Origin of the sequence: Pseudooceanicola sp. HF7 (assembly GCF_011806405.1) — a bacterium.
Lineage (GTDB): Bacteria > Pseudomonadota > Alphaproteobacteria > Rhodobacterales > Rhodobacteraceae > Pseudooceanicola.
Genome location: NZ_JAATOW010000009.1, coordinates 1 through 55,095, shown reverse-complemented (window position 1 = coordinate 55,095; position 55,095 = coordinate 1). Strand labels below are relative to the sequence as shown.

Here is a 55,095-nt window from a genome sequence, read left to right as displayed (position 1 = left end):
TGCCCGGATATGGCGAAGCACGAGTTTCATCGGTAGGGCGCATCCAGCTCGAGGTTGCGCGCGATCTCTGCTTCCCAGCGTTCGCCGTTATCCAGCAGCTTCTGCTTGTCGTAGAACAGCTCTTCGCGGGTCTCGGTGGCGAATTCGAAGTTCGGCCCCTCGACGATCGCGTCCACCGGGCAGGCTTCCTGGCAGAAGCCGCAGTAGATGCACTTGGTCATGTCGATGTCGTAGCGCGTGGTGCGGCGGCTGCCGTCTTCGCGCGGTTCGGCATCGATGGTGATGGCCTGCGCCGGGCAGATCGCTTCGCACAGCTTGCAGGCGATGCAGCGCTCTTCCCCGTTGGGATAGCGGCGCAGCGCGTGTTCACCGCGGAAACGGGGCGACAGGGGCCCCTTTTCGTGCGGGTAGTTCAGCGTTGCCTTCGGCTTGAAGAAGTACTTCAGCCCCATCTTGAACCCTTTGAACATGTCAAAGAGCAGGAAGTATTTGGCGGCGCGGGTATAGTCGACGCTGGCCATGAGGCTATCCTCCAATTCCCAGGTTGGTCTCGCCGGCCTTGCCATGCGATGCCCAAGTCGTTTCGTAATCGCTTTGCAGCGCAATATCCCCGAGGCGTGCCTCGGTCGTCTTTTCCACCTCGTAGTAGAGGTAGACTTGGCCTTCAGGGAAATTCTCCTTGAAGCGCAGGCGGTGTCCCGTCTCTGCCGGATCCGGCAGGGCCATGTGCTGCGGTTCCGGCAGCGGCGTCTTCTTGATCGCGCGGCAGTCGACCAGGTTGCAGTGCGCCATCCGGCGCCAGAAGGTCCAGACCAGTTCCGGATTGAACTGGTAGAACCCGTGCCCCATCCATCCGTTCATCCCGTTGGCAGAGACCAGGCGACCGCCCGGCTTCAGCATCTTGAACAGGTTCTCAAGCGCCTGCGGCACATTGAAGACATGTTCGATCGTGCCACCGTCGAAGATGAAGCCGAACTGGTTTTCTAGCTGCGCCGGAACGGGGCGGTTCAGATCCTGCAGGATCGCCGCGCCCTCGTAATCGGAAAAGTCCATCGTCTCGATCTCGCCAAAGCCGAGCTTGCGCATCAGCGTCTCGCAGAAACCGTCCTCTTGCAGGTAGTCGAAGCGCCGCCCCTCCAGCCCATGCTGGGCCAGGGAACTTTCGTAGCGCTTCGCGAACTTGCTCTGGATCGAGAAACCCTGGCGGCCAAGCATCAGGCTCCGGCCTTCCGGCCGGAAGCGTGATGACAGCTCGCAGAGCCTGTCGAACAGAACGTAGTCGATACCCAAGGATCAGCCTCCGATCATCCAGCGGGCATAGGCACCGCCGAAAAGTTCGAACTTGGCAAGGAAGGCAACCAGGACCACCCAGATCAGCGACATGGGAAGGAAAACCTTCCAGCCGATCCGCATGAGCTGGTCGTAGCGGTAGCGGGGCACGACGGCCTTCACCATGGCGAAGACGAAGAAGACCATGAGCGCCTTGGCGAAGAACCACAGGAAGCCATCGGGCAGACCCGGGATCGGGGATAGCCAGCCGCCGAAGAACAGCAGGGTCATCAGCGCGCACATCAAAACGATGGCCACGTATTCCCCGATCATGAAGAGCAGGAAGGGCGTGGAGCTGTATTCAACCTGGTAACCGGCCACCAGTTCGGATTCCGCTTCGGGAAGGTCGAAGGGCGGGCGGTTGGTCTCTGCCAGGGCAGAGATCAGGAACAGGAAGACCATCGGGAAGTGCGGCAGCCAGTACCACGAGAACAGGCCATAACCGCCGTCCTGAGCCCGCACGATATCGGAGAAGTTCATCGACCCGGTGGAGATGATCACGCCGATGATGATCAGGCCGATCGAGACCTCGTAGGAAATCATCTGTGCAGCGGAGCGCAGCGAACCAAGGAACGGATACTTGGAGTTGGACGCCCAGCCCCCCATGATCACGCCGTAGACCTCAAGCGAGGAGATCGCGAAGACATAGAGGATGGCGACGTTGATATCTGCCAGCACCCAGCCTTCGTTGAAGGGGATCACGGCCCAGGCGATCATCGCCAGCACGAAGCTGAGCATCGGCGCCAGCAGGAAGACGAACTTGTCAGCGCCCGCCGGGATCACCACTTCCTTGGTGATGTACTTCAGGAAGTCGGCAAAACTTTGCAGCAGCCCGAAGAAGCCCACCACGTTCGGCCCGCGACGCAGCTGGACAGCCGCCCAGATCTTGCGGTCACCGTAAAGGAGGAAGGCAAGGCACACCAGCAGCGGCACCACGATCAGAAGGATCTGGCCGATGATCAGCAGCAGGATGCCTAGCGGGTTGGAGGTAAAGAAATCAGCCATATGTCCTCACACCGTCGGTATTCCGTTCCGCGCGCAGCGGCGCGACGACGACTTCTGCATCGTTGATCTTCGCGCCCGCCAGCCGGGCTTGCGAGACGGTATAAACCGCATCTGCCTGCCGGTGACCAGTGCGTTCAGAGACATTTGTGTGCAGATGTCTTGCAAATCCGTTGCCACGAAAGACCCTGCCCTGCAACGCTGCGCAAACCGGGTTTTTCACGTGCATTTCAATTCCGTATCCGACAGGACGCCGGGTCCGGACCGCGCCGGACCGGGCGGCCGGGCGACGGCCCTGCCGCCGGTCGGCACTGGCCCATATGATCTTCGCTCCGGTCATTCCGCAGCCATCGGCGCGGCTTTGCGTTCGGCGGCCATGCGGGACAGTTCCGCCATGACTTCCGAAGCGCGCGCGATCGGGTTGGACAGGTAGAAGTCCCGGATCGGCAGTTCGAAGGCGCCGTGACCCAGATCGCTGAACGCGGGCAGCGAGAAGGTGTTTTCCGGCACCAGGTCGATCTGCGCCAGCAGGGGCTGTTCCGCGATCAGCTTCTGGCGAAGCTGGGCCAGGCTGTCGTAGGGCAGCACGGCGTCAAGTTCCGCGGACAGTGCCCGCAGGATCGCCCAGTTCTCCTTGGCCTGACCGGGCGCGAAGCCCGCGCGCATTGCCAGCTGGGGACGCCCCTCGGTGTTGACGAACAGACCGTTTTCCTCGGTATAGGCGGCGCCGGGCAGGATCACATCCGCGCGGTGTGCGCCACGATCCCCGTGGGAGCCCTGGTAGATCACGAAGGGACCTGCGGGGATCTCGATCTCATCCGCTCCGAGGTTATAGATCACCTCGGCGCCAAGCGCTTCCTCGATACCGCCGTCACAGACCGCACCGACGTCCAGCGCGCCGACGCGGGCCGCTGCCGTGTGCAGGACCAGCAGCTTGCCGTTGGTCTTCTGCACCAGGTCCATGGCCGCACCCAGAACCGCGGCGCCGTCTTCGCCGCTGACGGCGCCCATGCCGAGCACGACGATATGCGCCTTGTCCTTGATGTCTTCGTAGGTTTCGTTCGCCAGCTCGACAAGCGCGTCACGACCCTCGCCCAAATGATCGTAGTCGTAGGTCAGATCGACCTGCGCGCCGATCAGGCTGACAGAAGAGCCGTTCAGCCAGGCCTTGCGGATCCGGGCGTTCAGCACGGGGGCTTCGACCGCCGGGTTCGCGCCGATGATGGTCACGTGTTCGGCGGTATCCAGATCCTCGATCGTCGCGGTGCCGGCATAGGCAGAGCGGTTGTCGGCGGGCAGTTTCGCACCGTCGGTCCGGCATTCCACGAAACCGCCCAGCCCTTCGACCAGCGACTTGAGCGCAAAGACTGCTTCAACCGGGGCAAGGTCGCCGACCAGGCCGGAAACCTTCTTGCCCTTCATCGCCGTCGCAGCAGCTTCAAGCGCTTCGGGCCAGGTGGCGGGCTTGAGCTTGCCGTCGACGCGCACATAGGGCTTGTCCAAGCGCTGGCGGCGCAGGCCATCCCAGATGAAGCGCGTCTTGTCGGAAATCCATTCCTCGTTCACGCCATCGTTGTTGCGCGGCAGGACCCGCATCACTTCGCGGCCCTTGGTGTCCACGCGGATGTTGGAGCCAAGCGCATCCATCACGTCCACGGTCTCTGTCTTGGACAGTTCCCAGGGACGCGCGGTGAAGGCGTAAGGCTTGGAGACCAGAGCACCAACCGGGCAGAGGTCGATGATGTTGCCCTGCAGGTTCGAGTGCAGCGTCTCGTTCAGGTAAGAGGTGATCTCTGCATCTTCGCCGCGACCGGTCTGGCCCATCTGGGTGATCCCGGCGACCTCAGTCGTGAAGCGCACGCAACGGGTGCAGGAAATGCAGCGCGTCATGTGGGTTTCGACCAGCGGGCCAAGATCCAGGTCCTCGGTCGCGCGCTTGGGTTCGCGGTACCGCGAGAAGTCGACGCCATAGGCCATGGCCTGGTCCTGCAGGTCGCATTCACCACCCTGGTCGCAGATCGGGCAATCCAGCGGGTGGTTGATCAGCAGGAATTCCATGACCCCTTCGCGGGCCTTCTTGACCATCGGAGAGTTGGTCTTGACCACGGGCGGCGCACCGTCGGGACCGGGCCGCAGATCCTTGACCTGCATCGCGCAGGAGGCCGCCGGCTTGGGCGGGCCGCCGACGACTTCGACCAGGCACATCCGGCAGTTGCCAGCGATGGAAAGCCGCTCGTGGTAGCAGAAGCGCGGCACCTCGATCCCGACCTGCTCACAGGCCTGAATCAGCGTCAGCGCCGGATCTACCTCGATCTCCTGGTCGTCGATGATGATCTTACGAAGGTCAGCCATGGGTGCTCACTTTTCTTTCAGCAGGACGCCGATCTGGCTGCTGCGCGCAATTTCAAGCTCACCGAGCTTGCACAGGTCCGCCGTGTCGTCCGGATTCAATCCGAGGGATTTCGCATAATTTTCGCCCAGCTCGCGCCAGCGCACGCGCTCTTCGTCAGCGGTGGCGTACTCCTCGATCTCTTCCGTGGTATAGCCCATGGCCAGCGCGTCGTTGCGCAGCTGGTTGAGAAAGAGAAGGCCCTTGACCATCCGCGCGTCGATCGAAGAGCAGCGCTCGCCGATTTCCGCGGCAATGGCAACCCAGAGCATGTTCTGGTCGATTTCCTCGACCTGGCTCAGGGGCTGGCGCGCCTGCGCCACGGAAGCCGTGGCAACCAGGGCCGTCACGCAGACGGCCATCACGCGGCGGGCGATGCGGGTCGATTTCAGTACTGTCATCTCTTCACGTCCTTTTACGAAAGCAGAGCTTTCGTAAAAGGGCACGAGGCGGCGGTTATGCAATAACCACCCCGCTGACAGGCGCGACATGAGACGGGTTCCGCTTATGCGGCACGCCCGCCCTGCCCGCCTGACAGGTGCAAAGGGATATGCAGAGGGTCTTACCATCCGACGCAACTTCCGCTCATCAGAAGGTCGCCCTTGTCGGAGAAGACAAGCTGCGGGTCGGTGGCATCCGGGCCCAGGGTCCAGGTCTTTTCCGAGTTGCCGTAGTACTTGATGCAGTACTTGTTGGCCTCGTAACGCCCGGCTTCCCGCGCGCCGACAAGGCTCTTGCGGGCATCCTTCACCGCGATGGTGAAATTGTGCGGATTGGTTTCATCGGCACTGAGATTGGCTGCGAAATAGACGCCGTCAAACGCGGGGTCCCCCCGGTCGCGACGCAGGCTGTCACAGCCCGCAAGCGCCAGGGCGGCAAGCCCGGCCAGGGCCGCCGACCGCAGCGAGATATGAGGAAGGAAGGTGCTCACGATCACTCTGCCGCCAGAATGGTGGTGGAGCGGCCGGTCTTCTGTTTCTTGATCCGGTCCTCGATCTCATCACGGAAGTGACGGATCAGGCCCTGGATCGGCCAGGCCGCCGCATCACCAAGCGCACAGATCGTGTGACCCTCAACCTGCTTGGTCACGTCCAGCAGCATGTCGATTTCCTCGACCTCGGCTTCGCCGGTCACGAGGCGATCCATGACGCGCATCATCCAGCCCGTACCTTCGCGGCAGGGCGTGCACTGGCCGCAGCTCTCGTGCTTGAAGAATTTGCTCAGGCGCCAGACGGCCTTCACGACGTCGACGGAGTTATCCATGACGATCATGCAGCCGGTGCCGAAGGAGGACTTGTTCTCGCGCATCCAGTCGAAATCGAAGATCGCGTCTTCCAGCTGGGACTTGGGCAGCACCGGGCAGGACGCCCCGCCGGGGATGATGGCCTTGAGGTTGTCCCAGCCGCCGCGAATGCCGCCGCCGTGGTGTTCGATGATCTCGCGCACGGAAAGCGACATGCTTTCTTCGAAGACGCAGGGGGTGTTCACGTGGCCGGTCAGCGCCATCAGCTTGGTGCCAGCGTTGTTCGGACGGCCGAAGGAGCTGAACCATTCCGGGCCGCGGCGCAGGATGGTCGGGCAGACGGCAATGGATTCGACGTTGTTCACCGTAGTCGGGCAGCCATAAAGGCCGGCACCAGCCGGGAACGGCGGCTTCATCCGGGGCATGCCCTTCTTGCCTTCTAGGCTTTCGATCAGGGCGGTTTCCTCGCCACAGATATAGGCGCCCGCGCCGTGGTGCAGGTAGAGATCGAAATCCCAGCCCGAGCCACAGGCGTTCCGCCCGATCAGGCCAGCGTCATAGGCTTCGTCGATCGCGGCCTGCAGCGCTTCCTTCTCGCGGATGTATTCGCCGCGAATGTAGATGTAGCAGGCATGCGCGCCCATGGCGAAGGAGGCGATCAGGGCGCCCTCGATCAGCGTATGCGGATCGTGGCGCATGATTTCGCGGTCCTTGCAGGTCGCGGGTTCGGATTCATCGGCGTTGATGACCAGGTAATGCGGCCGGCCATCATCGCCCTTGGGCATGAAGGACCACTTGAGGCCAGTCGGGAACCCTGCCCCGCCACGACCCCGCAGGCCAGAGGCCTTCATCTGGTCGACAATCCAGTCCCGGCCCTTCTCAAGAATGCCTTTGGTACCGTCCCAGTGACCGCGCGCCTGGGCGCCTTTCAGCGACCGGTCATGCATGCCGTAGAGGTTGGTAAAGATGCGATCTTCGTCCTTGAGCATGTCTTACCCTTTGTCATCCCGGCGCGCGCGCCAGATTTGCAATGTCACCACCAGGGCCCAGATCAGGGCCGCGATGGCAGCAAAATCGAACAGGAAGGCATAGCGGGGCGGAAGCCCCAGTTTGCCACCCATGAACTGTACACCCATCCAGAGAACCATGGTCGCTGCGATCACGATCCCCACCATGCGCGCCTTGCGCGCCTGGGCCATTTCCTTGCTGCGGTCCTGGGTCATGGTCTTCATTCCCCTGCACCGTCTTTGTCATACGTCTTCGCCTGGCCGGCCCAGTCTTCTTTCAGCGCACGCGCCTTGAGGCCCGGCCGATCCGCATCGAGCTTGTCCAGGGCGGCCTCGTCCAGCCTTGCCAGCTGAGCGAAACTCAGGATGCCACCGGCATTCAGGGTCTTCTGGAACCGCGGTCCCAGCCCCTTGATCTGCGTCAGGTCATCCGCCTTGGCTTTCGCCGCCTTCTTCTTCGCCGCCGGCTTCTTTGCCTTGGTCTTTGTCGCAGGAGCCTGCTTTTCAGGGGCCTCTGCCGCAGGCGTCTTCGCCGCGGGTTGCTTCGGCAGGCTTGTGCCCGGCGCCGGTTCTCCCACCGGCGTGTGCACGGCATCCGGGGCCTGGAAGCTGACGCCCTGCACCGGCCCTTTGCCGCCGCCGCCCCCGCCGCACACCAGGCGCAGCAGAACCAGGCAAGCCACCGCGGACAGGACAAACGCCGGAACCAACGCCAGCAGGAACGGCATCGCCCCCGAGAAGGCCACGGTGAAGGCAACCGCCATCACCAGGCCAAGCCCGAGGCAGGTGTTCCTGCAGATATCAATGGTTCCCGTCATCTGTCCGCTCTGTCCCTTGCGGTCTTGTCCGTTCTAACTTAGCTTTCGTCACCCGTTTTCGGGGTGCCGGTCTTCTTCGCCTTGGCTTCCTGTTCGGTCACGCCGGTCTCATCGACCTCTTCGCCCTCTGCCGGGCGCGGTTCCTTGGCGGCAATCTCTTCTTCGCTCGGCGTTTCCACCGGCGCTTCCTGCAGCCAGGGCGTCAGAATCGGAACTTCGGTGCCGTCGATCCGCTTGACCGTATCGCCGATCTCGAGGGCGAGCGCGACGCTGGCGTTATGCTCCATCCGGTCTTCGGCATATTTCTTGAGCGCCACCGGACCGCCCAGCGGTTCCGCAGAGAAACGGCCGTTCTGCGGGCCCGGCACCGGAACCGCTCCTGCGGACAGCTTGTCCAGCAGGTCCGCGAAGCCCTCGGTGGTCAGGTCCTCGTAATAATCCTTGCCGATCTGGGCCATGGGCGCGTTGGTGCAGGCGCCAAGGCATTCGACCTCTTCCCAGGTGAACTTGCCATCCGCCGACAGCGTGTGCGGCTTGGGCGAAATCTTTTCCTTGCAGACCGCGATCAGGTCCTCTGCCCCGCATATCATGCAGGTCGTGGTCCCGCAGATCTGGACGTTGGCGATGGATCCGGTCGGTTGCAGTTGGAACATGAAGTAGAAGGTCGCCACCTCGAGCACGCGGATCTCCGCCATGTCGAGCATGTTGGCCACGTATTCGATCGCCGGCTTGGACAGCCAGCCTTCCTGTTCCTGGGCGCGCCAGAGCAGCGGAATCACGGCCGAGGCCTGACGGCCTTCCGGATACTTGCTGATCTGGGCTTCGGCCCACTTCAGGTTCGCCTCTGTGTAGGCGAAGCTTTCGGGCTGGTCTTGGTGCAGGCGTCTCAGCATAGGCTCGGTGTCCCGTCCTCAGGTCCGTTCGTTGCGGGGCTTCGGGCCCCTTGTCCGTGTGGCACCGCTGGCAGCAGCGCCGAAGTCGTCACGCCGATGGGGCGCAGGGGCCAGTGGTCAGGCGCACCGCGCCATCTTCCGATCCGACCGCCATGTTCATCGCCATCCGGTACTGCGCCATGGCAATGACCTGATCGCGGGTCATGCCCGTCTGCAATTCCACCGGCAGGTAATCGCGTTCCGTGCGCAGCTCACATCCGATGGAGGCGACGGCCGCGTCGAAGTTGGCCGATTGCTGCGGGGTCACGTCAGAGGGTGGCACGGCACAGGCGGCCACCAGCGCAAGCGGCATGGCGGCGGTCAGGCCGTGGCGGATCGGGGTCCGGCTTAGGATTCTCATCGGTCCACCTCGCCGAAAACGATGTCCATCGTGCCGATGATCGCGGCGATATCGGCCAGCTGGTGACCGGAGGCCACGTGATCCATCGCCTGCAGGTGCAGGTAGCCTGGTGCGCGCAGCTTGGCGCGGTAAGGCTTGTTCGTACCATCCGCCACAAGGTAGACGCCGAATTCGCCTTTCGGCGCCTCGACGGCTGCGTAAACCTCGCCCTCGGGGACGTGGAAGCCCTCGGTGTAGAGCTTGAAGTGGTGGATCAGCGCTTCCATGGAGGTCTTCATGTCAGCGCGCTTCGGCGGCGTGATCTTGCCCCGTGCCAGCACCTCGCCGGGGTATTCCCGCAGCTTAACGATGGCCTGGCGGATGATCTTCGTGCTTTCGCGCATCTCCGCCATGCGACAGAGGTAACGGTCGTAGCAATCGCCATTCTTGCCCACGGGGATCTGGAAATCGAACTCGTCGTAGCACTCGTAGGGCTGCGCCCGACGCAGGTCCCAGGCCAGGCCGGAGCCGCGTGCCATCACGCCAGAGAAGCCCCATTGCTGGATTTCCTCTTCTGAGACGACACCGATGTCCACGTTCCGCTGCTTGAAGATCCGGTTCTCCGTCAGCAGTTCGGAGAGGTCATCCAGGAACTCGGGGAAACTGATCGCCCATTCCTCGATGTCGTCGATCAGCTTGTCGGTCAGATCCTGGTGAACGCCGCCGGGACGGAAGTAGGCCGAGTGCAGACGCGCGCCGCTGGCACGTTCGCAGAAGATCATCAGCGTTTCACGATGCTCGAAGCCCCAGAGCGGCGGGGTCAGCGCGCCGACGTCCATGGCCTGGGTGCAGACGTTCATCAGGTGGTTCATCACCCGCCCGATCTCGCAATAGAGAACACGGATCAGGGACGCGCGGCGGGGCACTTCCACGCCGGTCAGCTTTTCGATCGCCAGGCACCAGGCATGTTCCTGGTTCATCGGCGCCACGTAGTCGAGGCGGTCGAGATACGGCAGGTTCTGCAGGTAGGTCCTGCTTTCCATCAGCTTCTCGGTGCCGCGGTGAAGCAGCCCGATATGCGGATCGCAGCGCTCGACGATCTCGCCGTCAAGCTCCAGCACAAGCCGAAGCACCCCGTGCGCCGCAGGGTGCTGTGGGCCGAAGTTGATGTTGAAGTTACGGATCGACTGTTCGCCCGTCTGAGCGTCTTCGAAACCCTTGGAGCCGTCCATTACTTGGCCTCCGCTTTGTCATCGCCGGGCAGGATGTATTCGGCACCCTCCCAGGGGGACATGAAATCGAACTGGCGATATTCCTGAACCAGCTTCACCGGTTCGTAGACGACGCGCTTCATGACTTCGTCGTAGCGCACCTCGGTGTAGCCGGTGGTGGGGAAGTCCTTGCGCAGCGGATAGCCACGGAAGCCGTAGTCCGTCAGGATGCGGCGCAGGTCCGGGTGACCCGAGAAGATGATGCCGAACATGTCGAACACCTCGCGCTCGAACCAGTTGGCCGAGGGGTGGACGGACACGATCGAAGGCAGCATTTCATCCTCGCGGATGGAAACCCGCAGGCGGATGCGCTGGTTCTGGTACATCGACAGGAAGTGGTAAACCACGTCGAACCGCTTGGCGCGATCCGGGTAGTCCACGGCAGTGATGTCGACCAGGCTGGAAAAGCGGCTGTTGCTGTCCGTGCGGATAAACTCGACGAACCCGGCAATGTTTGCCGGGGCCACGTCGACGTTCAGCTCACCATGGGTCACATCCCAGGACACCACGCAATCCGGGCGTTTCAGCTCGAGATGGGCGCCAAGTTCCTTCAGGGCTTCTTCGCTCATGTCCGCTCCTTAACGCGTCAGGGTGCCGGTGCGACGGATCTTCCGCGCCAGTTGCATGATACCGTAAAGCAGTGCTTCGGCAGTGGGAGGGCAGCCGGGAACGTAGATATCCACGGGCACGATCCGGTCGCAGCCCCGCACCACGGAATAGCTGTAGTGGTAGTAGCCGCCGCCGTTGGCGCAGGAGCCCATGGAGATCACGTAACGCGGCTCCGGCATCTGGTCATAGACCTTGCGCAGGGCGGGCGCCATCTTGTTCGTCAGGGTACCGGCCACGATCATAACGTCGGACTGGCGCGGGGAGGCCCGCGGCGCGATCCCGAAGCGTTCAGCGTCATAGCGCGGCATCGAGGTGTGCATCATCTCGACGGCGCAGCAGGCCAGGCCGAAGGTCATCCAGTGAAGAGAGCCCGTCCGGGCCCAGGTGATCAGGTCCTCTGCGGTAGTCAGCAGGAAGCCCTTGTCCTGGAGCTCCTGGTTCAGGGCCTGGGTGGCGACTTCACGATCCGCACCGGCGGTGTTGGTTCCCGTCATCATTCCCATTCCAGGGCTCCTTTCTTCCACTCGTAGGCGAAGCCGATGGTCAGAACGCCCAGGAACACCATCATGGACCAGAAGCCCACCATTGAGATGTCCTTGAAGGCCACGGCCCAGGGAAACAGGAAGGCGATCTCGAGATCGAAGATGATGAACAGGATCGACACCAGGTAGAACCGGACATCGAACTTCATCCGCGCGTCATCGAAAGCGTTGAAGCCGCATTCGTAGGCACTGACTTTTTCCGGATCCGGATTTCGAACGGCGACGATCATGGCAGCGAGGATCAGGACAAGTCCAAGAACAATCGCGATGGCCAGAAAGATGAGAATGGGAAGGTATTCCCGCAGCATCTCTTCCACGAATGGCTCCTTTCATGGGCGGCAGGGTCTCATGGGGACCCGCAGGGCTGTGACGGGTTTTACGCCTGCCCCCCGGCAGGGTCAACCGAGCGAGGACGTTTTCGATACCCGGATTTGTCTGTGACCGGACTTCGTAAACATTTGAATACCAATCATTTGCACTCTCCGGTAGCGGTTAACGCCGCGTTGCCGCATTGGCAGCAATTCACGACGGAATCACTCGGATATTCATGACGGAATCACTCGGGTTTGCCCGGCGCCTCGGGCATCTGAACGAGCTCTTTGCCGCAAGTTGCCTCAGGTGCGACAAATTCCCGGAAAGAGAGAGGCGCGATGGCCGGCCTGAACGACCCCTCTTGGCGCGTCAGGGGGTGCCGGGTGCTGCCGGAAGCGGGAAGACCCCCTCCTGGAAAAGCCCTCTGCCGGGAAGGGGTTCGCAGGCGGCAAAGCTCTCTCTCGAGGTGATGCGCGAATACCATGCGGCGGTTTCGGGAAAACCCTCCAGTGACGCGTAATGCAGCGCCATCCAGACAGCCTGTCCAAGGGCGATATCTGCCGCAGAGAAACCGCTGGTCAGCAGGTAGTCGCGATTTTCCACCGGAGTGGACAGGCGCCCCTCGATCGCGGCGAAGCACTGGCGCAGGCTGGCAAGCTCCCGGTCGAGAAGCGTTTGCGAGCGCTCCTCGGCGGGACAGACCTGGTAATGCAGGACCAGCGCAACGACGTGCTGGGTCACGGTTTCCGCGAAGTGCAGCCAGACCAGCCAGTCCGGGCGGTCCAGGTCCCCAAGCGGACGTCCCAGCCCCCGCTGCGGAAAGCGTTCACAGAGGATCTCGGTGATTGCGCCGCTTTCGAAGTAGTAGTCGCCATCCATCTCCAGCGCGGGAACACGGCCCGCGGGTGAACAGGACAGGAATTGTGGATCGCGCAGCGAGGCATCGAAGGCGTGGATCGCCAGTTCGAACGGCGCGTCGAGCTCGGTCAGCAACCAAAGCACGCGCATGGAGCGGGTTCCGGGGCAATGATGCAGGACGATCATTCCGGGACGCCCGTACTGGAACGTCGCGGATCGAAGCAGTGTCGTGTTTTCTTGACCATGGGCCTGACAATAGCTGGTCGCGGCCTGTCGGCAAGCGGTCGCGGCGCCTTGCCCCTGCGTCAGCGACGGCCCACGTGGTCGTATTGCCCCGGGGATGCACCCTGCGTCCGGGCAGTCTACTTGCCCCTGCCCCTCGACAAACCGGCAATTCCCCCCACATGAAAGGCAAGGAACCGGAGACCCACATGAAAAACCTTGCCGCCGCCGCCCTGGCCCTTGCCACGCTCACCCTTCCCGCCAAAGCCGAACAGGTGGGCGAAGTCGGCGTCGACTGGGTTGGCAACGATATCGTCGTTGAGGCCATCGCCGACCCGGACGTCAAAGGCGTGACCTGCCATATCGCCTATTTCGACCGCAGCTTCATCGACCGGATTTCAAAGGGAAACTGGTTCGAGGATCCGTCGAACTCCTCCATCTCCTGCCGCCAGACAGGCCCGATCGAGGTCGGTGATATCGACCGCAGCCAGGACGGAGAGGACGTTTTCCGCGCCTCGCGCTCGATCATCCTGAAGTCGCTGCGCGTGAAGCGGATCTATGACGAGGCCAACAGGACCCTGATCTACCTGGCACATGCGGCAGAGCTGACCGACGGGTCGGCCAAGCTATCGATGTCGACGGTTCCGCTTTACGGCTCGGAATAATCAGCGATCGCACGGGCCTCAAAAAGGCCGGCAGCGCGCGCGCGTCCAGATCGCAGGCCCTTCAGCTCTGCCCCTGCCAGACAGAGCCCACTTCCGCCCGGATGATCCGCGCCACCAGCGCGCAGTCTTCCAGTGAGAACGTCAGGGGCAGACGCATGTCCAGGATCCCCTTCAGGATCCGGTCGCTTTTCGGCATCGGCGCGTGGTCTGCATAGCGCCAGCTGTCATAGCGAGACGTGTAGCCCTGCGGCTCTGCATCGCCGAACCACTTCAGCTCCACCCCCCGTGCCTTGCAGCGCGCGACAACCTCGCGGATCACGTCTGCGCTCCAGTCCAGCAGCAGGAACTGGATAGACGAGCCGACAAAGGTTTCCGCAGCCGGACGGTCGATCAGCGTCAGGCCCGGCGTGCCACCAAGCCCATCTTCGACCACCTCATAGCGTGCATTCCAGGCCGCGCATTGATCAGCCAGCCGCGCCAGCTGAGGCCGCAGGATCGCGGCCCGCAGATTGTCCATCCTGCCGGAAATGTTGGGCGTGTCGTATTTGACCCGTTCGAAGACCTCCGGCTCAGGCGCGGCCAGGTGGCGGTCGTAAAGCATGTAGCTGCCCGACAGGATCACCGCCCTGGCAGCCACCTCCGGATCATCGGTCACCAGGAAGCCGCCCTCACCGGAGTTCACGTGCTTGTAAGTCTGCGTCGAATAGCAGCCCACCAGCCCGTGGCGCCCACTTGGCACACCGTTCCAGCTGGCGCCCATCGTGTGGGCACAATCCTCGATCACCAAAAGACCGGCCTTGTCGCAGATCTCCATCAGGCGATCCATGTCGCAGATATGACCGCGCATGTGGCTGAGAAGCAGGACCTTCGCGCTGTCCGCCTTGGCGGCAAGATCATCCAGGTCGATCACCAACCCTTCGGTCACGCCCACGTAGATGGGTGCGCCCCCCAGTGCTGCAATCGCTCCCGGCACCGGGGCCAGCGTAAAGGCATTGGTCAGCACCTTGTCACCGGGCTGAACGCCCACGGCCCGCAGCGCGGTAGAGATCGCATGACCACCGGAACACAACGCCAGCGCATAGGACGCCCCCGTCAACGCGGCGAACTCCTGCTCCAGCAGTGCCGTTTCGCCCGCTTCGTCGCCAAGAGTGTTGTAGCGGTGCAGCCGTCCGGAGCGCATCACGGCGACGGCGGCTTCGATCGCCTCTTCGGGGATCGGCTCCTGCTGGGTGAAGCTTCCGGTGAAGACCTCTGTCATGACATTCCCCTTGGGCGGATCACAGGCGCAGCCCGGCCACCGCCCCGGGCAATTCGTCGAAATGGCCAATCAGAACCTCGGGCTCCAGCGCGGCCATCTTTCCGCCATCCGGCCCAAAGGTCACGAGGATGGAGGGCACGCCCGCCGCCCTGCTGGTGTTGCGGTCCGTGTCACTGTCACCGACCAGGCAGGCGCGCGCGGGGTCACCGCCGGCGCGCAGCGCGGCCTCTCTCAGCGGGGCGGGATCGGGTTTGCGCACCGGCAGCGTGTCCGCGCCGACCAGCGCATGAAAGGCATCCAGGGCACCCATCTCCGTCAGCAGCTTGCGCGCAAGGGCTTCCGGCTTGTTGGTGCAGATCGCAACGGCGTAGCCATCGGTCTTCAGCGCTTCCACCGCCTCCATGGCGCCGGGGAAGAAGGTGGTCAGGGCAGAGGTCGATTGCCGGTAGGCATCGAGCAGGCGGGGATATTGCGCATCGATTTCGCGATCGAAGTCGCTGTGACCGACCTTTTCGAACCCGGCCCGCAGCATGGCCCTGCCCCCGCGCAATGCCACCCCGGCGTCGCCCGCATCCAGCAGGTCGCCCAGGCCAAGGTCGCGGAAACAGGCGTTCGCCGCCGCCAGAAGATCACCGCTGGTATCTGCCAGCGTCCCGTCAAGATCGAAGATTACCGCTCGCATGGTCCCTCTCGGCCGGGATCCGCGCGCATTGTTGCGACACGAAACCCAAGTTGATACCGCCGCAGGGGTCCTGCCCTTGCGCCGCTTTCTCTTGGGACTAAAACAGGCCGGACAAAAGCACAATCGCCGCATCCATGCATTTGCATGGCGTGACGGCCGAAAAACGAGGGGTCCAAAGGACAATATGAGCACCGCCCTAGTCATTCTTGCCGCAGGCATGGGAACGCGGATGAATTCCGATCTGCCCAAGGTCCTGCACCAGATCGCCGGTGCGCCGATGCTCGCCCATGCCATGCTCTCCGGGCTCTCGCTTGAGCCCTCGCGGATCATCGTGGTTGCCGGTCACGGGGCCGACCAGGTTGCCGCCGCCGCGGAAGAGGTCATGCCGTTTGCCCAGATCGTCCTGCAGGAAGAGCAGAACGGAACCGCCCATGCCGTCGACCAGGCGCGCGAGGCCCTTGCCGATTTCGACGGCGACGTGATCGTGCTTTACGGCGACACGCCCTTCATCCGGCCCGAAACGCTGGAGGCCATGAAAACCGCCCGCGCCCGCCATGACGTAGTCGTGCTGGGCTTTGAAGCCGCCGATCCCGGTCGCTACGGGCGGCTGGTGATGGATGGCCAGCGGCTTGACAGGATCGTGGAGTTCAAGGACGCCTCGGAAGAAGAACGCAAGATCACGCTGTGCAACTCCGGCCTCATCTGCGCCGACCGCAGCGTGCTCTTTGATCTGATCGCCGCCGTGGGCAATGACAATGCCGCCGGCGAATACTACCTGACCGATATCGTTGGCCTGGCCCGTGCGCGCGGCCTGTCCGCCGGGGCCGTTACCTGCGACGAAGCAGAAACGATGGGGATCAATTCCCGTTCCGAACTGGCCGGGGCCGAAGCCGCCTTTCAGGCGCGCGCAAGGGCGCAGGCGCTGGAAGACGGCGTGACCCTGACGGCGCCCGAAACCGTTCACTTCGCCTTCGACACGATCATCGGACGCGACACGGTGATCGAACCCAACGTGGTCTTCGGCCCCAATGTCACCGTGGAAAGCGGCGCGCGGATCCGCGCCTTTTCCCACCTGGAGGGCTGCCACGTCAGCCGGGGCGGCATCATCGGCCCCTATGCACGCCTGCGTCCCGGTGCCGAACTGGCCGAAGACGTCCACGTCGGCAATTTCGTCGAGGTGAAGAATGCCCGCGTCGACCGGGCCGCAAAGATCAACCACCTTACCTATATCGGGGATGCGGAGATCGGCGAGGAAACCAACATCGGTGCCGGCACGATCACCTGCAACTACGACGGCGTGTTCAAGCACAAGACCCGGATCGGTGCGCGGGCCTTCATCGGCTCTTCCACCATGCTGGTCGCCCCGGTCTCCATCGGGGATGAGGCGATGACTGGCTCGGGCTCTGTCATCACGAAGGACGTGGAACCCGGCGCACTGGCCATCGCCCGTGCCCGGCAAGAGACGAAACCGGGCATGGCGCGGAAACTGATGGAAATGTTGCGGCTGAAAAAGGCGCGGAAAGCAGAGACGGAATAATGTGCGGAATCATTGGCTACCTCGGCAATCACGAGGCCTCTCCCTTTCTGGTCGAAGCGCTGAAACGGCTGGAATACCGGGGCTATGACAGCGCCGGGATCGCCACGATCAACGGCGGGCACCTTGACCGGCGCCGGGCCGTGGGCAAGCTGGTGAACCTGTCCGACGTGCTGGTCCATTCGCCGCTTCCGGGAAAATCCGGGATCGGCCACACCCGCTGGGCCACCCATGGCGAGCCCTCTGAGGTCAACGCCCACCCGCATCGCGCAGGCAAGGTCGCCGTGGTACACAACGGCATCATCGAGAACTTCCGCGAACTGCGCCGCGAGCTGTCGGACAAGGGCCTGGTCCCCGTCACCGAAACCGATACCGAGACGGTGGCCATGCTCACCGCGCTCTACATCGAAGAGGGGCTGACCCCGGTGCAGGCCGTCCGCAAGACGCTGGAGCGCCTTGAGGGCGCCTTTGCGCTGCTCTTCCTGTTCGACGGGGAAGCGGACCTGATGATCGCGGCGCGCAAGGGCTCTCCGCTGGCGATCGGTCACGGCGACGGCGAGAACTACGTCGGCTCCGATGCGCTGGCCCTGGCCCCGCTGACCGACCGGATCACCTACCTGGAAGAAGGCGACTGGGCCGTCATCACGCGCGAAACCATCGATATCTTCGACCGGCACGGCAATATCGCCAACCGGGCGATGAAGCGGGTGAGCCTGGACAAGGCGCAGGTCGATAAGGCCGGCCACAAGCACTTCATGGCCAAGGAGATCGCGGAGCAGCCGCAGGTCATCGCGGAGGCCATCCAGCATTACCTTGGTGCCTCGGGCTCCACGATCAGCCTGCCTGGTGCGGGGCTGGATTTCACCAATGTGGAAAGGCTGGTCATGGTCGCCTGCGGCACGGCCTATTACGCCTGCCTCACCGCGAAATACTGGTTCGAACGCATCGCCGGCCTGCCGGTCGAGGTCGATGTGGCCTCGGAATTCCGCTACCGCGAACCGCCGATCACGCAGGGCACCGTTGCGCTTTTCGTCAGCCAATCCGGTGAGACCGCTGATACGCTTGCCGCCCTGCGCTATTGCGAAGGCAAGGCAGAGCAGATCGTCTCTGTCGTGAACGTGGCCGAAAGCTCCATCGCGCGGGAAAGCGATCTGGCCCTGCCGATCCTGGCCGGAACGGAGATCGGCGTGGCCTCCACCAAGGCCTTCTCCTGCCAGTTGACGGTGATGCTGATTTTGGCGCTGGAAGCCGCACGCCAAAAAGGCCGGATCAGCGAGGACCAGCTGGAAAGCACGCTGGCGTCCCTGCGGGGTCTTCCGGCGGTCTTCGGCAATGCACTGGACGCCAACACGGTGGCAGAGGCGCTGTCGCTCGAGCTGGCAGAGGCGCAGGACATCCTGTTCCTGGGCCGAGGACTGATGTATCCTCTTGCGCTGGAAGGCGCGCTGAAAATGAAGGAAATCAGCTACATCCACGCCGAAGCTTATGCATCGGGTGAGCTGAAGCACGGCCCCATCGCGCTGATCGACAAGAACGTTCCCGTGGTGGTCATGGCCCCCCGTGACGGGTTGTTCGAAAAGACGGTCTCCAACATGCAGGAGGTCATGGCGCGTGGTGGAAAGGTCGTCCTGATTTCCGACCGTGCCGGTCTTGAAGCCGCACAGGACGGCATCTGGCGCAGCATCGAGATGCCCACGGTCGATCCCCTTCTGACACCGATCCTCTATGCGCTGCCGGCCCAGCTGATGGCCTACCATACGGCAGTCGCCAAGGGCACGGATGTGGACCAGCCGCGCAACCTTGCGAAATCCGTGACGGTGGAATGACCCGACGCATCCTGATCGATCACGTGGTCCCCGGCGCCGGGGGCCACGAAGACCGCACGACCGTGACCGCTGAGCTTGCGCCCGGCGGGGGTGTCAGGATCGAAACCCGCCATGGCGGGTCTGCCCAGACCGGCTTTGACGACGACCATTTCAGCGTGACTATCCCGGAGGCTCAGCTTGGCCGGGCGTTGCTCGTGCTGCTTGAGCGTGTCTATAAGCCCGCGACGCCCCTGACCTATCCCGAGATGGCCGCCCTGTTCGCCGCCGAAGGGATAAAGCTGGACCGGGACCGCTGAGGGGCGCGAAGGCCCCTGCTCGCCGTGATCGGCACAATTGAAACATGCCGCCGAAAGGCGCACCGACCGGAATCGAGGCTGAACTTGACAGTTGAAGAGGCACTTGCCGCCCTGAGAACGCAGGAAGATCCCGCGCGCGCCGAAGGGGCTGCCGCCTATCACAAGGCCGAGCGGGTCTACCTGGGCGTGCCCAATCCGGCGATCAACGACCTGGCCACGCAATGGCGGCGCAGCCTGCCACTGGACGCGCGCCTGTCGCTGGCCGATGCGCTCTGGCAAAGCGATGTCCACGAGGCTCGCGTCGCCGCCGCGAAGCTGCTGACACAGGCGCGCATCCGTCCCGATGACAACGCGGTCTGGCAACTGATCTGTTCCTGGGTGCCGGACTTCGATGCCTGGGCGATTGCCGACCACGCCTGCACAGCCGGGGGCAAACGGATCATGGCCGATCTGTCACGCCTCGACGAGGTAGAGACCTGGACCACCGCAGAGCACCTCTGGACAAAGCGCGCGGCCCTGGTGATCACCCTGCCGCTGGCGCGGCTGAACCACCCGTCAGGCCCCGAAAAGGAGGCCCGGGATCGGGTCCTGGCCTGGGCGGCCAGTTATGTTCCCGACCAGCGCTGGTTCATACAGAAGGCCGTCGCCTGGTGGCTGCGCGACCTTACCAAGCATGATCCGGAGGCGGTTCGGACCTTTCTGGACGCTCACGGGGAAGGGATGAAACCCTTCGCCCGCAAGGAAGCCGCCAAGTACCTGCCCGCCTAGGCGCTGACCTCGACCTCGGCAAGAGAGGAAAGGGGAACGCCAAGCGCCTGCATGGCCTTCAGGGACAGGCGGGAGCCAGCAGTCTTGGGGCCATCGATGGGAATAAGCGTGACCGCGACGCTCTTGCCGGTCTCGGCAGAGCGTACGGAGCCCGCCTGCCGAGTGCTGACGAGCGGTGTCTCCAGCCACATGCCACCAGTCCCCGCCGCCCCGAGCGTGGCGATCGTGGTGCCCAGAACGCCGCTTTCCACGGCATCGGGATCCTCGGGGACGATGTCTTCCGGCGGCGGCACGGAAGGCGCCTGGGCAGGAGCGGGTTCAAGGACACCGTCGATGTTGGAACAGGCTGCCATCAGGAGTGGCAGGGTTAGCAGCAGGGGGCGAAGTATCATCATGCGCAGAAGGTAACCCATCCCTGCTCCACATCAATCGCGGAATCATGACTTGTCGGCGACCCTTCGCCACAATACCTTCCCCCCATGACAGAACCCCTCGTCGATCCTTTCCAACGCGCGATCTCCTACTTGCGTCTATCGGTCACCGACCGCTGCGATTTTCGCTGCGTCTATTGCATGGCCGAGAACATGACATTCCTGCCCAAGAAGGAACTCCTGACGCTGGAAGAGCTCGACCGCATGTGCACGACCTTCATCGGAATGGGCGTGGAAAAGCTGCGCATCACCGGGGGAGAGCCGCTGGTGCGCCGGGACATCATGACCTTCTTCCGCGGCATGTCGCGCCATCTGGAAAGCGGGGCGCTCCAGGAGCTGACGCTGACCACCAATGGCTCCCAGCTTGAGCGCTACGCGGCGGATCTGGCGGCCGCTGGCGTGCGCCGCGTGAACGTCTCTCTTGATACGCTGGACGAGGAAAAGTTCGCACGCGTCACCCGCTGGGGCCGCCTGCCGCAGGTGCTGCGCGGGCTGGACGCCGCACAGGCCGCCGGCCTCCAGGTCAAACTGAACGCCGTGGCGCTCAAGGGGTTCAACGAAGATGAACTTCTCAGCATGGCCGAATTCTGCGCAAGGCGCGGCATGGATCTGACCTGGATCGAGGTCATGCCGATGGGCGACATGGGCAACGAGGACCGGGTGGGCCAGTACTGGTCCCTGCGCGACCTGCGCGCTCAGCTCGAAAAGCACTATACGCTGACAGATCTGCCCGAAAGCACGGGCGGACCGGCCCGCTACGTTCGGCTGGAAGAAACCGGCCAGAAGGTGGGTTTCATCACGCCGCTCAGCCATAATTTCTGCGAAAGCTGCAACCGTGTGCGCATGACCTGTACCGGGCAACTTTACATGTGCCTGGGGCAGGAAGACATGGCCGACCTGCGCCCGCCCCTGCGCAACCATCCTCAGGACAACGCCCCGCTCGAAGCTGCCATCCGCGCCGCCATCGGCCTGAAACCAAAGGGCCATGACTTTGACTACTCGCGGCAGCGGCCAGACGGCCAGGTCTCTCGCCACATGAGCCACACGGGCGGGTGATGTCCGGTGCCGGGGCGAAGGCGACGCCATTTTACCATTTCTACCGCCTCGTGGCGGAATGTGCAGCACCGCTGATCTGGCGCAGGGTCAACGGCAAGCTGGGCCATGAGGGCATCCCGGAAGAGCGCCGGAAAGAGCGGCTGGGCCATGCCACCGCTGACCGGCCCGACGGCATACTCCTGTGGTTCCACGCCGCAAGCGTCGGCGAAAGCGTGTCCGTGCTTGCCCTAGTCCAGGAGTTGCTGGACACCCTGCCCCAGGCCTCTGCCCTGATCACTTCGGGCACGGCCGCCTCGGCCAAGGTTCTTGCCAACCGCTTGCCAGCGCGCTGTCAGCACCAGTTCGCCCCCATCGACAGTGCCGCCCCCCTGCGCCGGTTCTTCGATCACTGGCGGCCCGATGCCGGCGTCTTCGTCGAAAGTGAGATCTGGCCGCAGCTTCTGGTGCGCGCCCGCGCCCGGGGCATCCCGCTGGCCCTTGTGAACGCCCGCATGTCGCGCACCACCCTGCGCAACTGGCAACGGCTGGAGGCGACGTTCCGCTTCCTGATGGACCAGTTCGCGGTCATTCGCACCCAGGATCGTGCCACGCTGGATGGCGTCCTGGCGCTTGGCGCGGATCCCGAACAGGTCGACGTGGGGCCGAACCTCAAGGCCCTGATCCAGGCGCCGCCCGTGGATGAGCAGGCGCTGGAAGAGATGCGGATCGCCTACCCTGGCCCGGTCTGGAGCGCGGTCTCCACCCATGAAGGAGAGGAAGAGGCGGTTCTCGACGCCCATCTCCTGGCCGCGCGCAAGCTCGAGGGCCTGCGCCTGATCCTGGTGCCCCGCCATCCGACCCGCGCCGATGACATCGCCCGGCTGATCGCGGAAAAGGGACTGAGCGTCACCCGCCGCTCTGCAGGTGAAGCTCCGGGCAGCGCAGAGGTCTACCTGGCCGACACCCTGGGCGAAACCGGCCTCTGGTATGCCCTGTCGCCCGTGACCTTCCTTGGCGGCTCTTTCGGGCCCGCTGGCGGCCATACCCCGTTTGAGCCCGCCTGCTTCGGCACGCCCATCCTACACGGGCCCAAAGTGGCCAATTTCGCCGAGGCCTATGCGCTGTTCGACAGCTCCGGCGCCGCGAAAAGCGTGGCGGACGCCGAAGCCCTTGCGCAAGCCCTGCACGAGATCCTGACGGATGCCGCCATGCACGACAGCATTGCAACCGCCGCCCGGCGGATCCGCGAGCGACAGCGCGGAGAGATCGCCGCGATTGCACGCCTGCTGCAGGAGAAACTGCTTCCCGCGACCTTGGGCAAAGGCTAGACCGGGGTCATCATGGCAGAGCTCTTCGTCACCAATTTCAACAGCAATTTCACCGGCGTTTCGGCGACGGCTGCCGGCGTCCTGCGTCAGCAAGTGACCCAGTACGACCTGAAGCTGGTGGGGCACCCCCTGCCCGGCTGCCCCGATCCGATCACGGCGCGACAGGCCCGTCAGATGTCTCGCGTCGCCCCCGCAGGCCGGCCCTTCGGCATCTGGCACGTGCGCCGCAATCCTGAGATGCGCGCGGCGATCTGGGCGCGTGACGTCTTGCGCCTGCCGATCAGGATCGTCTTCACCTCTGCCGCGCAGCGCTATCATTCGGCCCTGCCCCGCTGGCTGATCTCCCGCATGGATGCGGTCATCGCCACGACAGAGAAAGCCGCCGAATTCGTGCCCCATGTCCGGGCGGTCGTGCCCCATGGGGTCGATTGCAACCTCTTCACGCCGGCCACGGATCGCGCTACCGCCTGGGCCGCCACGGGCTACCCCGGCACCAGGGGCATCGCCACGATCGGGCGCATCCGTCCCGAGAAAGGCACTGACCTGACGGTCGAAACCCTGATCCGCGTCCTGCCGGACATGCCTGAGACCACCGCGCTTGTTTTGGGAAAGGCCAAGTCCGGGGACCAGTCCTTCCTTGACGACCTCAAGGCAAAGGTCGCCGCGGCGGGTCTGAGCGATCGCATCCTCTTTCCCGGAGAGATCCCGGCCCAAGACCTGCCCGCCCTCCTGCGTGCGCTGTCCCTTGTGATCCAGCTGCCGCGCTACGAAGGTTACGGCATGGCCCCGCTGGAAGCACTGGCCTCTGCAACGCCCATCCTTGCCAGCGAGGCTGGTTTCTTCCGCGAATTCACCCAGGACGGCCAGAACGGCATGGTCGTGCCGCTCGAAGATGTACCGGCGGCGGCAGAGGGACTGCGCAGGATGCTGGGCGATGCCGGGCTGTTAAACGCCATGTCCCTCCATGCCCGCCAGGATGCCGAACGGCTGTTCGGGATCTCGCGGGAAGCCGACGGGATCGCTGCCGTCTACGAGGCGCTCTGGGCAGAGGGCTGAGGCCCGCCAAGGGCGACGGCATCGTCGTGACGATGCCGTTCAGCCAGGGGAATGCGCCGCAGGCGCGCCTTTGGATCACGCCTGCGGTTGGCGAAGGGCTCAGGCGGCCGGCATCCGCTGCTCGACGATTTCGGCCCACCAGGAACAGCCTGCCGGGATGATTTCATCGTTGAAGTTGTACTCCGGCGTGTGGACATCCGCGCTGTCGCCATTGCCCACCAGGATATAGGCGCCGGGGCGTTCCTCCAGCATGTAGGCAAAGTCCTCTCCGCCCATGGTCATGTCCGCGAACGTGCATTCACCCGCGACAGAGGCCGCGACGGAAGAAGCGAACTCCGTCTGCTCTTCATGGTTGACCATCGGCGGGTAGCCCGGGATCCAGCGGATGTCGGCCCGCCCGCCCATCGCCTCGATCAGGGAGGAGGACATGGATTTCAGCCGTGCCTCTGCCATCTCGCGCATCTCGTTGGACATGGTGCGGATCGTGCCGCGCAGGGTCACGCGCGACGGGATGACGTTGAAGGCCTTGGACTCCGTTTCAAAGCTGGTGACGGAAACCACGACCTGTTCAACCGGATTGGCGTTGCGGCTGGCAATGGTCTGCAGCGCGACGACCAGCTGGCTGGCAGCAACGGTCGGATCGCAGGTGTTATGCGGCTTGGCCGCGTGGCCGCCCTGACCTTCGACCACGATCTCGAATTGATCGGTGGAGGCAAAGAAGGCGCCGGGACGGATCCCGAAAGAGCCCAGCGGCATCCCCGGCCAGTTGTGCATTCCGTAGACTTCCTGGATGCCGAAGCGCTCCATCATGCCGTCTTCGCACATTTCCCGGCCACCACCGCCGCCTTCTTCGGCCGGTTGGAAGATCACGATGGCGGTGCCGTCGAAATTGCGCGTCTCGGCCAGGTATTTGGCGGCCCCCAGCAGCATGGCGGTGTGGCCGTCATGACCGCAGGCGTGCATCGCGCCGGGCGTCTTGGAGGCGTACTCCAGCCCCGTCGCCTCAAGGATCGGCAGAGCATCCATGTCCGCCCGCAAGCCAATGACCTTGCCTGAGGTGTCGCTCTTGCCCTTGATGACGCCCACGACGCCGGTGCGGCCGATGCCGGTCACGACCTCATCGCAGCCGAAGGCCTCCAGCTTCTCTTCTACGATGGCAGAGGTGCGATGGGTTTCGAACAGGATTTCCGGGTTCTCGTGCAGATCCCGGCGCCATTCGGTGATTTCGGCCTGCATCTCCGACAGGCGGTTCTTGATAGGCATTTTCGGCTCCTTGGTGTTCTGGGATCAGCCCGGCTGCTCAGCCAGCGGCAGCCGCGTTTCGGCGAGTTCCGCCAGCCAGCTGCAGCCATAGGGGATGACCGCGTCGTTGAATTCATACTCGGGGTGATGAAGGTTTGCACTTTTGCCATTGCCGACCAGCACATAGGCGCCGGGCCGACGCTGCAGCATCTCTGCAAAGTCATCCGCACCCATGACCGGGGCCAGCTCTGAGTCCGCCGAGGAGACCGCGCTGGCGGCCCTCAGCGCGTGATCGACGGAGGCGCCATCATTCACCAGCACCGGCGGCCCCGGCAGGAACGTCAGCTTGGCCGTGGCGCCAAAGGCCGTTGCCGTGGCGGTCGCGATCTCTTCGATCCGGCGGCGGACAAGGGATTGGACCTCTGTATCAAGCGCGCGGAAGGTGCCCTTCAGTTCCACCGCGCCGGGGATCACGTTGTAGGTATCGGTCTCAGTCCGGAACCCGCAGACAGAGACGACGACCTCCTTGACCGGATCGACATTGCGCGAGGCGATGCTTTGCAGCGCGGTCAGGATATGGGCAGCGGCCAGGGTCGTATCGACGTTGAGGTGGGGCATGGCGGCATGCCCGCCCTGCCCGGTCACCGCGATCTCGAACCGTACCGGAGAGGCGAACTGCGCGCCTTTGCGCATGGTGAAACGCCCGGTTTCAAGGCCCGGCCAGTTATGCATGCCGTAGACCTCATCGATCCCGAAACGCTCAAGCAGCCCGTCCTCGATCATCGCCGCCGCGCCGCCGCCGCCCTCTTCCGCCGGTTGGAAGATGCCCACGACCCGCCCCGTGAAGTGCCGCGTCTCACAAAGGTATTTGAGGGCACCAAGTAGCATGGCCGTGTGGCCGTCATGGCCGCAGGCATGCATCTTGCCCGGATTGGTGGAGGCATGGGCAAGTCCGGTTGCCTCAATAATCGGCAGGGCGTCCATATCCGCCCGCATCCCGATGCAGCGACCTGATACCCGACCCTGCCCATTGATCACGGCAACCACGCCGGTCCCGCCGATCCCTTCGACCACCTCGTCACAGCCGAAGCTGCGCAGCTTGTCGGCCACATAGGCGGCTGTCTGGTGCTCTTCGAACCGCAGCTCCGGATTGGCATGAAGATGGCGGCGCCAGCCGGCGATCTCATCCTGCATCTCTGCAATGCGGTTGCGGACGGGCATATCAGCTCTCCGACAGGTGATCGAGCAGGCGTCGCATGAAATCCTGCCCCGCCTCGAACTGCGCGATCGTGATGTATTCGTCCGGCTGGTGAGCCTGGGCTATGTCCCCGGGGCCACAGACGACCGCAGACATGCCGCGCGACTGGAAATAGCCGGCCTCAGTCCCGTAGCTGACCACATGCGATCCGTTGTCGCCGGTCAGCTGGCGCGCCAGCCTGTCGGCCGCCCCGTCCTGCTCCGGCACAAGCCCCTTGGCATCGAAGAGCCGGGTCAGCGTGATCGAGGTCTCCGGCCGGATCGCCTGCATCGCGGCTTCGACCTTGCGGGCTTCCTCGGCATAGGCGTTGGCGTAGGTTTCCGGGCTTTCCCCTGGCACGCAGCGAAACGCCAGCACGAAATCGCACTGCCCGGCGGTGATGTTATTGGCCGTCCCGCCGGAGATCGTGCCGACATGGGCGTTGGTCCAGGGCGGATCAAACAGCGCATCCGTGCCCGTCGCATCTTTCGCGGCATTGGCGACGTTTACCTGGTTGGCCCAGTCCACCAGCTTCGCGGCCTCCATGACCGCAGAGACGCCCTTGTAGGCGATGGAGCTGTGCACCTCGTATCCCTGCACCCGAGTGCTTATGGCCACCCCGGCCTTATGGCCGGAGACCACCTGCAGCGTGGTTGGCTCACCGATGATGGCGATGGCGGGCTTGGGCACCTTTGGCAGGCAGTCGTTCAGCAGCGGTTCGGCCCCGATCAGGCCCAGTTCCTCGTCATAGGTGAAGGCCAGTTGCAGCGGCGTGGCAAGCGGCCGGCCGGCTGCCTCGGCCAGCGCCCAGACCGCCAGCGCGTCAAAGCCCTTCATGTCCGTGCAGCCGCGGCCAAAGTACTTCCCGTCCCGTTCCGTCACGGTGAAGGGATCGCTGGTCCAGTCCTGCCCGTCCACCGGCACGACATCCGTGTGCCCCGACAGCACGACGCCACCCTCTTCCCAGGGTCCCACATGGGCCCAAAGCCCGGCCTTTGGCTGGTCGGGATGGTCATGGCGCAGGCAGGTGACCCCGTGTTCCTCAAGGTAGTCCTGGACCCAGTCGATCAGGGGCAGGTTGCTGTCGCGGCTGACCGTCGGAAAGCTCACCAGCTTTTCCATGATCTCCAGGGGAGAGAGGCGTGAAGTCATTTTCGTCTTTCCGCAGGCACCGGGGCACAGGCCCGTACCCTTCAGTAACCGCTGTCTGTCGTCAGGATATAGTGGTCCTCGCCGACTTTCTCGTAAACCGATGGCTCCGGCTGATAGTCCAGCCCGTGGATCGGAGAGGGAATGGGTTTGAAATTCAGCTCGTGCTCTTTCTTGCGCCGCGCCGGATCCGCGATCGGCACCGCCTTCATCAGGGCACGGGTATAGGGATGGCGCGGATCCTCGAAGACCGCCTGGCGCGAGCCGATCTCGACGATGCGGCCAAGGTACATGACCCCCACCCGGTGAGAGACCCGTTCCACCACTGCCATGTCATGGGAGATGAAGAGGAAGGACAGGCCCATTTCCGCCTGAAGTTCCATCATCAGGTTCAGCACCTGGGCCTGGACGGAGACATCCAGCGCCGAGACGGATTCATCGGACACGATCAGCTTGGGGTTCAGCGCCAAGGCGCGCGCAATGGCCACCCGCTGACGCTGACCGCCGGACAGTTCATGCGGATACCGGCGCAGGAAGCTGCGCGGCAGCTCGACCCGATCGAAAAGCATCTCGATCCGGTCGTACATTGCCTGGCCCTTCTCGGTGCCGAAGTTCCGCATCGGCTCTGCCACCTGTTCGGCCAGCTGCATCTGCGGATTGAGAGAGGCGAAAGGATCCTGGAAGATCATCTGCATGTCCAGCCGCGCCCGGCGCAGGTCGCGCGAGTTCAGCGCCATGATATCCGTGTGATCCAGCTCGATCTGCCCCGAGAGCGGTTCGATCAGCCGCAGCAGGGACCGCCCCGCCGTCGACTTCCCGCAGCCGGATTCCCCCACAAGCGACAGGGTCTGCCCCTTGTTGATCTCGAAAGAGATATCCTCGACCGCGTGAACATTGGCCACTGTGCGGCGCAGTACCCCGCCCTTCACCGGAAAGCGCGTGACCAGGTTCCGCACGCTCAGCAGGACCTCGTCCTTGCCCGGGATCGGTTCGATCTTCTGGCCTTCCACGCCGAACAGTTTCATCGGCTCTGGCAGCGGCTTGCCTGTCATCTCGCCTAGCTTGGGAACGGCGGCCAGCAGGGCCTTGGTGTAATCATGCGCAGGCGCGTTGAATATCTGCTCGACCGGCCCCTCTTCCACCTTGTTGCCGCGGAACATGACCACCACGCGGTCCGCCATCTGCGCAACGACCGCCATGTCGTGGGTGATGAACATCACCGCGGTGCCGGTCTCGCGCTTGAGCCGGTCCATCAGGGCCAGGATCTCTGCCTGGATCGTCACGTCGAGCGCGGTGGTCGGCTCGTCCGCGATCAGCAGACGGGGTTCACAGGCCAACGCCATGGCGATCACGACCCGCTGGCGCATCCCGCCGGAAAGCTCGTGCGGGTATTGTTCGATCCTGCGCTCGGGCTCCGGGATCCGGACCTCGCGCAGCAGTTCCACCGCGCGCTTGGTCGCGGCGGACTTCGACAGGCCCTTGTGGACCATCAGCCCTTCGCGCAACTGACGCCCGACGGTGAAGACCGGGTTCAGGGCCGTCATCGGCTCCTGGAAGATCATCCCGATCTCATTGCCCCGGATCGTCCGCATCAGGCTCTGGTTCGCCTCTGCCAGGTTGATCTCACCGCCGCCCTTGCGATCAAAAATTAGGCGGCCACCGGCAATCTTGCCGCCGCCGTATTCGATCAGCCGCATCAGCGACAGCGAGGAAACGGACTTGCCCGAGCCGGATTCGCCCACCACGCAGACGGTCTCTCCGGGGAAGATATCGAAGGAAACATCCTTTACCCCTTCGACCGGCCCATCCCTTGTCTCAAAGGTAACCTGAAGGTTCTTGATCTGCGCAAGCGGTTGGTTGGGCGTTCCGGTATCCAGCATGTGGCACCTTGCATGAGGGAAGTTGAACTGACGCTAACGAGGCTTTCGCTTGATTGTCAAACTGCGCGCGCCGCTCTCTTAGGGTCACCTGAGCGTTAGGCTTGCAATTTGAACGAATCCGATTTTCGATAAACACTTCCATGAGGGGATGCGCCCGACGGAGGTGACAGAGCAGTCTGCGCCTGTGTCAGCCGGTCTCTTCGGGGTCGCAACCGGCCGGAAAAAAGGGTCGGAATTTCTAAACGGGAGATCACTATGTCAATCAAATCCATTCTGCTGGGCGCAGCGGCGAGCTTCGCCCTGGCCCCGGCTGCCATGGCCGAACGTGGGGCGGACGGCCATGTCAACATCATCTACTGGCAGGCCCCCTCGATCCTGAATCCCTACCTGTCCGGTGGCACCAAGGATATCGAGAGCTCCTCTCTGATCCTGGAGCCGCTTGGCCGCTTTGACCAAGACGGCGCGCTGGTGCCCTTCCTGGCCCAGGAAATCCCCACCGTCAGCAATGGCGGCGTGTCCGAGGACCTCACCACCATCACCTGGAAACTCAAGGAAGGCCTGCTCTGGTCGGACGGAACGCCGGTGACCTCCGAAGACGTGGTCTTCACCGCGTCCTATTGCATGGACCCCGATGGCGGCTGCGCGCAGTTCTCCAAGTTCGACGCCGTGGACACGGTGGAAGCGCTGGACGAGCTGACCGTGAAGGTCACCTTCAAGTCCCCGCAGCCCAACCCCTACCTGCCCTTCATGGGCGGTCAGTCCCCGATCATCCAGGCCGCGCAGTTTGCCGAATGCCTGGGCGCCCGTGCCCCCGAATGCACCGAGGCGAACTTCAACCCGATCGGCACCGGCCCCTTCGTCGTGGACGAGTTCAAGCCCAACGACGTGATCTCCATGTCCGCCAACCCGAACTACCGCGACCCGGCAAAACCGGCCTTCGCCACGCTGACTTTCAAGGGTGGCGGTGACGCAACCGCAGCGGGTAGAGCCGTGCTGGAGACGGGCGAGTTCGACTATGCCTGGAACCTGCAGCTGGCCCCCGAGGTCCTGGCCAAGATGGCAGAGGGCGGCAAGGGCGTTCCGGTTTCGGCATTCGGCACGCTGGTCGAGCGGATCGAGATGAACCTCACCAATCCCTCCCCCGACCTGCCGCCCGAAACCCGCGCGACCGTGGCAGAGCCGCACCCCTTCCTGTCGGATCTGGCCGTGCGCAAGGCCCTGTCCATGGCCATCGACCGCGAGATCCTGGTCGAGATCGGCTATGGCCAGGCCGGTCGCCCGACCTGTAACCTGGTGCCCGCGCCCGCGCGCTTTGCCTCGCCCAACACCGATTGCATGACGCAGGACATCGAAGGCGCCAAGGCGCTTCTGGATGAAGCCGGCATCGTCGACACCGATGGCGATGGCGTGCGCGAGAAGGATGGCGTGCCGCTCAAGCTGCTCTTCCAGACCTCCACCAACGCCGTGCGTCAGAACTTCCAGGACGCGATCAAGGCCTGGTGGTCCGAGATCGGCGTCGAAACCGAGCTGAAGAACGTCTCTTCCTCGGTCTTCTTCGGTGGCGATCCCGGCTCTCCGGATACCTTCCAGAAGTTCTACGCGGACGTGGAAATGTACGCCAACAACTTCGATGGCACCGATCCGCAGGCCTATCTGGCGATGTATCGTTGCGGCAACGAACCCAAGCCCTCTTCCCAGTGGCAGGGTGAGAACATCAACCGCTACTGCGATCCGGAATACGACGCCCTGCTCGACGAGCTGGCCAAGACCGGCGAGCTTGAGAAGCGCGGCGAGATCGCCATCAAGCTGAACGAGATGATCACCAAGGAAAGCTACACCATCGTTCCCCTGGTGGACCGTGGCCGTGTCTCCGCGCACTCCAACTCCCTGGGCGGTGTCGTCCTGAACACTTGGGACAGCGAGCTGTGGAACGCGGCGGACTGGTACCGCATCAAGGATTGATCTAGCCCCGGAGCCCGGCAACACGCCGGGCCCCGGACCATCCTGCCCCACCGGACCCTGCGCCCGGTGATGCCCGCAAGCCCGGATCCTTCATGCTCAATTTCACCATCAGACGGCTCATCGTCGCCGTCCCGACCCTGCTGTTCATCGCCGTGGTGATCTTTGCCCTGCTGCAATTGTCCCCCGGCGACCCGATGGCCCAGGTCCCGCTGACCGTCCCGCCCGAAGTCAAGGAGCGCATGCGCGAGGCCCTTGGCCTTGGCGAGCCCATGTACATCCAGTTCTGGAAGTGGCTGGTCCAGTTCTTCTGGATCGAACCCCAGGTTCTGATCGACAACATCTTCGGCACCCATTTCGCCGACGGCAAGCTGCGCGTCCTGTCCTGGCAGACCCGATCTCCGGTGATGGATATCGTGGTGCAGCGCCTGCCGCAGACCCTCTGGGTCGTGGGCACGGCCTATATCGTCGCCATCCTGATCGCCCTGCCCATCGGCATCTACTCCGCCTACAAGCATTACTCGGTCTTCGACAACGTCGGGACCTTCGTCACCATGGTCGGCTACTCGGTACCGCCGTTCTTCTCCGGCGTGCTGATCATCGTGATCTTCTCGGTGAACATGCCACGGGAAAGCTTCTGGTGGTTCCCTTCGATCTACGACACGACCCTCAAGGTGACGGACTGGGAAAGCTTCGGCCAGCAGATCCGCCAGATGGTCATGCCGGTGATGGTGCTGGCCCTGCAGATCACCTCTCAGCTGTCGCGCTTCATGCGGGCCTCGATGCTGGACAACCTCAACCAGGATTACGTCCGCACCGCCCGCGCCAAGGGGCTGGGTGAACGGCCTGTGGTGCTGGTCCACGTGCTGCGCAACTCCATGATCCCGGTGGTCACGGTCATCGCCCTTGGCATACCGCAGATCTTCGGCGGCGCCATCATCACCGAGCAGGTCTTCAAGGTGAACGGCATCGGCCAGCTTCTGATCGGCGCCATCCAGGCCAATGACCTGCCCATGGTGCAGACCCTGACCTTCATCTTTGCCGTGCTGATCGTGCTCTTCAACCTGATCGCCGATATCCTTTACGGCATCCTCGATCCCCGGATCCGCTATGACTGACTCTCCTGCACCCCGCCCCGAGATCCCGGTCACGGAGATCCTCACCGACCCGGTCCCCTCCACCCCGCCGCGCAGCCAGTGGATGGAGGTCTGGAGCCAGTTCCGCCACCACAAGGGCGCGATGGTGGGCGGCTTCGTCTTCCTGTTCATCGTCCTGGCGGTCTTCCTTGGTCCCTACCTCTGGGGGCTGGACCCGGCCAAGATCGACTTCCGCGCCCGCAATGAAGGCCCCTCGCTGGCGCATCCCTTCGGGACCGATCAGCTGGGCCGGGACATGATGGCGCGCCTGATGGAAGGCGGGCAGGTCAGCCTGGCCGTCGGGATCACCGCGATGCTGCTTGCGCTGGTGCTGGGCACGTTGATCGGGATCACCGCAGGCTACTTCCGCCGTCTCGACAACTTGTTGATGCGGATGACGGACCTCTTCCTGGCCCTGCCCCTGCTGCCGCTGCTGCTGGTCATGGTGCTGCTGTTCCGCGACCCGCTGTCCAAGGCCTTCGGCACCGAAACCGGGATCTTCCTGCTGATCGTGACCGCCATCGGCATCACCTCCTGGATGCCGACCGCGCGGATCGTGCGCGGCGATGTCCTGGCCCTGAAAGAACGGGAGTTCGTGCTGGCCGCGCGTTCCATCGGGACCACCAACATGATGATGATCATGCGGCACATCCTTCCCAACGTGATCTCTCCCATCGTGGTCTCTGCCACGCTGGGCATCGCCAATGCGATCATCACGGAAAGCGCGCTCAGCTTCCTTGGCCTTGGGTTCCCGCCGGACTTCCCGACCTGGGGGCGGCTGCTTTACGATGCGGTGGACTACCTGCAACAGAACCCCGAACGGGTGCTGCTGCCCGGTGTCGCGATCTCCCTGACGGTGCTGTCGGTCAACTACCTGGGCGATGGTCTGCGCGATGCGCTGGATCCTAGGATCCGCGGCCGCTGAAGCCCCTCTTGCAGGCGGACCCTGTGCCGCCCGGAAGCCCAGCTTTCGGGCGGCACTGCTTTGCGCCCCCTGCCCGCCTTCAGTGCATCCTTGCCCGAATGCGGCGGACCAGAAGCCAGACCAGCACCACCACCAGCGGGGTGACCCCCGCCAGGACCAAGCCCTTGGACAGGTGATAGCTTTCCGCTAGCGGGTAAAGCATGTAGCTGGCCAGCGAGACCGCGTAGTAGCTGATCGCCACCACCGAAAGCCCCTCGACCGTTTCCTGAAGCCGCAGCTGCGCATCCGCCCGCCGGTCCATGGAGGCCAGCAGCGCCTGGTTCTGCGCGCTGCGCTCCACGTCCACCCGGGTCCGCAGCAACTCGCCTGCGCGGATCGCCCGGTCCGACATGGCCCCCAGGCGCTGTTCACTGGCCCGGACGGTGCGCATGGCCGGCTCGTACCGCCGCATCATGAACTCCGTGAAGGTCTGGCGCCCGCGGAACCGCTGTTCCCGCAGCATCTCCACCCGCTCCCGGACGATGGCCTCATAGGCCTTGGTCGCGGCAAAGCGATAGGCCGTGCGCGCGGCGAGATCCTCCAGCTCTGCCGAAACCTTCAGAAGGCCCTTCAGCGTGTCCTCCGACTTCGTCTCATCCTGCCGCATGGCGCCGATCAGCCCGGTCAGGGCGTCGTCGATCCGGTGCAGGCAGGGGGCGATCCGCCGGACCCGGGCCAGGCCCAGCATCGACATGGCCTTGTAGGTCTCGATCTCGCAAAGGCGCTGGACCACGCGCCCCACGCGGCGGCTGCCGATCTGTTGACCGGTGAAGACGGCGAAACGCATATGGCCTGCCGGGTCGATGCGGAAATCCCCGGCGATGATCGCCTCACGTTCCAGCACATGGGCCACGGCCAGGCTTTCGCCCTCGAACCAGCTCTCCAGCTTGTCGTCTATCGCGTCGTCTTCCGGCCCCGGCTCCACCCGCAGCAGGATTGAGGTCACCCGCTGTCCCGGCGCCTTTGCAAGCCAGTCAGGGGGAAAGACCTCGAACTCCGCCGGGTCAAAGGGGCGGTCGGACAGCGTGCGGGTGAAGATCGTGAAGGTCACGAACTCCGTATGGCTTTCCCACTTCAGCATGTGGCGCCCGATCTGGCCGGACCAATGGGTCGCGTCGGGCTGCGGGTGCGGGGCGCCGTGACGATCCAGCAGGTCCAGCAGGTGCTGCCGTTCGGCCTGCTTGTCGCGGGCGGTATCGGTGCCCGGGGCCTTCAGCGCCAGGAAGGCCACGCTGCACGGGGTGGCGAGCGTGGGAAAGGGCCTGGCGTGCAGCTCATTGGCGAGCGGATAGCGGAGCGGGTGATCTTCAAGGGGCATGGCACATTCACTTGCGTCTTTCACAATTTGTGAACCTTGACGCAACGCGAAGAAACCCTGTTTCCGCAAACATTTCAGAAGGTTACCGGAATACTGTTGCATACCGCGTCCTTCTGCCAGCAGGGCATGGGACGGCGTGCTCTCCAGCTCTGGGTGCGGGGGATGAAAAAAGGGCGGCCCCGCAGGACCGCCCCTTTCCTTCCCAGTGACCCCGATCAGGAGATCTTGGTCAGAAGCTCGTCGATGGACTTCTTCGCGTCGCCGTAGAACATCCGCGTGTTGTCCTTGTAGAACAGCGGGTTCTCGATCCCGGAATAGCCCGTGCCCTGGCCCCGCTTGGAGACGAAGACCTGCTTGGCTTTCCAGACCTCCAGCACCGGCATCCCGGCGATGGGGGAATTGGGATCCTCCTGCGCGGCGGGGTTCACGATGTCGTTGGAGCCGATCACGATGACCACGTCCGTCTCCGGGAAATCGTCGTTGATCTCATCCATTTCCATGACGATGTCATAGGGCACCTTGGCCTCTGCAAGCAGCACGTTCATGTGGCCGGGAAGACGACCCGCCACCGGGTGGATGGCAAAGCGCACTTCCTTGCCGGCTGCGCGCAGTTTGCGGGTCAGCTCGGACACGGATTGCTGTGCTTGTGCCACCGCCATGCCATAGCCCGGCACGATGATGATGCTGTCTGCTTCGTCCAGCGCCGTGCCGACACCATCGGCGTCGATCGCGATCTGCTCGCCCTCGACCTCCATGGCGGGACCGGAGGTGCCGCCGAAGCCGCCCAGGATCACCGACACGAAGCTGCGGTTCATCGCCTTGCACATGATGTAGCTCAGGATCGCACCCGAGGAACCCACCAGCGCGCCGACCACGATCAGCAGGTCGTTCGACATGGAAAAGCCGATCGCCGCCGCTGCCCAGCCAGAGTAGCTGTTGAGCATGGAAACCACGACAGGCATGTCCGCGCCGCCGATGCCCATGATCAGGTGGTAGCCGATGAACAGCGCGCAGGCCGTCATGATGATCAGCGGGAAGAAGCCGCCGGTGTTGGTGTACCAGAACAGGCAAAGCAGGGAGAGCGCCGCAGCCCCTGCGTTCAGCATGTGACCGCCCGGCAGTTTCTCTGCCTTGGAGCTGACCTTGCCGGCCAGCTTGCCATAGGCAATGACCGACCCGGTGAAGGTCACGGCGCCGATGAAGACACCCAGGAACAGCTCGACCTGAAGGATGCCCAGCTCGACCGGGGACTTGTGTGCCACCAGTTCCGCGAAGGTGCCGACGGCCTCATGCCCGCGGGCCAGGCCGCGCATGGTGAAATGCGCGTTGAAGCCCACGAAGACCGCCGCCAGGCCAACAAGCGAGTGCATCGCCGCGACCAGCTGGGGCATCTCTGTCATCTGCACACGCGTGGCGACGAAGAAGCCGATGACCCCGCCCGCCGCGATCAGGATGAGCGACAGAAGCCAGAAGCCCGCACCGGGGCCGATGAGCGTTGCAACCACCGCCAGCGCCATGCCGGCGATGCCGTACCAGACGGCCCGCTTCGCGCTTTCCTGGCCCGACAGGCCACCCAGCGACAGGATGAAGAGGACAGCCGCGACCACGTAGGCCGCCGTAGTGAAACCGAAATCCATGATCCCCTACTCCTTACGATTTCTGGAACATGGCGAGCATGCGCCGTGTGACAAGGAAGCCGCCGAAGATGTTGATCCCGGCCATGAAGACCGACAGCGCGGCAAGGATGATCACGATCCAGTTGCCGGATCCGATCTGCATGAGCGCGCCAAGGATTATGATCGACGAGATGGCGTTGGTGACCGCCATGAGCGGGGTATGCAGGGAATGCGCGACGCCCCAGATGACCTGGAAGCCCACGAAGACCGACAGCACGAAGACGATGAAGTGCTGCATGAAGCTGGCGGGCGCGATCAGGCCGACGCCCAGGATGAGGATGGCCATGATCCCCAGCAGCCCGACCTGGGTGCGGGTCTGCTTCTTGAAGGCGGCCACTTCCGCGGCGCGCTTCTCTTCCGGCGTCTGCTCCTTGGCCTTTTCCTTCGGCTTCTGGGCCGCGATGGCCGCAACCTTCAGGGGCGGCGGCGGGAAGGTCACTTCACCTTCGTGCGTTACCGTGGCCGAACGGATCACGTCGTCGTCCATGTCATGGTCGACAACGCCGTCCTTCTCGGGCGTCAGGTCCGTCATCAGGTGGCGGATGTTGGTGGCGTAGAGGCTGGAGGCCTGGGTCGCCATACGCGACGGGAAGTCCGTGTAGCCGATGATGGTCACGCCGTTGTCGGTCACGACCTTCTCATCCGGCACGGTGCCTTCCGCGTTGCCGCCCCGCTCTGCCGCAAGGTCGACGATGACCGAGCCGCGTTTCATCGAGGCGATCATGTCTTCCAGCCAGAGCTTGGGGGCCTCGCGGTTGGGGATCAGCGCCGTGGTGATGACGATGTCCATTTCCGGCGCGATCTCGCGGAACTTGGCCAGCTGGGCCTCACGGAACTCCGGGCTGGAAACAGAGGCATAGCCGCCGGTGGCCGCGCCATCCTGCTGCTCTTCCTCGAAGTCCAGGTAGACGAACTCCGCGCCCATGGATTCGACCTGCTCTGCCACTTCGGGGCGCACGTCGAAGGCATAGGTAATGGCGCCGAGAGAGGTCGCGGCGCCGATGGCGGCCAGGCCGGCAACGCCCGCCCCCACCACCAGGACCTTCGCCGGGGGAACCTTGCCCGCAGCGGTGATCTGACCGGTGAAGAAGCGGCCGTAGTTGTTGCCGGCTTCGATCACGGCGCGATAGCCGGCGATGTTGGCCATGGAAGACAGCGCATCCATCTTCTGGGCACGGGAGATCCGCGGGATCATCTCCATGGCCATGACGGTCGCGCCCTGCTCCTTGCACTGCTCCAGCAGCTCGGTGTTGCCCGCCGGGTTGAAGAAGGAGATCAGGGTCTGACCCTTCCTCAGCAGCTTTGCTTCCTCTTCGGAAGGGGGGCGCACCTTTGCAATGATATCGGCGGTTTCGAAGAGAGCCCCTTCGTCCGGCAATACGGTGACACCGGCCTCTTCATAGGCCGCGTCGATGAATCCGGCTTTCAGGCCGGCCCCCGACTGGATGAAGCACTCATGCCCCAGTTTCTGAAGTTGCAGCGCGGATTCCGGCGTCATAGCGACGCGGGCTTCTCCTGCGAACACTTCTGTTGGCGTTCCGATTTTCACCTGTGACGTCCCCCTTTTCGAACATCGAGCCGCCCCGGTGCGGAGCGGCGGGTCTTCTGCCGAACGCTAGCGCTCGGCCCCTCACTATCAAGCCGCGCAACTTTATTGCGCAGCGCCCGCGCCGGGATGACATGACCGACAAGCCAGTGTCAAACCGAAGCACGGGTTCTTACGTCAACGACAACGGAAGTGACGCGTAAATATCGCGGTGCGGCCTCCTCCGCCTTCTGGTTGAAACCCTTTTCTCTCAGTGCCGTGGCACATGGAAGACGTGACAGCGCTAACGGGCAAAGATGTTTTGCCGATTCACCGAAAAGGCGACCTTGCACCCCCCTGGGTTCCCCGTTCCGGCGCCGATCAGCGCCATCTGGTGCGGGCTTTCGGGCCGGTTGTTCGGGCAGAGAGGCATCGCCGTGCCGCGCGCGGGTTCCTTCCAAATCCGTTCGTCTTGCCGGGATCATAGCAAGGTAAAGATGCAGCGCCAGCGCGAAACCGGGGGTGCGTATGAGCGCAGACAGCCCCTCGCCCGCCCTGCCACTACCGGGACAGATTGCTTGCGCATTAGGCATAATACCGTCAAATTCCCGACCAGCGGAAAGTAATTTCGCATTATCGGGAGGGATATCATGCTGGACGGAAAACACGCGCTGGTGACCGGCGGGGGGACGGGGATCGGCCTGGCGATCGCGCAGGCCCTAGTGGAGAACGGGGCAAAGGTCACGATCACGGGCCGCCGCCCGGAGGTCCTGGAAGAGGCCGCAACGACCGGCATGTTCCCCCTGGCGATGGATGTCAGCGACGAGGGCTCGGTCCGCGACGGGATCGCTCAGGCCGTTGCCAAGCGCGGTCCGGTCCAGATCTGCGTGGCCAATGCGGGCATTGCGGAGGGGCGCAAGCTGCACAAGACCTCTGCGGAGTTCTGGCGCAAGATCATGGCGACCAACCTGGATGGCTGCTTTTACACGGTCCGAGAAAGCCTGGGCTCCATGCTGGAGACCGACTGGGGCCGGGTGATTGCCGTTTCTTCCATTGCCGGGCTGCGGGGATCGGCCGGCGCCGGGGCCTATGCCGCATCCAAGCATGGGGTCATCGGCATGATGCGCAGCTTTGCGGAGGATTTCCTGGGCAGCCCCTATACTTTCAACTCGATCTGCCCGGGCTATGTCGACACGCCGATCGTCACCCGCAACACCGAAAGCATCGCGGCACGCGCTGGCGTCAGCGATACGGAGGCACGTGACATGATGGTGAAGCTCAATCGCCATCAGAAGCTGATCACCCCGCAAGAGGTCGCTGCCGCAGCGCTCTGGCTTTGCAACCCGATTTGCGAAAGCGTCAACGGAACCGAGGTGCGGATTGCCGGGGGACCGATCTGACCGAAGGCGGCGCGACTAGGTCGCGCGCCTGATCGCGAAAGGGCCGGTGCTCAGGCGCTTTTCAGCATGGGCATCGCGCGCTGCCCGGTTTGCCAGGCGGCGGCGGCCTTGCCGAAGCTTTCGAACAGCGGACGGGAGACCGGGTCGTTCACGGCGTTGTATTCGGGGTGCCATTGCACGGCCAAGGTAAAGCCCGGCGCGCCGTCGATATAGGCAGCCTCTGCGGTGCCATCCGGCGCGGTGCCGTCGATGACAAAGCGCTTGCCGGCCCGCACAACCCCCTGCCCGTGCAGGGTATTTGTCATGACCTCACGCGTGCCCATGAGGTGATGGAAGACGCCGCCGTCGGTGAAGGTCACCTTGTGGCGCAGGGCAAATTTCTCTTCTAGGGTGCCATCGGGGGGCATGCGGTGGTTGCTGCGCCCGGGCAGATCGCGGATCTCAGGATGCAGGCAGGAGCCCATGGCAACCGCCACCTCCTGGAAGCCGCGGCAGATGCCCAGGAAGGGCTGTCCGCGCTCAACGCAGGCACGCACGAGCGGAAGGGTGATGGCATCGCGCGCACGGTCAAAGGCGCCATGCGCCTCTGTCTCTTCCTCGCCGTATTCGGAGGGGTGCACGTTGGGCCGCCCGCCGGTCAGCACGAAGCCATCGAAGGTCTCAAGCAGTTCCTCGACGCTGAGGAAACGCGGATCGGCCGGGATCAGCAGGGGCATCCCGCCCGAGGCCTCTGCCACCGCTTCGGTATTCATCACCCCGCCCGCATGTGTCCGGTAGCTGCCGTCGATCACATGCTGGTTGGAAATGATGCCTATGCGGGGTCTGGTCATGGGGATGCCTCAAGTTTCTCCACCCAAGGTAATGCCCCAGAGAGCTAAAGAAAACGGGAATTGATGTGCGGAGATGCACCACCGAGTGGCAGCGCATCCAAAACCGGCAGCATCACCCCCCGCCTCTTCGGCGGGATCAGTCCAGGGACTCCGTGCCGGACTGGATCGCGGCATCGTCGGTGTCGGTCTCTCCGTCCGTTGCGCTGAAGACCATGGCGACGGCCAGGACCAGGCCGACAAAGACGGCCAGACCGATGCCCCAGATGGGCGCAACGTGGGACTTGGCCTGCTTTTCGGTGTTGGTATCGGGGGCGGACATGGAGTTTCCTTTCCTGTGAACTCACCTACCAAACGTTTACGTCGCCGAAGCGTTCCACGCTTACCCTTGCAATCCCCGCCCCGCGGGCCAAGATCCGGGGGACCGAGAAAAGGATACTTCGATGAAAGACGCAGCCGCCGGCCAATCCGCTGAAACGATCTACCTTGCGGATTACACTCCGCCGGGCTGGCTGATCGAAGACGTCGCGCTGACGTTCCGGCTGGCCCCCGATGCGACCCGCGTGCTCAGCCGCATCCGCTTTGCCCCCAATCCGGAGGGCAGCCAGGAGCGCTTCTTCCTGCATGGCGAGAAGCTGAAGCTGATCTCTGCCGCCATCGACGGCGCCCCCGTCACCCCGGATGTCACCGCAGAGGGGCTGACCTGCGACGTGCCCGACGGCCCCTTCACCTGGGAAGCCGAGGTCGAGATCGCGCCGGCGGAAAACTTTGCGCTGGAAGGGCTTTACATGTCGAACGGCATGTATTGCACCCAGTGCGAGGCCGAGGGTTTCCGCAAGATCACCTATTACCCGGACCGCCCCGATGTCATGGCCACCTTCACCGTGCGGATTGAAAGCGACCTGCCGGTGATGCTGTCTAATGGTAATCCCACCGACAGCGGCCCGGGCTTCGCGGAATGGCACGACCCCTGGCCCAAGCCCGCCTATCTTTTCGCGCTGGTGGCCGGTGAGCTGGTCAACCACCCGGACAGCTTCACCACGAAATCCGGAAAGGACGTGGAGCTGAACATCTACGTCCGCCCCGGCGACGAGGGCAAATGCGCCTTCGGGATGGAAGCGCTGAAAAAATCGATGAAATGGGACGAGGATGTCTATGGCCGGGAATACGACCTGGACATCTTCAACATCGTCGCCGTGGACGATTTCAACATGGGCGCGATGGAGAACAAGGGGCTGAACATCTTCAACTCCTCCTGCGTGCTGGCCTCGCCCGAGACCTCGACGGATGGGAACTTCGAACGGATCGAGGCGATCATCGCGCATGAGTATTTCCACAACTGGACGGGCAACCGCATCACCTGCCGCGACTGGTTCCAGCTGTGCCTGAAAGAGGGGCTGACGGTCTACCGCGACAGCCAGTTCACCGCTGACATGCGCAGCGAACCGGTCAAGCGCATCTCTGACGTGATCGCCCTGCGCGCGCGCCAGTTCAGAGAGGACAACGGCCCCCTCGCCCACCCGGTTCGCCCGGAAAGCTTCAGCGAAATCAATAACTTCTACACCGCCACCGTCTATGAAAAGGGCGCCGAGGTCATCGGGATGCTCAAGCGGCTGGTGGGGGACGAAGCCTATTCGAAGGCGCTTGACCTCTACTTTGAACGCCATGACGGGCAGGCCTGCACGATCGAGGACTGGCTGAAGGTCTTCGAGGATGCGACGGGCCGCGACCTGACCCAGTTCAAGCGCTGGTACTCACAGGCCGGCACCCCGCGCCTGAAGGTCACCGATAGCTGGGAGGGCGGCACCTATACCCTTCATTTCACGCAGGAAACCCCGCCCACGCCGGGCCAGCCCGACAAGCTTCCCCAGGTGCTGCCCATCGCCGTGGGCCTGCTGGGTCCGAACGGGGACGAGGTTCAGGAAACCACGCTGCTCGAGATGACGGAAGCCGAGCAGAGCTTTTCCTTCCCGGGCCTGGCGGCCAGACCCGTACCCTCCCTTCTGCGCGGCTTCTCTGCGCCGGTGATCCTGCACCGGGAGCAGGACAACGCCGAGCGGGCCTTCCTGCTGGCCCATGACACCGATCCCTATTGCCGCTGGGAAGCGGGCCGCGCGTTGGCCAAGCAGGCGCTGCTGGGCATGATCACCGATGATGCGGCGGCCGATCCGGCCTACCTGGGGGCGCTGTCCACCCTGCTGGCGGATGAGACCCTGGACCCGGCCTTCCGCGCGCTGGCCATGGCGCTGCCCTCGGAAGACGACCTGGCGCAGACCCTGGCAGAGACCGGCCATGTGCCCGACCCGCAGCGCATCTGGGAAAAGCGCGAGGAAATGCGCGATGCCATGGCGGGCTTCATGCCCGACCTGCTGGCCCAGCTTTACGAAGCGCACCAGGTGCCCGGCACCTACCAGCCGGAGGCCGCCCCGGCGGCGGCCCGCGCGCTGGCCAACAGCGCGCTTGGCCTCCTGACCCGCCTGGACGGCGGCGAAAGGGCCCGGGCGCAATTCGCGGCGGCCGATAACATGACGCAGCAGCTTGCGGGCCTGTCCGCGCTGCTCAGCATCGGCGAGGCAGAGGAAGAGCTGCAAAGCTTCTACGACCAGTGGCGCCACGACCGGCTGGTGATCGACAAGTGGTTCTCCATGCAGGTGGCCTTTGCCCAGCCCGACCAGGTGGCCGCCACCGCCGCGCGGCTGGCCGCCCACCCGGACTTCGACATGAAGAACCCCAACCGCTTCCGCGCCACCTTCGGCGCGCTGGCGGCCACGCCTGCCGGGTTCCACCATGTCTCTGGCGCGGGCTACGCGCTGCTGGCGGATTGGCTGATCAAGCTGGATCCGCTGAACCCGCAGACGACGGCGCGCATGTGCACCGCCTTCGAGACCTGGAAACGCTTCGACGGCGACCGCCAGCAGATGATCCGCGAGGCGCTGGAGCGCATCCTGGGCCAGGAGGGGCTGAGCCGCGATACCACGGAGATGGTGACGCGCATCCTGGCGGCCTGACCCGCAAGCCGCCGCGCCGGGGTCTGACGGCAGGACAGAGCCCGGCGGGGACGCAGGACACCCCCATCGAGGGGGCGTCCTGCGTGGGGGGCAGAGCCCCCCGCGCCCACGGCACGCATCGCCAGCTGCGGGACCCTCTTGCCCCTTGCCGGACAAGCGCCTAGAAACCCGGACCAAGCCCCCATCCGAAAGGAACCTGCCATGCTGGACCTCACCTACGAGACCCCGAAACCCAAGGTGATCGCCGGAGCGAAACACGATTGGGAACTGGTGATCGGTATGGAGGTCCATGCCCAGGTATCCTCGAAAGCGAAGCTGTTCTCCGGCAGCTCGACGCAGTTCGGCGCAGAGCCCAATTCCAACGTGGCCTTCGTGGATGCGGCCATGCCGGGGATGCTGCCCGTCATCAATGAATTTTGCGTTGAGCAGGCGGTCCGCACCGGGCTGGGCCTTAAGGCAGAGATCAACCTGCGCTCTGCCTTTGACCGCAAGAACTACTTCTACCCGGATCTGCCGCAGGGCTACCAGATCAGCCAGCTGTACCATCCCATTGTCGGCGAAGGGGAAATCCTGGTCGACATGGCGCCCGGCGTGGCCCGCCTGGTGCGGGTGGAACGCATCCACCTGGAACAGGACGCGGGCAAGTCGATCCACGACATGGATCCGTCGATGTCCTTCGTCGACCTGAACCGGACCGGCGTCGCGCTGATGGAGATCGTCAGCCGTCCCGATATCCGCGGGCCCGAAGAAGCCGCCGCCTATCTGACCAAGCTGCGCCAGATCCTGCGCTACCTCGGCACCTGCGATGGCAACATGCAGAACGGCAACATGCGCGCCGATGTGAACGTCTCTGTCTGCCGCCCGGGCCAGTACGAGAAGTACATGGAAACGCAGGATTTCTCTCACCTCGGCACGCGCTGCGAGCTGAAGAACATGAACTCCATGCGCTTCATCCAGATGGCCATCGATTACGAGGCGCGGCGGCAGATCCAGATCTTGGAATCGGGCGGCGAGATCGTGCAGGAAACGCGCCTTTACGATCCGGACAAGAACGAGACGCGCTCCATGCGGTCCAAGGAAGAAGCCCACGATTACCGCTACTTCCCCGATCCCGACCTGCTGCCGCTGGAGATCGAACAGGGCTGGGTGGACGATATCGCCGCCTCCCTGCCTGAGCTGCCGGATGAGAAAAAGGCGCGTTTCGTCAAGGACTTCGGTCTGAGCGAATACGATGCCTCCGTGCTGACGGCAGAGGTGCCCAACGCGGTCTACTTCGAAGAGACCGTGGGCGTCGCCGGAGACGGCAAGCTGGCCGCCAACTGGGTCATCAACGAGCTGTTCGGCCGCCTGAAAAAGGACGACCTGGACATCGGCGACAGCCCCGTCAGCCCGCAGCAGCTGGGCGGGTTGATCAAGCTGATCAAAGCCGATGAGATCAGCGGCAAGATCGGCAAGGACGTCTTCGAGATCATTTTCACCGAGGGCGGCGATGCCGCTGATATCGTTGAGAAAAAGGGCCTCAAGCAGGTGACGGACACCGGCGCGATCGAAGCCGCCGTGGACGAGGTCATCGCGGCCAACCCGGCGCAGGTCGAGAAGGCGAAACAGAACCCGAAACTGGCGGGCTGGTTCGTGGGCCAGGTGATGAAAGCCACCGGCGGCAAGGCCAACCCCAAGGCCGTGAACGAGATCGTGGCAGCCAAGCTGGCGCAGTAATTCCGGGGCATTCCGGGCGGTGGGTTTCCCCCACCCCAAACGGTTCCAGGGCGGGGTTTTCCCCGCCCTTTTTCGTGTCTGAAACCTATGTCGGTGGCACGTCTGTTTCGCGTCGGTATCACGTCGGTATTACGTCGGTGTGCTCCGCACGGTGGGGCAGGATGCGGTTAACCTCTTGTTCGCTTTTGGGGCAGCTCCCGTGGCGTCAACCTATGGAACGTCCCCGGAAAGGGGGGTGTTGGGGGGGTACATGCGGCGGGCCCACAGGCCCCGCATCACACCAAAATCCAAGAGTTCGAGGAGGATGTTCAATGAACATGAACACGCTTCAGCACCGTTTCGACGGGAAAGACGCCTATCCGACACGGCTCGCGGAGGCTGAAGACCTGCGTGAGAGACAAGATCCGGTCCTGTGGAAGGACTGGAGCGAAGATGCCCCCATCTCCCGTGCCGAGGCGGCGCATTACGAGGAAAAGGGCTATCTGGTCCGCAGGGATCTGTTCAGCGAGGACGAGCTGCGCTACCTGATCGATGCCTCGACAGAGCTGCGCGAAAACGGCCAGCGGATCGCGGAAGAGGACCTGGTGACTGAGCCGGGATCGAATGCGGTGCGCACCGTTTTCCGCCTGGACGAGCACAGCGAGACCTTCGCACGCCTGGCGGCGGATGAACGGCTGGCCAATGTCGCACGCTTCCTTCTGGGGGACGAGGTCTATCTTCACCAGAGCCGGCTGAACTACAAGCCGGGCTTCACCGGCAAGGAGTTCTACTGGCACTCCGATTTCGAGACCTGGCATGCCGAGGACGGGATGCCGCGGATGCGGGCGGTCTCTGCCTCTGTCCTGCTGACGGACAATTCCGCGCTTAACGGTCCGCTGATGCTGATCCCCGGATCCCATCGGCGCTTCGTGGCCTGCCAGGGCGAGACACCCGATGCCAACCATGAGACGAGCCTGCAGAAACAGCAGGTCGGCGTGCCCTCGCCCGAGGTGCTGGAGAAGCTGGTGGCAGAGGCCGGCCTGGACGCGGCAACCGGCCCGACGGGGACCGTTGTCTTCTTCGAGTGCAATACGCTTCATGCCTCAAACGGCAACGTGACGCCCTATCCGCGCTCGAACGCCTTTTTCGTCTACAACGCCTTTTCCAACCAGCCGGAGGCGCCCTTTGCCGCCAGCAAGCCGCGCCCGGCCTTCCTGGCCAACCGGGGCGCCGATGCGCCGTTGACGCCACGGCGCGGCGACCTGCTGCGCGACTGAGGCGAGGTCCGCAACCGGCCCACAGCAGGGCCGGATCAGGGCCGGAGGGCGGCATCCCGCCTTCCCGTCCGGGTCCGGCCGATAGGGGCGCAGCCTTCGGGCGACAGCTGGCCGACAGCGCGCGCAGGCCCCCTTGCCCCCGCCCCCTGCCCTGATAGGCTCCGCCCGAAAAGGAGCCCTCATGACACTCTATCTCTCGCCTCCCATGGAGCTGAAGCCGGACTGGATCGATTACAACGGTCACCTCAACATGGCCTATTACGGGGTGCTCTTCGATCTTGGGCTGGAGCCGTTCCAGGAAGGGCTGGGCCTGGGTGAAAGCTACATGACGGCAGAGGCGCATACGACCTACACGGCCGAGTTCCGCATCCGCTACCTGCAGGAGCTGCACCTGGGCGCAAAGGTTCGCACATCGGTGCGGGTGCTGGACGTGGGCCCCAAGGCCTATCACTACGCCCAGGAGCTGATCCACGAGGATGGCTGGGTGGCCGCCACCGGCGAGGGGATCAGCCTGCATATCGACCAGTCCGGGCCGCGCGTCGCCCCCTATAAACCCGAGCAGAAGGCCGCGCTGGAGGCTGCCATGGCGCTGCATGCCGCCACGGAGGTGCCCGATTGGGTCGGCGCCCCCATGCGCATCCGCAAGTAGGGGTCTTGTCTTTCGCGCCGCAGGGTGCATCTAGGGATGGGTCCCAAGGGACCGCAGGAACGGGCAGCGCAAAGAAGGAGAGGGCCGGATGAGCCGTTACGAATACAAGGTGGTCCCCGCCCCCACGAAAGCGCCCAAGGCGCGCGGGGTGAAGACCAGCGAAGGCCGCTTTGCCCTGACGCTGGAAGAGCTGATGAACGAGATGGCGGCGAAAGGCTGGGAATACCAGCGCGCAGAGATGCTGCCGCAGGAAGAACGCTCTGGCCTGACGGGCAGCACGACGACCTATCGCAACGTGCTGATCTTCCGCCGTGCCCTGCAAGAGGAATACGCCGCCGAGGTCATGGAGCCCGCCACCCCCGAAGAGACGCCCGTGGTGGCGCTGTCGGGCAAGGCGACGCAGCGGCTGGGATCGGCCAATGCCCCGGAAGGCGCGCGCGGCGCAGTCCTGACGGCGCGCAAATCCGACGATGACGCGCCAGAGGTCGACGAGACCACGCACCACGAGACCGGCGACGACGAGTCCGGGGACGAGGCCAGCCCTCACGCGGCAGAGCGCAAGGCGCGCAGCGAGGGTTCTTACAGCTGAGACTGCTTCCAGCCGGGCCGACCTGGAATTGAACGGGCGAGCCGACCCGCCGGCTGTTGCCGCCGGGTCGGCTCCACGCCCTTAGCTTTCGAGTTCCAGCGCCAGCGCGTGGATTTCGCCCATCAGGTCGGGGCCGATGGCGCTATGCACGGCGCGGTGCTTGGCGATCCGGCTCTTGCCGGAAAGGCTGTCCGCGCGCATCCGCACACGAAAATGGCTTTCGCCGCCTTCCTGGAATCCGGCATGGCCCCGGTGGCTTTCGCTTTCATCGAGAACATCAAGGGATTCCGGGGTGAAGGCCTGTTCCAGCCGCCTGCGGATCTCTGCCTGTCTGGTCATATTTTTTTCCACTCGCCTCTTCAATCTGACGCCACACAGTCTAAACTGACGCGCCTGACTCGGAAAGACCGCTCCCCCCGGAAAGGAACCAAGATGCCAAAGAACGATCCCTTCGGTTTCGACATGTCGATCTCTTCTGCCAAGAAGAAGACGAACCGCGGACGCCGGGGCATGTCCGGCGCGTCCGAGACCTCGACCCGGGTCTGCGAACATGAAGGCTGCCAGGAAGCCGGCAAGTACCGCGCGCCCAAGGCGCCGGATGTGCTGGATGATTACTACTGGTTCTGCAAGGAACACGTGCGCGAATACAACCAGCGCTGGAGCTTCTTCGACGGCAAGACCGAGGCCGAGATGAACGCCCAGATGTCCCATGACAAGGTCTGGGACCGCAAGACCAAGCCGTTCACCGACCCCGAGGCGCGCGCCTGGGCACGGCTGGGCATCGAGGATCCCCACCAGGTGCTGGGCGAGAACGCCACCCAGAACCCCGGCAAGACCGGGGGTGCACAGCGCCGCCTGCCGCCGACCGAGCGCAAGGCCATCGACATCCTCGAGGTCAAGGAAACCGCGAGCAAAGCCGAGCTGCGCAAGGCCTACAAGGCGCTGATCAAGGTGCTGCACCCGGACATGAACGGCGGCGACCGCAGCCAGGAAGAACAGCTGCAACTGGTGGTCTGGGCCTGGGATCAGCTCAAGGACAGCCGCAACTTCAAGTAAGCTGCGGGCGGGTCTGTCTGGACAGGATGGCCCGAAGGCGTGGAGACATGGGAAAGGCTCGCCGCTTGGCGGGCCTTTTGCCTTTGCAATCCAGAGGCGTCTCTGGCGGGCACGCGGCGGAACAGTCGCGCGGGCCGTCGCGGATGTCCCGGGAGGCGCAGGCCGACCAACGGGCGGCGGCCCCTCGATGGGGCCGCGGCGCGTCCCTAGCTTCTCAGGGGCGCAGTTCGGCGACTTCGGGCATCTCCGCCCCGGGAATGGCGGCTTCGGCGGGGCGCAGGTATTCGCCCAGCCCCGCAAGGCCCAGCAGGCCCAGGACAAAGAGCGATGCGACTTGGCGGCGTCCGACATGGGCGATCATCACGGTCTTTACCTCACTTGGCTTGCACACCGCCCGGCACGGCCCGGCGGTAGTGGGGGTTTAGACAAGCTTTCGCAAAGAGCCGGTTAATCGCGCCGCTGCGCCCCGCAACAAGCCGGGGAGCATTTCCTTCAAATTTTATCGACAGGCTTTGGAGGGCAGGCTTTCGGGGCAGACCTCAAGGGCCGGGTTCAAGACCCGGCGCCGCTTCACGTGTCCTGGCGCCTAGTCGAAGGTCTGGCGGAACTCGGCTTCCGCGGCATTCAGGGTGGAGTCCGGCGTGCCGGTCTCCCGCGCGATGTCCAGCATGCGGCGGGCCTCGTCCCGGTTACGGGGGATGTATTTCCCCTCCATGATCAGCTCTGCCAGGCGCACGGCCATTGTGCCGTAGCCCCCCTGGAAGATCGCCGCCTCTGCATAGCCCTCGGCCCGGTCGAAATCCTGAGGGACGGCTTCGCCGATGATCAGGTACTGGACGTAGTTCGACATGGCCGGCGGATAGCCCTGGTCCGCGGCCCGGTGGAACCACTCCGCCGCCGCAACGCGATCCCCCTTCGGAAGCCCGAAGGCAGAGGGCACGCTGGTGATGGCGGTGCAGTCGTCGCCCATGTCATAGATCATGCCGATCACGTTCATGTAGGGCGCGCGCTGTTCGGCAAAGGTGTCCTCGGCGATCTCCTTGAGGAAGCGCCAGTTGCCGACCGCCTGCGCCATGCTCTGGGCGTTCGTGATCTCTTCCATGCAGATCTGGCTCAGGATCTCCAGGGCATGGCTGCGCGCGGGTTCGAAGCTGTCGACGGGCTTGGCATCCTGGGCGGCGGCGCTGCCGGCGATCAGGCTGAGCCCGAGGGTCAGGGCCGTCAGCCGCAGACGCGGGCGGGTTTTGTTGCCCGTGGGGCGGTGGGACGTGGCGCTATGCATGGGGCAGGCTCCTTTGGGCGGATGCGGATGGGGTCAGGCTAGGGCCAGCCCGACAGCGCCCACAAGCTATGGGAACCTAGAAAAGCGCCGAAAACCCGCGCGGCTGGCGAAGCAGAAACCCCGGCCAAGCGAGGGGAAAGCGGGACCGCAGGTCCCTGCCCTGCCGCCCGCAAGAGATGTGGGGAGCCGGGGCGCGTTGTGTGGGCGCGCCTAGGCTTGTCAGCCCTGCACCACGGCCCCGGTCGCCAGCACGGCGCCTGTCGGGGCGCCCGTGGGCGAGCCGCCGAAGGGTTCATCGGAGATCGCCAGCACCGCGCCCGGCAGCACCTCTGCCAGCTCCGTGGGCAGCGCCACGGCCTGGCGCTCTGCCGCTTCGGGCCAGACCACGACAGAGACTGGCGCGGCATCGCCCGCGATCAGCCAAAGCTCATAGGAGCGCCCGGAGGGGGCCTCGGGCCCCAGCCGTTCGATGCTGAGCTCCCCGCTGCCGGGATCATAGGCGGCGGTGAAATGGGCCGCGCTCTGGGCAGTCCCGATCTCTGCCAGAAGGCCCGGCTGGGGCGGCGCAAGCAGGTTGGATTGCACCACCAGGACGCCCAGCATGGCCGCCACCATCGCCCCGCCCAGCCAACGGCCAAGACGGAAGCGGGCGCTGCGCGCCGGATGCGTTGAGGCCGCATGGGTTTCGGGCCAAAGCTCTGTCTCTATCGCGCGCCAGACGCGGCGGGGCGCCTGGCGGGGCGGGATCGTATCGGTCATGGCCACGAAATCATCCGCCCAGCCGGCGGTGATATCGCGCAGCGCGGGTTCTGACGCGAGGCGGCTTTCAAAGGCGGCAGCCTGCCCGGGGCTGAGCAAACCCAGCACGTATTCAGCCGAAAGAATCCGGTCCCCGTCACCGGGGGCGGCCCCTTCGGGCAGGATATGATCGCCATCGTCGCTCATCGCGTCAGACATTCCCTGAGTTTGAGCAGGCTGCGGCGCAGCCAGCTTCGCATCGTGTTGATCGGCACGCCGAACCTGTCGGCGAGCTCCTGGTAGGTCAGCCCCATCAGGTAGGCGCCCTGCACCGCTTCGGCGCGGTCTTCGGGCAGTTCTTCAAGACAGCCAAGCAGCAGGGCCCGTTCAGAGCCCGCGATGGCGGCTGCTTCCGGAGTGGGATCGGAGGAGGCGATATCCTCGGCCTCTGCCAGTTCCGCTCCGCCGGCGCGCCGGGCCCGCAACCTGTCGATCGCGGTATTGCGCGCGATGGTGATGAGCCAGGTCATCGGGCTGTAGCCCCCGGCATTGTAGCGCCCGGCCCCGCGCCAGATCTTGATGTAGGTTTCCTGTATGGCCTCTTCGGCTTCCGTTCTTGTTCCCAAGACACGCAGGGCAACGCCAAAGAGTTTCGCCGATGTCAGCTGGTAGAGCTCCTGGAAGGCGGAGCGGTCCGCAAGGGCGGTGCGCGCGATCAGATGTTCGATGTCTTCCAGCGTCGCCATTGTGCCCCACCTCCCTGCCGTCCACGTCTTTCGCCCGCTTGCTGAGCAAGTCTTCGTCCCGTCACGGCCCGCGCTTTTTTGCCCTTTCGCTCACCGCCCGCTTCGATATTGTGCGGCGAGGGTCCGGGCGCCGGACCGAAAAGGGAACGACAAAGGACAGACCGACCATGGCCGACGGATCGCTCGATATCAACGCCAAACCGACCGAGGAATTCTCTGTCCGAGAGACCTTTGGCATTGATACGGATATGGTGGTCAAAGGGTTTGACGAGAAAACGGACCGTGTTCCGGAGCTTGACCCGACCTACCGATTTGACCCCGATACCACGCTCGCCATCCTGGCAGGCTTCAGCCACAACCGTCGCGTGATGGTGCAGGGCTATCACGGTACGGGCAAATCCACCCATATCGAACAGGTCGCCGCGCGGCTGAACTGGCCCTGCGTGCGGGTCAACCTGGACAGCCACATCAGCCGGATCGACCTGATCGGCAAGGATGCGATCAAGCTGCGCGACGGCAAGCAGGTGACGGAGTTCCACGAGGGCATCCTGCCCTGGGCGCTGCGCAACCCCACCGCCATCGTCTTCGACGAATATGACGCGGGCCGCGCGGACGTGATGTTCGTGATCCAGCGGGTGCTGGAGACGGACGGCAAGCTGACCCTGCTTGACCAGAACGAGATCATCACCCCGAACAAGCATTTCCGTCTGTTCGCCACCTCCAACACCGTTGGCCTGGGCGACACGACGGGCCTGTACCACGGCACCCAGCAGATCAACCAGGCCCAGATGGACCGCTGGTCGCTGGTGGCAACGCTGAACTACCTGAGCCATGACGCGGAAACCGCGATCGTGCTCAGCAAGGCGCCGCATTACAACAATGAGAAGGGCCGCAAGACCATCGCGCAGATGGTGACGCTGGCCGGCCTGACCCGGACCGCCTTCATGAACGGCGACCTGTCGACGGTCATGAGCCCCCGGACGGTGATCAACTGGGCCACCAATGCGGAGATCTTCCGCAACACGGGCTATGCCTTCCGCCTGACCTTCCTCAACAAGTGCGACGAGCTTGAACGCCAGACGGTGGCCGAGTTCTACCAGCGCTGCTTTGACGAGGAACTGCCGGAAAGCGCCGCCGTAGCCGCGGGCTGACGCCTTTAGGGCTGGCGGCAGTGCTGTCGCCAGCCCCTTTCCTGATCCCCGCCCTTCCCAACGGGTGCCCCCCGCTTGGCGCCGGATCCGGACGCAGAGCAGACGCCGGACCGCGGGTCGCTCTGATATCTTATTTCTTCACAATGTGTTAAGCTCCGTCACGACCGCAGCGTGAACGGATTGGCAAGGTCTTTGCGCCTAGGCTGCCCCCGGATTGGCGGCAGCTGGCCCGGCGCGGATCCTGCGCCCCTGTCTGCCGTCCATCCCGATTGCCCCGGTGCGACCGGGGCCCAGCCCGGAGGTCCGTCATGGCCTGGCAGAGATGCCCTCGGGCGGTGGGGCTGCTGCTTGCGCTGGCCCTTGCGCCCTTGTGTCCCACCGTCCTGCGCGCCGCGCCCACCATCGCCGGGGCACCCGCGCCCGATGAGGCATTGCGCCCCGCTCCCCTGCCGGAGATCGTGCGGCTGTTTGCCACCTGCGCCGGGCGGCTCTCTGCGGTGATGGAGCATGAATGGCTGCTCTCTCGCCCCGGTTCAGAGGCGACCGCGCTGCGGCGCAGTCGCATGCTCGACCTGCTGGAGGCCGTCACGGAGGAACGCAACGCGCGGCGCATCCTGACCCTGCGGATCGAGGCCAAGGCCGCCCAGGCACGCCTGCTGCGCCGCGCGGCCTTTTCCCTGGTCGCGGCAGAGGCATCGCGGGCAGAGGCCGCCGCCGGCAAATTCATGGTCCGGTGCGACGCGCTGTTGCCCTAGCCCCTGCGCGCCGTCGCGCGATAGTGAACTGAGACGCTTCGCGGGTGACTTTCCGGCCTGAACCTGTAGATTCCCCCAATGCGTTACCCTGTTCTTTTCCCCCTGCTTGCCCTGCCCCTGCCCGCCATTGCCGCGATCGAGCGCCACCCGGCGCAATGTGCGGCACTCTGGTCCGGGGTGGTGGCCCTGGCCGATGCCAACCCCGGCATTTTCGAAGAGATGCCCAATGCGCGCCAGTTGGCGGAGGATTTCACCCGCATGGCCGGGCCGAAAGCCGAAGAGCGGATCGCCCATGAAACCCCCGATTACGCCCTGATCGCCAAGGCCGCCTTGCTGCAGAAAGACAGGCTTTCGCGGGAGATTTTCGACGAGATCGCGGAGGATTGCGCCTGGGTGGAGGATTGATCCCGCAGAAGCGCTTGCCTGCCACCGCGCAGAGTGCTTTACAAATCGCATGAACAAGCCCAGCGACAATCCCGCCGATCCGTTCAAGAAGGCCCTGGCCGAGGCCACCAAGGTCATGGCCGACGATTCCGAACTGAACATCTCCTACTCGGTCGATCCGGCCGGCAAGAGCGGCGATTCCGTCCGCCTGCCGCAGATCAGCCGCCGCCTGACGAAGGAAGAGGTGCTGCTGGCCCGCGGCACAGCCGATGCGCTGGCGCTGCACCACAAGTACCACGACGTGCCCACCTTCAATCGCTATGCCCCTGACGGCCAGATGGCGCGGGAGCTGTTCGAGGCGATGGAGACCGCGCGGTGCGAAGCCATGGGCGCGCGGGACATGCCGGGCACCGCCGGCAATATCGATCACAAGATCGCCGCCGAGGCCAAGCGCGCCGGCTATGCCGGAATCACCGAACAGAAGGACGCGCCCCTTGCGACGGCGGCGGGCTACCTGATCCGCCACCTGGCCACGGGCCGCCCCCTGCCCGAGGGCGCGGAGAACGTGATGGAGCTCTGGCGGCCCTTCATGGAGGAGCGCGCGGCGGAAACGCTTGAGGACCTGCAGGAAAAGATCTCTGACCCGGCGGCCTTTGCCAGGTTCGCCCGCAAGATCATCGAGGACCTGGGCTACGGCGACCAGCTGGGCGATGACCCGGACGGAGAGGACGACGAGGCCGAAGACGAGGCGCAGGACGGCGAGGAAGAGGAACAGGATCCCGATTCCACCGGCTCTGACGACAGCGAAGAGCAGCCAGAGGCCAGCCCCGAGGACAGCCAGGAGCAGCAGCAGGACCAGTCCGATGCCCAGGTCAGCGCCGACGACATGGCCGACCAGGAAGCCGGCGAAGAGGCCGAGATGCCCGAGGGCGAGGCCCCGCTGGATCCGCCTCCGCCGACGCCGATCAGCGAGGCCGACCCCAATTACACCGTCTACATCCGCGATTTCGACGAAGAGGTCGCGGCCGAGGACCTGGCCGATCCGGCAGAGCTGGAGCGCCTGCGCGCCTACCTGGACCAGCAGCTTGACCCGCTGAAGGGGGCCGTGGGCCGCCTGGCCAACAAGCTGCAACGCCGCCTTCAGGCCCAGCAGAACCGCAGCTGGGATTTCGACAAGGAAGAGGGCGTGCTGGATGCCGGCCGCCTGGCCCGCGTGGTCGCCAACCCGACGACCCCGCTGTCCTTCAAGGTCGAAAAGGACATGGAGTTCCGCGACACCGTGGTGACGCTGCTGCTGGACAACTCCGGTTCCATGCGGGGGCGTCCGATCTCCATCGCGGCGATCTGTGCGGATGTGCTGGCGCGCACGCTGGAGCGCTGCTCTGTCAAGGTGGAGATCCTGGGCTTTACCACCCGCGCCTGGAAAGGCGGCCAAAGCCGTGAGAAATGGCTGGCCGATGGCCGCCCGCAACAGCCCGGCCGCCTGAACGACCTGCGCCACATCATCTACAAGCAGGCCGATGCGCCCTGGCGGCGCAGCCGCGAGAACCTGGGCCTGATGATGAAGGAAGGTCTGCTGAAGGAGAACATCGACGGCGAGGCGCTGGAATGGGCGCACCGCCGGACGGCATCGCGGCGCGAGGCACGCAAGATCCTGATGGTCATTTCCGACGGCGCGCCGGTGGATGATTCCACGCTC

General features: G+C 64.3%; 56 protein-coding genes. 22 read left to right on the top strand and 34 right to left on the bottom strand.

The features are described from left to right. Positions 1-26: 26 nt before the first annotated feature. The 17 genes from nuoI to HCZ97_RS07100 form a co-directional block, all read right to left on the bottom strand. On the bottom strand, positions 27-521 hold the full coding sequence (gene nuoI, locus HCZ97_RS07180; protein ID WP_167688011.1) for an NADH-quinone oxidoreductase subunit NuoI: 495 nt from the start codon (positions 519-521) through the stop codon (positions 27-29). A gap of 4 nt (positions 522-525) precedes the next feature. Further along, positions 526-1,290, bottom strand: coding sequence for a class I SAM-dependent methyltransferase (locus tag HCZ97_RS07175; RefSeq protein ID WP_167688010.1), 765 nt, complete (start codon positions 1,288-1,290; stop codon positions 526-528). A gap of 3 nt (positions 1,291-1,293) precedes the next feature. Beyond that, complete coding sequence (nuoH, locus tag HCZ97_RS07170; protein ID WP_167688009.1) at positions 1,294-2,334, bottom strand: NADH-quinone oxidoreductase subunit NuoH; 1,041 nt, start codon at positions 2,332-2,334, stop codon at positions 1,294-1,296. Further along, complete coding sequence (locus HCZ97_RS07165; RefSeq protein ID WP_217701740.1) at positions 2,327-2,554, bottom strand: hypothetical protein; 228 nt, start codon at positions 2,552-2,554, stop codon at positions 2,327-2,329. The genes nuoH and HCZ97_RS07165 overlap by 8 nt, the downstream gene beginning before the upstream one ends. 113 nt (positions 2,555-2,667) lie before the next feature. Further along, a complete protein-coding gene (nuoG, locus tag HCZ97_RS07160) occupies positions 2,668-4,683 on the bottom strand; it encodes an NADH-quinone oxidoreductase subunit NuoG (RefSeq protein WP_167688007.1) in 2,016 nt (671 codons plus the stop codon). 6 nt (positions 4,684-4,689) lie between these two features. After that, positions 4,690-5,121, bottom strand: a complete 432-nt coding sequence (locus tag HCZ97_RS07155; protein WP_167688006.1) for a DUF5333 domain-containing protein — start codon at positions 5,119-5,121, stop codon at positions 4,690-4,692. Positions 5,122-5,282: 161 nt separating this feature from the next. Next, the gene (locus tag HCZ97_RS07150; protein WP_167688005.1) at positions 5,283-5,651 is read right to left on the bottom strand and encodes a hypothetical protein; all 369 of its coding nucleotides are present in this window, start codon (positions 5,649-5,651) and stop codon (positions 5,283-5,285) included. Between the two features lie 2 nt (positions 5,652-5,653). Beyond that, positions 5,654-6,952, bottom strand: coding sequence for an NADH-quinone oxidoreductase subunit NuoF (gene nuoF, locus HCZ97_RS07145; protein WP_167688004.1), 1,299 nt, complete (start codon positions 6,950-6,952; stop codon positions 5,654-5,656). 3 nt (positions 6,953-6,955) lie between these two features. Then, on the bottom strand, positions 6,956-7,186 hold the full coding sequence (locus tag HCZ97_RS07140; protein WP_167688091.1) for a DUF5337 domain-containing protein: 231 nt from the start codon (positions 7,184-7,186) through the stop codon (positions 6,956-6,958). A 5-nt stretch (positions 7,187-7,191) separates the two neighbouring features. Then, positions 7,192-7,734 carry a hypothetical protein gene (locus HCZ97_RS07135; protein WP_167688003.1) on the bottom strand — a complete coding sequence of 181 codons (543 nt, stop codon included), beginning with the start codon at positions 7,732-7,734 and terminating at the stop codon, positions 7,192-7,194. A gap of 92 nt (positions 7,735-7,826) precedes the next feature. Continuing rightward, on the bottom strand, positions 7,827-8,681 hold the full coding sequence (gene nuoE, locus HCZ97_RS07130; protein WP_167688002.1) for an NADH-quinone oxidoreductase subunit NuoE: 855 nt from the start codon (positions 8,679-8,681) through the stop codon (positions 7,827-7,829). A gap of 88 nt (positions 8,682-8,769) precedes the next feature. Next, entirely contained in the window at positions 8,770-9,081 is a 312-nt protein-coding gene (locus HCZ97_RS07125; protein ID WP_254871401.1) for a hypothetical protein, read from the bottom strand. Continuing rightward, entirely contained in the window at positions 9,078-10,292 is a 1,215-nt protein-coding gene (locus HCZ97_RS07120; RefSeq protein ID WP_167688001.1) for an NADH-quinone oxidoreductase subunit D, read from the bottom strand. The genes HCZ97_RS07125 and HCZ97_RS07120 overlap by 4 nt, the downstream gene beginning before the upstream one ends. Continuing rightward, the gene (locus tag HCZ97_RS07115) at positions 10,292-10,900 is read right to left on the bottom strand and encodes an NADH-quinone oxidoreductase subunit C (RefSeq protein WP_167688000.1); all 609 of its coding nucleotides are present in this window, start codon (positions 10,898-10,900) and stop codon (positions 10,292-10,294) included. The genes HCZ97_RS07120 and HCZ97_RS07115 overlap by 1 nt, the downstream gene beginning before the upstream one ends. A 9-nt stretch (positions 10,901-10,909) precedes the next feature. Next, positions 10,910-11,434, bottom strand: a complete 525-nt coding sequence (locus HCZ97_RS07110) for an NADH-quinone oxidoreductase subunit B family protein (protein ID WP_167688089.1) — start codon at positions 11,432-11,434, stop codon at positions 10,910-10,912. Then, positions 11,434-11,799 carry an NADH-quinone oxidoreductase subunit A gene (locus HCZ97_RS07105; protein ID WP_167687999.1) on the bottom strand — a complete coding sequence of 122 codons (366 nt, stop codon included), beginning with the start codon at positions 11,797-11,799 and terminating at the stop codon, positions 11,434-11,436. Before HCZ97_RS07105 ends, HCZ97_RS07110 begins: the two co-directional genes overlap by 1 nt. 364 nt (positions 11,800-12,163) lie before the next feature. Next, entirely contained in the window at positions 12,164-12,838 is a 675-nt protein-coding gene (locus HCZ97_RS07100) for a glutathione S-transferase family protein (RefSeq protein WP_167687998.1), read from the bottom strand. A gap of 245 nt (positions 12,839-13,083) precedes the next feature. Here HCZ97_RS07100 and HCZ97_RS07095 point away from each other — a divergent pair, with 245 nt between their 5' ends. Beyond that, positions 13,084-13,539, top strand: a complete 456-nt coding sequence (locus HCZ97_RS07095; protein WP_167687997.1) for a CreA family protein — start codon at positions 13,084-13,086, stop codon at positions 13,537-13,539. 61 nt (positions 13,540-13,600) lie between these two features. Here HCZ97_RS07095 and HCZ97_RS07090 read toward each other — a convergent pair whose 3' ends face one another. Continuing rightward, positions 13,601-14,797: a DegT/DnrJ/EryC1/StrS aminotransferase family protein gene (locus HCZ97_RS07090; protein WP_167687996.1), complete on the bottom strand. Its 1,197-nt coding sequence runs from the start codon at positions 14,795-14,797 to the stop codon at positions 13,601-13,603. Positions 14,798-14,816: 19 nt separating this feature from the next. Beyond that, complete coding sequence (locus HCZ97_RS07085; protein WP_167687995.1) at positions 14,817-15,479, bottom strand: HAD-IA family hydrolase; 663 nt, start codon at positions 15,477-15,479, stop codon at positions 14,817-14,819. Positions 15,480-15,663: 184 nt separating this feature from the next. On the opposite strand from HCZ97_RS07085, the gene glmU reads away from it, so the two are divergent. The 4 genes from glmU to HCZ97_RS07065 all read left to right on the top strand — a co-directional run bounded on the left by glmU (position 15,664) and on the right by HCZ97_RS07065 (position 19,903). After that, on the top strand, positions 15,664-17,016 hold the full coding sequence (gene glmU, locus HCZ97_RS07080; protein WP_167687994.1) for a bifunctional UDP-N-acetylglucosamine diphosphorylase/glucosamine-1-phosphate N-acetyltransferase GlmU: 1,353 nt from the start codon (positions 15,664-15,666) through the stop codon (positions 17,014-17,016). Further along, complete coding sequence (glmS, locus tag HCZ97_RS07075) at positions 17,016-18,839, top strand: glutamine--fructose-6-phosphate transaminase (isomerizing) (protein ID WP_167687993.1); 1,824 nt, start codon at positions 17,016-17,018, stop codon at positions 18,837-18,839. The genes glmU and glmS overlap by 1 nt, the downstream gene beginning before the upstream one ends. After that, positions 18,836-19,135 (top strand): hypothetical protein, encoded by a 300-nt coding sequence (locus HCZ97_RS07070; protein WP_167687992.1) that lies wholly within the window; start codon positions 18,836-18,838, stop codon positions 19,133-19,135. Before glmS ends, HCZ97_RS07070 begins: the two co-directional genes overlap by 4 nt. An 84-nt stretch (positions 19,136-19,219) precedes the next feature. Next, positions 19,220-19,903, top strand: coding sequence for a DNA alkylation repair protein (locus tag HCZ97_RS07065; RefSeq protein ID WP_167687991.1), 684 nt, complete (start codon positions 19,220-19,222; stop codon positions 19,901-19,903). Here the strand turns inward: HCZ97_RS07065 and HCZ97_RS07060 are convergent. Further along, complete coding sequence (locus HCZ97_RS07060; RefSeq protein WP_167687990.1) at positions 19,900-20,316, bottom strand: hypothetical protein; 417 nt, start codon at positions 20,314-20,316, stop codon at positions 19,900-19,902. The two genes, HCZ97_RS07065 and HCZ97_RS07060, sit on opposite strands and share 4 nt — an antisense overlap. Positions 20,317-20,382: 66 nt before the next feature. Here HCZ97_RS07060 and moaA point away from each other — a divergent pair, with 66 nt between their 5' ends. The 3 genes from moaA to HCZ97_RS07045 are packed head-to-tail and all read left to right on the top strand — an operon-like array spanning position 20,383 to position 23,753. Next, positions 20,383-21,390: a GTP 3',8-cyclase MoaA gene (gene moaA / locus HCZ97_RS07055; protein ID WP_167687989.1), complete on the top strand. Its 1,008-nt coding sequence runs from the start codon at positions 20,383-20,385 to the stop codon at positions 21,388-21,390. After that, on the top strand, positions 21,390-22,697 hold the full coding sequence (locus HCZ97_RS07050; RefSeq protein WP_167687988.1) for a 3-deoxy-D-manno-octulosonic acid transferase: 1,308 nt from the start codon (positions 21,390-21,392) through the stop codon (positions 22,695-22,697). Before moaA ends, HCZ97_RS07050 begins: the two co-directional genes overlap by 1 nt. A gap of 12 nt (positions 22,698-22,709) precedes the next feature. Beyond that, positions 22,710-23,753: a glycosyltransferase family 4 protein gene (locus HCZ97_RS07045; RefSeq protein ID WP_167687987.1), complete on the top strand. Its 1,044-nt coding sequence runs from the start codon at positions 22,710-22,712 to the stop codon at positions 23,751-23,753. A 99-nt stretch (positions 23,754-23,852) separates the two neighbouring features. Here the strand turns inward: HCZ97_RS07045 and HCZ97_RS07040 are convergent, their stop codons facing one another. From HCZ97_RS07040 to HCZ97_RS07025, 4 genes are read right to left on the bottom strand one after another with little or no spacing between them, the layout of a single operon-like run. Continuing rightward, on the bottom strand, positions 23,853-25,016 hold the full coding sequence (locus HCZ97_RS07040; protein ID WP_167687986.1) for a M20 aminoacylase family protein: 1,164 nt from the start codon (positions 25,014-25,016) through the stop codon (positions 23,853-23,855). Between the two features lie 24 nt (positions 25,017-25,040). Continuing rightward, positions 25,041-26,216 (bottom strand): amidohydrolase, encoded by a 1,176-nt coding sequence (locus HCZ97_RS07035; RefSeq protein WP_167687985.1) that lies wholly within the window; start codon positions 26,214-26,216, stop codon positions 25,041-25,043. Between the two features lies 1 nt (position 26,217). Next, a complete protein-coding gene (gene argE / locus HCZ97_RS07030; protein WP_167687984.1) occupies positions 26,218-27,384 on the bottom strand; it encodes an acetylornithine deacetylase in 1,167 nt (388 codons plus the stop codon). Between the two features lie 41 nt (positions 27,385-27,425). Next, positions 27,426-29,261, bottom strand: a complete 1,836-nt coding sequence (locus HCZ97_RS07025) for an ABC transporter ATP-binding protein (RefSeq protein ID WP_167687983.1) — start codon at positions 29,259-29,261, stop codon at positions 27,426-27,428. 255 nt (positions 29,262-29,516) lie between these two features. Between HCZ97_RS07025 and HCZ97_RS07020 the strand changes: the two genes are divergently transcribed. The 3 genes from HCZ97_RS07020 to HCZ97_RS07010 all read left to right on the top strand — a co-directional run bounded on the left by HCZ97_RS07020 (position 29,517) and on the right by HCZ97_RS07010 (position 33,281). After that, positions 29,517-31,223, top strand: coding sequence for a peptide ABC transporter substrate-binding protein (locus tag HCZ97_RS07020; RefSeq protein WP_167687982.1), 1,707 nt, complete (start codon positions 29,517-29,519; stop codon positions 31,221-31,223). A gap of 92 nt (positions 31,224-31,315) precedes the next feature. Then, positions 31,316-32,338 (top strand): ABC transporter permease, encoded by a 1,023-nt coding sequence (locus HCZ97_RS07015; protein WP_167687981.1) that lies wholly within the window; start codon positions 31,316-31,318, stop codon positions 32,336-32,338. Between the two features lie 82 nt (positions 32,339-32,420). Then, complete coding sequence (locus HCZ97_RS07010; RefSeq protein ID WP_254871409.1) at positions 32,421-33,281, top strand: ABC transporter permease; 861 nt, start codon at positions 32,421-32,423, stop codon at positions 33,279-33,281. Between the two features lie 79 nt (positions 33,282-33,360). On the opposite strand, the gene HCZ97_RS07005 is transcribed toward HCZ97_RS07010, so the two are convergent. From HCZ97_RS07005 to HCZ97_RS06995, 3 genes are all read right to left on the bottom strand, one after another. Next, positions 33,361-34,638, bottom strand: coding sequence for a DUF3422 family protein (locus HCZ97_RS07005; RefSeq protein WP_167687979.1), 1,278 nt, complete (start codon positions 34,636-34,638; stop codon positions 33,361-33,363). Positions 34,639-34,853: 215 nt separating this feature from the next. Beyond that, positions 34,854-36,275, bottom strand: coding sequence for an NAD(P)(+) transhydrogenase (Re/Si-specific) subunit beta (locus HCZ97_RS07000; RefSeq protein ID WP_167687978.1), 1,422 nt, complete (start codon positions 36,273-36,275; stop codon positions 34,854-34,856). Between the two features lie 13 nt (positions 36,276-36,288). Beyond that, positions 36,289-37,863 (bottom strand): Re/Si-specific NAD(P)(+) transhydrogenase subunit alpha, encoded by a 1,575-nt coding sequence (locus HCZ97_RS06995; RefSeq protein WP_167687977.1) that lies wholly within the window; start codon positions 37,861-37,863, stop codon positions 36,289-36,291. A gap of 623 nt (positions 37,864-38,486) precedes the next feature. Here HCZ97_RS06995 and HCZ97_RS06990 point away from each other — a divergent pair. Next, positions 38,487-39,239, top strand: coding sequence for an SDR family oxidoreductase (locus tag HCZ97_RS06990; RefSeq protein ID WP_167688088.1), 753 nt, complete (start codon positions 38,487-38,489; stop codon positions 39,237-39,239). Positions 39,240-39,289: 50 nt separating this feature from the next. Here HCZ97_RS06990 and HCZ97_RS06985 read toward each other — a convergent pair whose 3' ends face one another. Together HCZ97_RS06985 and HCZ97_RS06980 are read right to left on the bottom strand one after the other, a co-directional pair. Further along, positions 39,290-40,069 carry a gamma-glutamyl-gamma-aminobutyrate hydrolase family protein gene (locus tag HCZ97_RS06985; RefSeq protein WP_167687976.1) on the bottom strand — a complete coding sequence of 260 codons (780 nt, stop codon included), beginning with the start codon at positions 40,067-40,069 and terminating at the stop codon, positions 39,290-39,292. A gap of 136 nt (positions 40,070-40,205) precedes the next feature. Further along, a complete protein-coding gene (locus HCZ97_RS06980; protein WP_167687975.1) occupies positions 40,206-40,388 on the bottom strand; it encodes a hypothetical protein in 183 nt (60 codons plus the stop codon). Positions 40,389-40,509: 121 nt separating this feature from the next. Here HCZ97_RS06980 and pepN point away from each other — a divergent pair, with 121 nt between their 5' ends. The 5 genes from pepN (at position 40,510) to HCZ97_RS06955 (ending at position 47,284) form a co-directional block, all read left to right on the top strand. Beyond that, positions 40,510-43,074, top strand: a complete 2,565-nt coding sequence (gene pepN, locus HCZ97_RS06975) for an aminopeptidase N (RefSeq protein ID WP_167687974.1) — start codon at positions 40,510-40,512, stop codon at positions 43,072-43,074. A 201-nt stretch (positions 43,075-43,275) separates the two neighbouring features. Beyond that, on the top strand, positions 43,276-44,790 hold the full coding sequence (gatB, locus tag HCZ97_RS06970; protein WP_167687973.1) for an Asp-tRNA(Asn)/Glu-tRNA(Gln) amidotransferase subunit GatB: 1,515 nt from the start codon (positions 43,276-43,278) through the stop codon (positions 44,788-44,790). A gap of 311 nt (positions 44,791-45,101) precedes the next feature. Next, positions 45,102-46,046: an ectoine hydroxylase gene (gene thpD, locus HCZ97_RS06965; RefSeq protein WP_167687972.1), complete on the top strand. Its 945-nt coding sequence runs from the start codon at positions 45,102-45,104 to the stop codon at positions 46,044-46,046. Between the two features lie 181 nt (positions 46,047-46,227). Then, entirely contained in the window at positions 46,228-46,695 is a 468-nt protein-coding gene (locus tag HCZ97_RS06960) for a thioesterase family protein (protein ID WP_167687971.1), read from the top strand. Between the two features lie 88 nt (positions 46,696-46,783). Next, a complete protein-coding gene (locus HCZ97_RS06955) occupies positions 46,784-47,284 on the top strand; it encodes a DUF4177 domain-containing protein (protein WP_167687970.1) in 501 nt (166 codons plus the stop codon). Between the two features lie 81 nt (positions 47,285-47,365). Here HCZ97_RS06955 and HCZ97_RS06950 read toward each other — a convergent pair whose 3' ends face one another. Continuing rightward, positions 47,366-47,623 (bottom strand): BolA family transcriptional regulator, encoded by a 258-nt coding sequence (locus HCZ97_RS06950; protein ID WP_167687969.1) that lies wholly within the window; start codon positions 47,621-47,623, stop codon positions 47,366-47,368. 93 nt (positions 47,624-47,716) lie between these two features. Between HCZ97_RS06950 and HCZ97_RS06945 the strand changes: the two genes are divergently transcribed. Continuing rightward, positions 47,717-48,340: a J domain-containing protein gene (locus HCZ97_RS06945; protein WP_167687968.1), complete on the top strand. Its 624-nt coding sequence runs from the start codon at positions 47,717-47,719 to the stop codon at positions 48,338-48,340. Between the two features lie 214 nt (positions 48,341-48,554). Here the strand turns inward: HCZ97_RS06945 and HCZ97_RS06940 are convergent, their stop codons facing one another. From HCZ97_RS06940 to HCZ97_RS06925, 4 genes are all read right to left on the bottom strand, one after another. Then, complete coding sequence (locus HCZ97_RS06940; RefSeq protein ID WP_167687967.1) at positions 48,555-48,701, bottom strand: hypothetical protein; 147 nt, start codon at positions 48,699-48,701, stop codon at positions 48,555-48,557. 225 nt (positions 48,702-48,926) lie between these two features. Continuing rightward, positions 48,927-49,622, bottom strand: a complete 696-nt coding sequence (locus HCZ97_RS06935) for a tetratricopeptide repeat protein (RefSeq protein WP_167687966.1) — start codon at positions 49,620-49,622, stop codon at positions 48,927-48,929. A 219-nt stretch (positions 49,623-49,841) separates the two neighbouring features. Continuing rightward, positions 49,842-50,579 (bottom strand): anti-sigma factor, encoded by a 738-nt coding sequence (locus tag HCZ97_RS06930; RefSeq protein ID WP_217701739.1) that lies wholly within the window; start codon positions 50,577-50,579, stop codon positions 49,842-49,844. Further along, positions 50,564-51,106 (bottom strand): sigma-70 family RNA polymerase sigma factor, encoded by a 543-nt coding sequence (locus HCZ97_RS06925; RefSeq protein ID WP_167687964.1) that lies wholly within the window; start codon positions 51,104-51,106, stop codon positions 50,564-50,566. Before HCZ97_RS06925 ends, HCZ97_RS06930 begins: the two co-directional genes overlap by 16 nt. 167 nt (positions 51,107-51,273) lie before the next feature. On the opposite strand from HCZ97_RS06925, the gene cobS reads away from it, so the two are divergent. The 4 genes from cobS to HCZ97_RS06905 form a co-directional block, all read left to right on the top strand. Next, a complete protein-coding gene (cobS, locus tag HCZ97_RS06920) occupies positions 51,274-52,257 on the top strand; it encodes a cobaltochelatase subunit CobS (RefSeq protein ID WP_167687963.1) in 984 nt (327 codons plus the stop codon). A 308-nt stretch (positions 52,258-52,565) separates the two neighbouring features. Continuing rightward, on the top strand, positions 52,566-53,012 hold the full coding sequence (locus HCZ97_RS06915; protein ID WP_167687962.1) for a hypothetical protein: 447 nt from the start codon (positions 52,566-52,568) through the stop codon (positions 53,010-53,012). A gap of 78 nt (positions 53,013-53,090) precedes the next feature. Next, entirely contained in the window at positions 53,091-53,417 is a 327-nt protein-coding gene (locus HCZ97_RS06910) for a hypothetical protein (protein ID WP_167687961.1), read from the top strand. A gap of 49 nt (positions 53,418-53,466) precedes the next feature. Continuing rightward, positions 53,467-55,095: cobaltochelatase subunit CobT (locus HCZ97_RS06905; RefSeq protein WP_167687960.1), on the top strand; the 1,629-nt coding region annotated here is incomplete at its 3' end.

What these genes read in the sequence shown, in the direction of transcription:
- nuoI (WP_167688011.1), bottom strand. Translation starts at nt 521, where the DNA reads ATGGCCAGCGTCGACTATACCCGCGCCGCCAAATACTTCCTGCTCTTT.
- nuoH (WP_167688009.1), bottom strand. Translation starts at nt 2,334, where the DNA reads ATGGCTGATTTCTTTACCTCCAACCCGCTAGGCATCCTGCTGCTGATC.
- nuoG (WP_167688007.1), bottom strand. Translation starts at nt 4,683, where the DNA reads ATGGCTGACCTTCGTAAGATCATCATCGACGACCAGGAGATCGAGGTA.
- HCZ97_RS07155 (WP_167688006.1), bottom strand. Translation starts at nt 5,121, where the DNA reads ATGACAGTACTGAAATCGACCCGCATCGCCCGCCGCGTGATGGCCGTC.
- nuoF (WP_167688004.1), bottom strand. Translation starts at nt 6,952, where the DNA reads ATGCTCAAGGACGAAGATCGCATCTTTACCAACCTCTACGGCATGCAT.
- HCZ97_RS07140 (WP_167688091.1), bottom strand. Translation starts at nt 7,186, where the DNA reads ATGACCCAGGACCGCAGCAAGGAAATGGCCCAGGCGCGCAAGGCGCGC.
- HCZ97_RS07135 (WP_167688003.1), bottom strand. Translation starts at nt 7,734, where the DNA reads ATGGCGGTTGCCTTCACCGTGGCCTTCTCGGGGGCGATGCCGTTCCTG.
- nuoE (WP_167688002.1), bottom strand. Translation starts at nt 8,681, where the DNA reads ATGCTGAGACGCCTGCACCAAGACCAGCCCGAAAGCTTCGCCTACACA.
- HCZ97_RS07125 (WP_254871401.1), bottom strand. Translation starts at nt 9,081, where the DNA reads ATGAGAATCCTAAGCCGGACCCCGATCCGCCACGGCCTGACCGCCGCC.
- HCZ97_RS07120 (WP_167688001.1), bottom strand. Translation starts at nt 10,292, where the DNA reads ATGGACGGCTCCAAGGGTTTCGAAGACGCTCAGACGGGCGAACAGTCG.
- HCZ97_RS07115 (WP_167688000.1), bottom strand. Translation starts at nt 10,900, where the DNA reads ATGAGCGAAGAAGCCCTGAAGGAACTTGGCGCCCATCTCGAGCTGAAA.
- HCZ97_RS07110 (WP_167688089.1), bottom strand. Translation starts at nt 11,434, where the DNA reads ATGACGGGAACCAACACCGCCGGTGCGGATCGTGAAGTCGCCACCCAG.
- HCZ97_RS07100 (WP_167687998.1), bottom strand. Translation starts at nt 12,838, where the DNA reads ATGATCGTCCTGCATCATTGCCCCGGAACCCGCTCCATGCGCGTGCTT.
- HCZ97_RS07095 (WP_167687997.1), top strand. Translation starts at nt 13,084, where the DNA reads ATGAAAAACCTTGCCGCCGCCGCCCTGGCCCTTGCCACGCTCACCCTT.
- HCZ97_RS07090 (WP_167687996.1), bottom strand. Translation starts at nt 14,797, where the DNA reads ATGACAGAGGTCTTCACCGGAAGCTTCACCCAGCAGGAGCCGATCCCC.
- HCZ97_RS07085 (WP_167687995.1), bottom strand. Translation starts at nt 15,479, where the DNA reads ATGCGAGCGGTAATCTTCGATCTTGACGGGACGCTGGCAGATACCAGC.
- glmU (WP_167687994.1), top strand. Translation starts at nt 15,664, where the DNA reads ATGAGCACCGCCCTAGTCATTCTTGCCGCAGGCATGGGAACGCGGATG.
- glmS (WP_167687993.1), top strand. Translation starts at nt 17,016, where the DNA reads ATGTGCGGAATCATTGGCTACCTCGGCAATCACGAGGCCTCTCCCTTT.
- HCZ97_RS07070 (WP_167687992.1), top strand. Translation starts at nt 18,836, where the DNA reads ATGACCCGACGCATCCTGATCGATCACGTGGTCCCCGGCGCCGGGGGC.
- HCZ97_RS07060 (WP_167687990.1), bottom strand. Translation starts at nt 20,316, where the DNA reads ATGGGTTACCTTCTGCGCATGATGATACTTCGCCCCCTGCTGCTAACC.
- moaA (WP_167687989.1), top strand. Translation starts at nt 20,383, where the DNA reads ATGACAGAACCCCTCGTCGATCCTTTCCAACGCGCGATCTCCTACTTG.
- HCZ97_RS07050 (WP_167687988.1), top strand. Translation starts at nt 21,390, where the DNA reads ATGTCCGGTGCCGGGGCGAAGGCGACGCCATTTTACCATTTCTACCGC.
- HCZ97_RS07045 (WP_167687987.1), top strand. Translation starts at nt 22,710, where the DNA reads ATGGCAGAGCTCTTCGTCACCAATTTCAACAGCAATTTCACCGGCGTT.
- HCZ97_RS07040 (WP_167687986.1), bottom strand. Translation starts at nt 25,016, where the DNA reads ATGCCTATCAAGAACCGCCTGTCGGAGATGCAGGCCGAAATCACCGAA.
- HCZ97_RS07035 (WP_167687985.1), bottom strand. Translation starts at nt 26,216, where the DNA reads ATGCCCGTCCGCAACCGCATTGCAGAGATGCAGGATGAGATCGCCGGC.
- argE (WP_167687984.1), bottom strand. Translation starts at nt 27,384, where the DNA reads ATGACTTCACGCCTCTCTCCCCTGGAGATCATGGAAAAGCTGGTGAGC.
- HCZ97_RS07025 (WP_167687983.1), bottom strand. Translation starts at nt 29,261, where the DNA reads ATGCTGGATACCGGAACGCCCAACCAACCGCTTGCGCAGATCAAGAAC.
- HCZ97_RS07020 (WP_167687982.1), top strand. Translation starts at nt 29,517, where the DNA reads ATGTCAATCAAATCCATTCTGCTGGGCGCAGCGGCGAGCTTCGCCCTG.
- HCZ97_RS07015 (WP_167687981.1), top strand. Translation starts at nt 31,316, where the DNA reads ATGCTCAATTTCACCATCAGACGGCTCATCGTCGCCGTCCCGACCCTG.
- HCZ97_RS07010 (WP_254871409.1), top strand. Translation starts at nt 32,421, where the DNA reads ATGGAGGTCTGGAGCCAGTTCCGCCACCACAAGGGCGCGATGGTGGGC.
- HCZ97_RS07005 (WP_167687979.1), bottom strand. Translation starts at nt 34,638, where the DNA reads ATGCCCCTTGAAGATCACCCGCTCCGCTATCCGCTCGCCAATGAGCTG.
- HCZ97_RS07000 (WP_167687978.1), bottom strand. Translation starts at nt 36,275, where the DNA reads ATGGATTTCGGTTTCACTACGGCGGCCTACGTGGTCGCGGCTGTCCTC.
- HCZ97_RS06985 (WP_167687976.1), bottom strand. Translation starts at nt 40,069, where the DNA reads ATGACCAGACCCCGCATAGGCATCATTTCCAACCAGCATGTGATCGAC.
- HCZ97_RS06980 (WP_167687975.1), bottom strand. Translation starts at nt 40,388, where the DNA reads ATGTCCGCCCCCGATACCAACACCGAAAAGCAGGCCAAGTCCCACGTT.
- pepN (WP_167687974.1), top strand. Translation starts at nt 40,510, where the DNA reads ATGAAAGACGCAGCCGCCGGCCAATCCGCTGAAACGATCTACCTTGCG.
- gatB (WP_167687973.1), top strand. Translation starts at nt 43,276, where the DNA reads ATGCTGGACCTCACCTACGAGACCCCGAAACCCAAGGTGATCGCCGGA.
- thpD (WP_167687972.1), top strand. Translation starts at nt 45,102, where the DNA reads ATGAACATGAACACGCTTCAGCACCGTTTCGACGGGAAAGACGCCTAT.
- HCZ97_RS06960 (WP_167687971.1), top strand. Translation starts at nt 46,228, where the DNA reads ATGACACTCTATCTCTCGCCTCCCATGGAGCTGAAGCCGGACTGGATC.
- HCZ97_RS06955 (WP_167687970.1), top strand. Translation starts at nt 46,784, where the DNA reads ATGAGCCGTTACGAATACAAGGTGGTCCCCGCCCCCACGAAAGCGCCC.
- HCZ97_RS06950 (WP_167687969.1), bottom strand. Translation starts at nt 47,623, where the DNA reads ATGACCAGACAGGCAGAGATCCGCAGGCGGCTGGAACAGGCCTTCACC.
- HCZ97_RS06945 (WP_167687968.1), top strand. Translation starts at nt 47,717, where the DNA reads ATGCCAAAGAACGATCCCTTCGGTTTCGACATGTCGATCTCTTCTGCC.
- HCZ97_RS06940 (WP_167687967.1), bottom strand. Translation starts at nt 48,701, where the DNA reads ATGATCGCCCATGTCGGACGCCGCCAAGTCGCATCGCTCTTTGTCCTG.
- HCZ97_RS06935 (WP_167687966.1), bottom strand. Translation starts at nt 49,622, where the DNA reads ATGCATAGCGCCACGTCCCACCGCCCCACGGGCAACAAAACCCGCCCG.
- HCZ97_RS06930 (WP_217701739.1), bottom strand. Translation starts at nt 50,579, where the DNA reads ATGTCTGACGCGATGAGCGACGATGGCGATCATATCCTGCCCGAAGGG.
- HCZ97_RS06925 (WP_167687964.1), bottom strand. Translation starts at nt 51,106, where the DNA reads ATGGCGACGCTGGAAGACATCGAACATCTGATCGCGCGCACCGCCCTT.
- cobS (WP_167687963.1), top strand. Translation starts at nt 51,274, where the DNA reads ATGGCCGACGGATCGCTCGATATCAACGCCAAACCGACCGAGGAATTC.
- HCZ97_RS06915 (WP_167687962.1), top strand. Translation starts at nt 52,566, where the DNA reads ATGGCCTGGCAGAGATGCCCTCGGGCGGTGGGGCTGCTGCTTGCGCTG.
- HCZ97_RS06910 (WP_167687961.1), top strand. Translation starts at nt 53,091, where the DNA reads ATGCGTTACCCTGTTCTTTTCCCCCTGCTTGCCCTGCCCCTGCCCGCC.